The 55203-nt window shown below is 70.6% G+C and carries 52 protein-coding genes, 1 tRNA gene and 4 pseudogenes (1 of these 57 running past the window's edge); 30 read left to right on the top strand and 27 right to left on the bottom strand.

Going from position 1 to position 55203, the window contains the following annotated elements:
- The 5 genes and pseudogenes from ACGF5O_RS19225 to ACGF5O_RS19205 all read left to right on the top strand — a co-directional run.
- Positions 1-976: pseudogene (locus ACGF5O_RS19225) on the top strand (helix-turn-helix domain-containing protein) (it extends 66 nt beyond the left edge of the window).
- Positions 973-1662 (top strand): YdcF family protein, encoded by a 690-nt coding sequence (locus ACGF5O_RS19220; protein ID WP_393811040.1) that lies wholly within the window; start codon positions 973-975, stop codon positions 1660-1662. The pseudogene ACGF5O_RS19225 and the gene ACGF5O_RS19220 overlap by 4 nt, the downstream one beginning before the upstream one ends.
- On the top strand, positions 1598-2053 hold the full coding sequence (locus ACGF5O_RS19215; protein ID WP_393811039.1) for a WbqC family protein: 456 nt from the start codon (positions 1598-1600) through the stop codon (positions 2051-2053). Before ACGF5O_RS19220 ends, ACGF5O_RS19215 begins: the two co-directional genes overlap by 65 nt.
- Positions 1960-2421 (top strand): WbqC family protein, encoded by a 462-nt coding sequence (locus ACGF5O_RS19210; protein ID WP_393811038.1) that lies wholly within the window; start codon positions 1960-1962, stop codon positions 2419-2421. Before ACGF5O_RS19215 ends, ACGF5O_RS19210 begins: the two co-directional genes overlap by 94 nt.
- Positions 2418-2972, top strand: coding sequence for a flavoprotein (locus ACGF5O_RS19205; RefSeq protein ID WP_393811037.1), 555 nt, complete (start codon positions 2418-2420; stop codon positions 2970-2972). The genes ACGF5O_RS19210 and ACGF5O_RS19205 overlap by 4 nt, the downstream gene beginning before the upstream one ends.
- Before the next feature lie 141 nt (positions 2973-3113).
- Here ACGF5O_RS19205 and ACGF5O_RS19200 read toward each other — a convergent pair whose 3' ends face one another.
- Genes ACGF5O_RS19200 through ACGF5O_RS19185 form a run of 4 tightly spaced genes read right to left on the bottom strand, consistent with a single transcriptional unit; the run spans position 3114 to position 7988 of the window.
- Positions 3114-4733: a glycoside hydrolase family 13 protein gene (locus ACGF5O_RS19200; protein ID WP_393811036.1), complete on the bottom strand. Its 1620-nt coding sequence runs from the start codon at positions 4731-4733 to the stop codon at positions 3114-3116.
- Between the two features lie 32 nt (positions 4734-4765).
- Positions 4766-5611 (bottom strand): carbohydrate ABC transporter permease, encoded by an 846-nt coding sequence (locus ACGF5O_RS19195; RefSeq protein WP_393811035.1) that lies wholly within the window; start codon positions 5609-5611, stop codon positions 4766-4768.
- On the bottom strand, positions 5608-6672 hold the full coding sequence (locus ACGF5O_RS19190; protein WP_393811034.1) for a carbohydrate ABC transporter permease: 1065 nt from the start codon (positions 6670-6672) through the stop codon (positions 5608-5610). The genes ACGF5O_RS19195 and ACGF5O_RS19190 overlap by 4 nt, the downstream gene beginning before the upstream one ends.
- An 11-nt stretch (positions 6673-6683) precedes the next feature.
- Complete coding sequence (locus ACGF5O_RS19185; protein WP_393811033.1) at positions 6684-7988, bottom strand: ABC transporter substrate-binding protein; 1305 nt, start codon at positions 7986-7988, stop codon at positions 6684-6686.
- 368 nt (positions 7989-8356) lie between these two features.
- Here ACGF5O_RS19185 and ACGF5O_RS19180 point away from each other — a divergent pair, with 368 nt between their 5' ends.
- The 5 genes and pseudogenes from ACGF5O_RS19180 (at position 8357) to ACGF5O_RS19160 (ending at position 12898) form a co-directional block, all read left to right on the top strand.
- Positions 8357-9403, top strand: a complete 1047-nt coding sequence (locus ACGF5O_RS19180; protein WP_393811032.1) for a LacI family DNA-binding transcriptional regulator — start codon at positions 8357-8359, stop codon at positions 9401-9403.
- A 978-nt stretch (positions 9404-10381) separates the two neighbouring features.
- A pseudogene (locus tag ACGF5O_RS19175) lies at positions 10382-10750 on the top strand (hypothetical protein).
- A gap of 217 nt (positions 10751-10967) precedes the next feature.
- Complete coding sequence (locus ACGF5O_RS19170) at positions 10968-11612, top strand: RNA polymerase sigma factor (RefSeq protein ID WP_393811031.1); 645 nt, start codon at positions 10968-10970, stop codon at positions 11610-11612.
- Entirely contained in the window at positions 11609-12682 is a 1074-nt protein-coding gene (locus ACGF5O_RS19165) for a CU044_5270 family protein (protein WP_393811030.1), read from the top strand. Before ACGF5O_RS19170 ends, ACGF5O_RS19165 begins: the two co-directional genes overlap by 4 nt.
- Positions 12683-12898, top strand: a complete 216-nt coding sequence (locus ACGF5O_RS19160; protein WP_393811029.1) for a hypothetical protein — start codon at positions 12683-12685, stop codon at positions 12896-12898. It begins immediately after the preceding gene.
- A gap of 179 nt (positions 12899-13077) precedes the next feature.
- Here ACGF5O_RS19160 and ACGF5O_RS19155 read toward each other — a convergent pair.
- Positions 13078-13290, bottom strand: a pseudogene (locus ACGF5O_RS19155) (thiamine pyrophosphate-binding protein); the annotation flags it as partial.
- Between the two features lie 189 nt (positions 13291-13479).
- On the opposite strand from ACGF5O_RS19155, the gene ACGF5O_RS19150 reads away from it, so the two are divergent.
- Positions 13480-14217, top strand: coding sequence for a flavodoxin family protein (locus tag ACGF5O_RS19150; protein WP_393811028.1), 738 nt, complete (start codon positions 13480-13482; stop codon positions 14215-14217).
- Between the two features lie 627 nt (positions 14218-14844).
- Here the strand turns inward: ACGF5O_RS19150 and ACGF5O_RS19145 are convergent.
- The 3 genes from ACGF5O_RS19145 to ACGF5O_RS19135 are packed head-to-tail and all read right to left on the bottom strand — an operon-like array spanning position 14845 to position 18463.
- Positions 14845-16053: an alanine racemase gene (locus ACGF5O_RS19145; protein WP_393811027.1), complete on the bottom strand. Its 1209-nt coding sequence runs from the start codon at positions 16051-16053 to the stop codon at positions 14845-14847.
- Positions 16050-17357, bottom strand: a complete 1308-nt coding sequence (locus ACGF5O_RS19140) for a D-arabinono-1,4-lactone oxidase (RefSeq protein WP_393811026.1) — start codon at positions 17355-17357, stop codon at positions 16050-16052. Before ACGF5O_RS19140 ends, ACGF5O_RS19145 begins: the two co-directional genes overlap by 4 nt.
- Complete coding sequence (locus ACGF5O_RS19135) at positions 17354-18463, bottom strand: alpha/beta hydrolase (protein WP_393811025.1); 1110 nt, start codon at positions 18461-18463, stop codon at positions 17354-17356. Before ACGF5O_RS19135 ends, ACGF5O_RS19140 begins: the two co-directional genes overlap by 4 nt.
- A 133-nt stretch (positions 18464-18596) precedes the next feature.
- On the opposite strand from ACGF5O_RS19135, the gene ACGF5O_RS19130 reads away from it, so the two are divergent.
- Positions 18597-19211: a TetR/AcrR family transcriptional regulator gene (locus ACGF5O_RS19130; protein ID WP_393811024.1), complete on the top strand. Its 615-nt coding sequence runs from the start codon at positions 18597-18599 to the stop codon at positions 19209-19211.
- 10 nt (positions 19212-19221) lie between these two features.
- Here the strand turns inward: ACGF5O_RS19130 and ACGF5O_RS19125 are convergent, their stop codons facing one another.
- Together ACGF5O_RS19125 and ACGF5O_RS19120 are read right to left on the bottom strand one after the other, a co-directional pair.
- Positions 19222-19704 carry an aldehyde dehydrogenase family protein gene (locus ACGF5O_RS19125; RefSeq protein ID WP_393811023.1) on the bottom strand — a complete coding sequence of 161 codons (483 nt, stop codon included), beginning with the start codon at positions 19702-19704 and terminating at the stop codon, positions 19222-19224.
- A 143-nt stretch (positions 19705-19847) separates the two neighbouring features.
- Positions 19848-21746, bottom strand: a complete 1899-nt coding sequence (locus ACGF5O_RS19120) for an MFS transporter (RefSeq protein WP_393811022.1) — start codon at positions 21744-21746, stop codon at positions 19848-19850.
- Between the two features lie 530 nt (positions 21747-22276).
- Here ACGF5O_RS19120 and ACGF5O_RS19115 point away from each other — a divergent pair.
- Positions 22277-22960 (top strand): DUF6518 family protein, encoded by a 684-nt coding sequence (locus ACGF5O_RS19115; RefSeq protein ID WP_393811021.1) that lies wholly within the window; start codon positions 22277-22279, stop codon positions 22958-22960.
- 128 nt (positions 22961-23088) lie between these two features.
- On the opposite strand, the gene ACGF5O_RS19110 is transcribed toward ACGF5O_RS19115, so the two are convergent.
- The 4 genes from ACGF5O_RS19110 to ACGF5O_RS19095 all read right to left on the bottom strand — a co-directional run bounded on the left by ACGF5O_RS19110 (position 23089) and on the right by ACGF5O_RS19095 (position 25826).
- Positions 23089-23322, bottom strand: a complete 234-nt coding sequence (locus ACGF5O_RS19110; protein WP_393811020.1) for a hypothetical protein — start codon at positions 23320-23322, stop codon at positions 23089-23091.
- A gap of 149 nt (positions 23323-23471) precedes the next feature.
- On the bottom strand, positions 23472-23687 hold the full coding sequence (locus ACGF5O_RS19105; RefSeq protein WP_393811019.1) for a hypothetical protein: 216 nt from the start codon (positions 23685-23687) through the stop codon (positions 23472-23474).
- A 377-nt stretch (positions 23688-24064) separates the two neighbouring features.
- Positions 24065-24790 (bottom strand): transporter substrate-binding domain-containing protein, encoded by a 726-nt coding sequence (locus ACGF5O_RS19100; protein ID WP_393811018.1) that lies wholly within the window; start codon positions 24788-24790, stop codon positions 24065-24067.
- Between the two features lie 253 nt (positions 24791-25043).
- Positions 25044-25826, bottom strand: coding sequence for an IclR family transcriptional regulator (locus ACGF5O_RS19095; protein ID WP_393811017.1), 783 nt, complete (start codon positions 25824-25826; stop codon positions 25044-25046).
- A gap of 194 nt (positions 25827-26020) precedes the next feature.
- Between ACGF5O_RS19095 and ACGF5O_RS19090 the strand changes: the two genes are divergently transcribed.
- The 5 genes from ACGF5O_RS19090 to ACGF5O_RS19070 all read left to right on the top strand — a co-directional run bounded on the left by ACGF5O_RS19090 (position 26021) and on the right by ACGF5O_RS19070 (position 30204).
- The gene (locus ACGF5O_RS19090; protein ID WP_393811016.1) at positions 26021-26482 is read left to right on the top strand and encodes a hypothetical protein; all 462 of its coding nucleotides are present in this window, start codon (positions 26021-26023) and stop codon (positions 26480-26482) included.
- 275 nt (positions 26483-26757) lie between these two features.
- Complete coding sequence (locus tag ACGF5O_RS19085) at positions 26758-28206, top strand: amino acid permease (RefSeq protein ID WP_393811015.1); 1449 nt, start codon at positions 26758-26760, stop codon at positions 28204-28206.
- A complete protein-coding gene (locus tag ACGF5O_RS19080) occupies positions 28203-28889 on the top strand; it encodes an HAD hydrolase-like protein (protein ID WP_393811014.1) in 687 nt (228 codons plus the stop codon). Before ACGF5O_RS19085 ends, ACGF5O_RS19080 begins: the two co-directional genes overlap by 4 nt.
- The gene (locus ACGF5O_RS19075; RefSeq protein WP_393811013.1) at positions 28886-29668 is read left to right on the top strand and encodes a cyclase family protein; all 783 of its coding nucleotides are present in this window, start codon (positions 28886-28888) and stop codon (positions 29666-29668) included. The genes ACGF5O_RS19080 and ACGF5O_RS19075 overlap by 4 nt, the downstream gene beginning before the upstream one ends.
- 98 nt (positions 29669-29766) lie before the next feature.
- On the top strand, positions 29767-30204 hold the full coding sequence (locus ACGF5O_RS19070; RefSeq protein WP_393811012.1) for an Lrp/AsnC family transcriptional regulator: 438 nt from the start codon (positions 29767-29769) through the stop codon (positions 30202-30204).
- Here the strand turns inward: ACGF5O_RS19070 and ACGF5O_RS19065 are convergent.
- The 3 genes from ACGF5O_RS19065 to ACGF5O_RS19055 are packed head-to-tail and all read right to left on the bottom strand — an operon-like array spanning position 30188 to position 34126.
- Positions 30188-31615 (bottom strand): aspartate ammonia-lyase, encoded by a 1428-nt coding sequence (locus ACGF5O_RS19065; RefSeq protein WP_393811011.1) that lies wholly within the window; start codon positions 31613-31615, stop codon positions 30188-30190. The genes ACGF5O_RS19070 and ACGF5O_RS19065 overlap by 17 nt on opposite strands.
- A complete protein-coding gene (locus ACGF5O_RS19060; RefSeq protein ID WP_393811010.1) occupies positions 31612-33027 on the bottom strand; it encodes an aldehyde dehydrogenase family protein in 1416 nt (471 codons plus the stop codon). The genes ACGF5O_RS19065 and ACGF5O_RS19060 overlap by 4 nt, the downstream gene beginning before the upstream one ends.
- Positions 33020-34126, bottom strand: coding sequence for a homoserine dehydrogenase (locus tag ACGF5O_RS19055; protein ID WP_393811009.1), 1107 nt, complete (start codon positions 34124-34126; stop codon positions 33020-33022). Before ACGF5O_RS19055 ends, ACGF5O_RS19060 begins: the two co-directional genes overlap by 8 nt.
- 305 nt (positions 34127-34431) lie before the next feature.
- On the opposite strand from ACGF5O_RS19055, the gene ACGF5O_RS19050 reads away from it, so the two are divergent.
- From ACGF5O_RS19050 to ACGF5O_RS19020, 7 genes and pseudogenes are all read left to right on the top strand, one after another.
- The gene (locus tag ACGF5O_RS19050) at positions 34432-35241 is read left to right on the top strand and encodes an IclR family transcriptional regulator C-terminal domain-containing protein (RefSeq protein ID WP_393811008.1); all 810 of its coding nucleotides are present in this window, start codon (positions 34432-34434) and stop codon (positions 35239-35241) included.
- A gap of 621 nt (positions 35242-35862) precedes the next feature.
- Positions 35863-36084 carry a type II toxin-antitoxin system VapB family antitoxin gene (locus ACGF5O_RS19045; RefSeq protein WP_393811007.1) on the top strand — a complete coding sequence of 74 codons (222 nt, stop codon included), beginning with the start codon at positions 35863-35865 and terminating at the stop codon, positions 36082-36084.
- Entirely contained in the window at positions 36081-36491 is a 411-nt protein-coding gene (locus ACGF5O_RS19040) for a PIN domain-containing protein (RefSeq protein WP_393811006.1), read from the top strand. Before ACGF5O_RS19045 ends, ACGF5O_RS19040 begins: the two co-directional genes overlap by 4 nt.
- 244 nt (positions 36492-36735) lie before the next feature.
- Complete coding sequence (locus ACGF5O_RS19035) at positions 36736-37524, top strand: RNA polymerase sigma factor (protein ID WP_393811092.1); 789 nt, start codon at positions 36736-36738, stop codon at positions 37522-37524.
- Complete coding sequence (locus tag ACGF5O_RS19030) at positions 37521-38465, top strand: CU044_5270 family protein (protein WP_393811005.1); 945 nt, start codon at positions 37521-37523, stop codon at positions 38463-38465. The genes ACGF5O_RS19035 and ACGF5O_RS19030 overlap by 4 nt, the downstream gene beginning before the upstream one ends.
- A 255-nt stretch (positions 38466-38720) precedes the next feature.
- The gene (locus ACGF5O_RS19025) at positions 38721-38975 is read left to right on the top strand and encodes a Smr/MutS family protein (RefSeq protein ID WP_393811004.1); all 255 of its coding nucleotides are present in this window, start codon (positions 38721-38723) and stop codon (positions 38973-38975) included.
- A gap of 177 nt (positions 38976-39152) precedes the next feature.
- Positions 39153-40058 (top strand): annotated as a pseudogene (locus ACGF5O_RS19020) (tyrosine-type recombinase/integrase); the annotation flags it as partial.
- Positions 40059-40107: 49 nt separating this feature from the next.
- Here the strand turns inward: ACGF5O_RS19020 and ACGF5O_RS19015 are convergent.
- Positions 40108-40181: transfer RNA gene (locus tag ACGF5O_RS19015), tRNA-Gly, on the bottom strand.
- A 283-nt stretch (positions 40182-40464) separates the two neighbouring features.
- Between ACGF5O_RS19015 and ACGF5O_RS19010 the strand changes: the two genes are divergently transcribed.
- From ACGF5O_RS19010 to ACGF5O_RS19000, 3 genes are all read left to right on the top strand, one after another.
- On the top strand, positions 40465-40626 hold the full coding sequence (locus ACGF5O_RS19010) for a hypothetical protein (protein WP_351494045.1): 162 nt from the start codon (positions 40465-40467) through the stop codon (positions 40624-40626).
- Positions 40627-40726: 100 nt separating this feature from the next.
- The gene (dcd, locus tag ACGF5O_RS19005) at positions 40727-41302 is read left to right on the top strand and encodes a dCTP deaminase (protein ID WP_133023558.1); all 576 of its coding nucleotides are present in this window, start codon (positions 40727-40729) and stop codon (positions 41300-41302) included.
- Between the two features lie 10 nt (positions 41303-41312).
- Entirely contained in the window at positions 41313-41819 is a 507-nt protein-coding gene (locus ACGF5O_RS19000; RefSeq protein WP_393811003.1) for a phosphoribosyltransferase, read from the top strand.
- A gap of 67 nt (positions 41820-41886) precedes the next feature.
- Here the strand turns inward: ACGF5O_RS19000 and ACGF5O_RS18995 are convergent, their stop codons facing one another.
- From ACGF5O_RS18995 to ACGF5O_RS18975, 5 genes are all read right to left on the bottom strand, one after another.
- Positions 41887-42939 (bottom strand): YIP1 family protein, encoded by a 1053-nt coding sequence (locus ACGF5O_RS18995; protein WP_393811002.1) that lies wholly within the window; start codon positions 42937-42939, stop codon positions 41887-41889.
- Between the two features lie 55 nt (positions 42940-42994).
- Positions 42995-44416, bottom strand: a complete 1422-nt coding sequence (locus ACGF5O_RS18990; protein WP_393811001.1) for an FG-GAP-like repeat-containing protein — start codon at positions 44414-44416, stop codon at positions 42995-42997.
- 2 nt (positions 44417-44418) lie between these two features.
- On the bottom strand, positions 44419-45867 hold the full coding sequence (locus tag ACGF5O_RS18985) for an FG-GAP-like repeat-containing protein (protein WP_393811000.1): 1449 nt from the start codon (positions 45865-45867) through the stop codon (positions 44419-44421).
- Positions 45868-45963: 96 nt separating this feature from the next.
- A complete protein-coding gene (locus ACGF5O_RS18980; RefSeq protein ID WP_393810999.1) occupies positions 45964-47460 on the bottom strand; it encodes an FG-GAP-like repeat-containing protein in 1497 nt (498 codons plus the stop codon).
- 118 nt (positions 47461-47578) lie between these two features.
- Complete coding sequence (locus ACGF5O_RS18975) at positions 47579-49057, bottom strand: FG-GAP and VCBS repeat-containing protein (RefSeq protein WP_393810998.1); 1479 nt, start codon at positions 49055-49057, stop codon at positions 47579-47581.
- Positions 49058-49592: 535 nt separating this feature from the next.
- On the opposite strand from ACGF5O_RS18975, the gene ACGF5O_RS18970 reads away from it, so the two are divergent.
- Both ACGF5O_RS18970 and ACGF5O_RS18965 read left to right on the top strand, forming a co-directional pair.
- Positions 49593-50801, top strand: coding sequence for an ATP-binding protein (locus tag ACGF5O_RS18970; protein WP_393810997.1), 1209 nt, complete (start codon positions 49593-49595; stop codon positions 50799-50801).
- A 331-nt stretch (positions 50802-51132) separates the two neighbouring features.
- Complete coding sequence (locus ACGF5O_RS18965; protein ID WP_393810996.1) at positions 51133-51462, top strand: antibiotic biosynthesis monooxygenase family protein; 330 nt, start codon at positions 51133-51135, stop codon at positions 51460-51462.
- Between the two features lie 19 nt (positions 51463-51481).
- Here the strand turns inward: ACGF5O_RS18965 and ACGF5O_RS18960 are convergent, their stop codons facing one another.
- From ACGF5O_RS18960 to sigJ, 4 genes are all read right to left on the bottom strand, one after another.
- Entirely contained in the window at positions 51482-51697 is a 216-nt protein-coding gene (locus ACGF5O_RS18960; protein ID WP_393810995.1) for a hypothetical protein, read from the bottom strand.
- A gap of 39 nt (positions 51698-51736) precedes the next feature.
- On the bottom strand, positions 51737-52357 hold the full coding sequence (locus ACGF5O_RS18955; RefSeq protein ID WP_393810994.1) for a hypothetical protein: 621 nt from the start codon (positions 52355-52357) through the stop codon (positions 51737-51739).
- A 454-nt stretch (positions 52358-52811) separates the two neighbouring features.
- Positions 52812-54080, bottom strand: a complete 1269-nt coding sequence (locus ACGF5O_RS18950) for an NAD(P)/FAD-dependent oxidoreductase (RefSeq protein WP_393810993.1) — start codon at positions 54078-54080, stop codon at positions 52812-52814.
- 112 nt (positions 54081-54192) lie between these two features.
- A complete protein-coding gene (gene sigJ, locus ACGF5O_RS18945; protein ID WP_393810992.1) occupies positions 54193-55140 on the bottom strand; it encodes an RNA polymerase sigma factor SigJ in 948 nt (315 codons plus the stop codon).
- Between the last annotated feature and the right edge of the window lie 63 nt (positions 55141-55203).

Raw genomic sequence — 55203 nt, 5'->3', positions numbered from 1 at the left:
ACCCGCGCCTTCGCCGAGCACCTCGGTGTCGCGCTGCGCACCGTGGCCAAGTGGGAAAGCCTCGGCACGGAGACCCGGCCCCGACCGGATACGCAGGCCATTCTCGACACCGCGCTGTCCCGCGCGGACACCGCCGCCCATGCTCGGTTCGACGCGCTGCTGTTCCCTGAGCGGAAGGCCGCACGGCCGGCGGACTACGAGACCTGGACCGAGGACATAGAACGCGCCGTGGTCTGCGTCAGCCGCCAGGACTTCCCCTTCGCCTCGACCCTGCTGAACCGCTGGCTGGGCGGCCACGACCCGCACGAACTCGACGACAAGGGCCTCTACCTGTACGGCCGTTCCCTCGTGCTCCTCGGTGATGTGCAGCGTGACCAAGGGACGATCCTCGGTCCGCTGTCCGCACGCCAGTCCTACCTGACCGCGCGCCATGTTCTCCGAACTCGACATCCCCCGTCGTCTGGCCCAGATCGAGCTGTCCCTCGCCGTCGTACAGGAGATGTCGGGCCAGCTCGACGCGTCCGCCCACTGGTACGAGCAGCTCGCCGCAGACGAGCGCCTCAGCAGGCGTGACCGGGCCCGGGCACGCCTGTGGATCGGGACGGCCCTGAGCAAGGAGGGCAACAACGCATACGCCACCACGGTCATGACAGCCGCCACCCGCGAGTTCGAGGAACTCGGCGAGCCGGAGGACTGGTCGGTCGCCCACCAGAAACTGGCCCTGGCCCATCGCGGTGCCGGCAACCTGACCCAGGCCCTGCACTGCATCGACATCGCACGCACCACCGGCACGGTCGACTCCCCCATGCAGCGGGTGCGGGTGGACACCGCGTACGGGCACATCCTTCTGTCGGATGCAGCGACCCGGAATGATGGGCTGTCCGTCCTCGACCAGGCGGCACAGGTGGCCCGACAGTACGGGCTGAGCCACCAGCTGCGCAGCATCGAGGGCATCCGAAAGGGCCAACAGGGATGAGCCAGGGAGTGCCAGTGCCGGAGCACGAGCAGCGCCAGATCACCGACGAGCAGTTCCACGACGCGACGCTGATCTGGAACTACCACCAGATGGGACACGAGCCGCGGCCCTGCTCGGCGGCGATCGGCCTCGGCAGCCACGACCTCGGAGTGGCCACCACGGCCGCGGACCTCTACGGCGCCGGTCTCTTCCCGGTCCTCGTCTTCAGCGGCGGCAACAGCCCCACCACCCGAGCCCGCTTCCCGCGCGGCGAAGCCGTGCACTACCGCGAGCACGCGCTGAGCCTGGGCGTGCCGGACGAGGCGATCCTGGTCGAGGCGAAGGCAGCGAACACCGGCCAGAACATCACCCTCTCCCGTGAGCTGCTGACCGCGGCCGGCATCACGGTCGACTCACTGCTGCTGATCTCCAAGCCGTACATGGAGCGCCGTTCCTACGCGACCTGCCGAAAGCTGTGGCCGGAGGTGGAGGTCGTGTGCGCCTCCGAGCCGCTGGAACTGGACGACTACATCAAGTCCATCGGCGACGAGAAGCTCGTCGTCGACATGCTCGTCGGTGACCTGCAGCGGGTGATCGAGTACCCGAAGCTCGGCTTCGCCGTCGAGCAGGAAGTACCGGGGGATGTTCATGACGCTTACGAGCGCCTCCTGGGCGCCGGCTTCGACAGCCGCCTCATCAGCGACTGAGTCACCCTGCGCCGGCCCGCCGTCGGGAGGGGTCTGCGCGATCCATCAGCCGAACCTGTTCCCACGGCTGTCCACGTTGGCGAAGCTCTTCGCCGCCGATCGCTGGATCGTCCTGGCCGACGTGCAGTTCGCCCGGCGCGACTACCAACATCGAGCCCGGCTGGCCGCCCTGGACGACCCTGCGCGGCAACAGTGGCTCACCCTCCCTGTTCACCTTCCTCATGGACGCCCAACGCTGATCCGACACAGGCACGGTTGGTCGATCAGCGTCGGGCTCGACGGAGAGTCGAACTGCTCGTGCGCCAGTTTTACGGTCGCAGCGCCCACTGGGATGCGGTGTCCGAGGTACTTGGCGCGGTCTCGGACGCGTTCGATGTCTCCGACCACGTAGCCGACCTCGCGAAGATGTCGACGACGGCCCTGCTCACCGCACTCGGCTGGTCAGGCGAAGTGATCGACAGCAGCCAGATCCCGGCCCGTCCAGGCCGGTCCGACCGCCTTGCCGACCTGGCCGCGGCCACCGGCAGCACCGGCTACCTGTGCGGCACCGGCGGTCTGCGTTACCTCGACGCGCGTCCTTTCGACGCCGCAGGCATCCCCGTGCTGTTCTTCCACACCCCTGTGAATACGAACGACCCGCTCTGGCACCGATCCCGGCGAATCAGCAGCCTCTGGGCCCTCAGCAAGATCGGGCCTCGGGAACTCGCGAACCAACTGGCAGTGCATCGAGACACTCACCGTCCTGGAGCCCATACGTGACCGAACCGACCGCCCCGCAGAAGAAGCCCTTCCTCTACGTCGTCGTCTGCGGCTGCGGCATCGCCGGGGACGTCGGCAAACTGATCACCGCAGCGCAGGAACGACACTGGAACGTCGGCGTCATCGCCACTCCCCGGGGACTCGGCCTCCTCGACACCGAAGCCGTCCAAGCCCAGACCGGCTCCCCGATCCGCTCGGCCTGGCGCACACCTGGCGAGGCCCGACCCCTGCCGCCGGCAGACGCGATCACCGTCGCCCCGGCCACCTTCAACACGATCAACAAGTGGGCCAACGGCATCTCCGACACCCTCGCCCTGGGCATCCTCTGCGAGGCGTACGGCATGGGTATCCCCGCCGCTGTCCTGCCGTACCTGAACTCGGCCCAGGCCGCCCATCCCGCGTATCGCCGGAGCCTGGACCACTTGCGCGATATGGGCGTGCTCATCGGCTCGTACGAACCGCACCGTCCAAAAGCCGGAGGCGGGGCGGACCGCTTCCGCTGGGAGGAAGCACTGGACCTGCTCGCTCCGAAGCTGCATGCGACTGCTTGATCGGCGCCGCCGTGCCAACGGCCCGACCCGTAGCTGGAGGAGGACGTGCTCTGCTGCCGCCTCATGCTGCGAGGCCAGGGCCTGTCCGGACAGCGGGGAGTGGGACCGGACAGGCCCTGGGGATGGGGGGTGGTGGCTCGGCTACACCGTGAGCCAGACGGCCTGGTCCGGGGCCAGGCGGTTGTCCTCGACGGGACCGCTGGTGAGCAGGATCGAGGCGTGTGCAGGTAGCTGGTACGGCTCGGTGGAGAGGTTCACCACGCAGATGAAGCCGGGCTCGCGGCGGAAGGCGAGGACTCCGGCCGGGGTGTCGTCCAGCCAGGTGAGGGTGCCGTCGCCGAGGGCGGGGTGTTCGCGGCGTATGCGGAGGGCGGTGCGGTAGAGCTCCAGCATGGAGGCGGGGTCGCCGGTCTGGGCCGCCACGGTGCGGGGTGCCCAGTCGGCGGGCTGGGGCAGCCAGGGGGAGGCCGTGGCGTCGGCGGCGCTGAAGCCGTAGGGGGTGGTGGTGCCGGACCAGGGGATCGGGACGCGGCAGCCGTCGCGGCCGCGTTCGGTGTGGCCGGAGCGTTCCCAGACAGGGTCCTGGAGGACGGCCTCGGGGAGATCCTCGATCTCGGGGAGGCCGAGTTCCTCGCCCTGGTAGACGTAGGCGCCGCCGGGGAGCGCGAGGGTGAGCAGGGCGGCGGCGCGGGCGCGACGGGTGCCGAGTTCGAGGTCGGCGGGGCTGGCAGGGACGTAGGACTCGTTGGCCAGCCACTTCTTCGCGGCCCTGCGGCCGTAGCGGCTGGCGTGGCGCATGACGTCGTGGTTGGACATGACCCAGGTGGCCGGGGCACCGACCGTGCCGAGCATGGCGAGGGTGTCGTCGATGACGGCGCGCAGGTCCTTCGCGTCCCAGTCGGTCATGAGGAAGTCGAAGTTGAAGGCGGTGTGCAGGCCGTCCTCGCGGACGTAGGCGGCGAGGCGTTCGGGGGTGTCGGTCCACGCCTCGGCGACGAAGGAGCGGTCGCCGGGGTACTCGTCGGCGAGCTTGCGCCAGGAGCGGTAGATCTCGTGGACCTCGTCGCGGTCCCAGAAGGGGTGCGCACCACCGTCACGGTCGGCCAGGTCGGGGAGTTCGGGGTCCTTGACCAGGCCGTGGGCGACGTCGATGCGGAAGCCGTCCACGCCCCGGTCGAACCAGAACCGCAGGACGGACTCGAACTCCGCATGGACCTCGGGGTGCTGCCAGTTGAGGTCGGGCTGCTGCGGGGTGAAGAGGTGGAGGTACCACTCGCCGTCGGGCACCCGGGTCCAGGCCGGGCCGCCGAAGCGGGAGTCCCAGTCGTTGGGCGGGAGGGAGCCGTCCGGGCCGCGTCCGGCGCGGAAGACGTACCGCTCGCGCTCGGGGCTGCCGGGGCCTGCCGTCAACGCCTGCTGGAACCAGGCCGCTTGGTCGGAGGAATGGTTCGGGACGATGTCCGGGATGATCCGGATCCCGTGCGCGTGCGCTTCCTCGATGAGCTGCTCCGCTTCGGCGACCGTGCCGAACAGCGGGTCGATCTCGCGGTAGTCGGCGACGTCGTAACCGTGGTCGGCCTGGGGGGACGTGTACCAGGGGTTGATCCACAGGGCGTCCACGCCGAGGGACTTGAGGTACGGGAGCCGGGAGCGGATGCCGGCGATGTCGCCGACGCCGTCGCCGTTGCCGTCGGCGAAGCTGCGGATGTAGACCTGGTAGATGACGGCGCTGCGCCACCAGGGCGTGGTGGTGGGGGGCACGGGTCCTGCTCCTTGTGTGTCTGCTGAGGGGGTCACTTGGCCGCGCCGGCGGTCAGTCCGGCGACGATGCGGCGCTGGAAGATCAGCACCATGACGACCAGCGGGATGGTGACGAGGACGCCGGCGGCCATCTGGCTGCCGAACGGGGTCTCGTACGTCGTGGCGCCGGTGAACTTCGAGATGGCGACCGGTGCGGTCTGCATCTGGGGCTTATTGGTCATCGTCAGGGCGATGAGGAACTCGTTCCAGGCGGCGATGAAGGTGATGATCGCGGTGGTGAAGATGCCGGGCGCGGCGAGCGGCATGATGACCCTGCGGAACGCCTGGCCGCGGGTGCAGCCGTCGATCATGGCGGCGTGTTCCAGTTCGTCGGGCATCTGCCGGAAGAACGTGGTCAGGTTCCACACCGCCAGCGGCAGCGCGAAGGACATGCTCGGCACGATCATCGCCTGGTAGGTGTTGATCCAGCCGATGTCCGTGAACAGCTTCAGCAGCGGGACCACGATCGACACCACCGGGAACATGGAGGTGGCGATGATCAGGGTCAGGATCAGCCGCTTGCCCGGGAACTCCAGGCGGGCCATCGCGTACGCCGTGAAAGTGGCCAGCAGCAGGGACAGCGCGGTCGTGATGCCGGCGACGACCAGGCTGTTGAGGAGTGCGCGGGGGAAGCCCTGTGAACTGTCCAGCAGGGCACGGTAGTTCTCGAAGGACACCCGGGTGGGCAGCAGCGAGTTGTCGAAGATGTCGGAGGCGCCGCGCAGGCTGGAGACCAGCATCCAGTAGAAGGGGGCCAGGCAGTAGGCGACGACGGCGAGGACGCCGACGTACGGCAGCCACCTGCGCCAGACGGCCGGAGACGAGGACGAGGAGGTCATGCCGTCACCTCCGTACGGCCGGAGAGGATCCGCTTCCTGCGCCAGCCCGTGGTCCTGCTCTTGCCGCCGCCGCTGTCGTCGCCGACGAGGTCGGCGCCGAGCAGTCGGACGAAGGCGAGGGCGACGAGGAAGACGTAGAGGAAGAGGAGTACGGAGTAGGCCGAGGCCGGTCCGAAGCGGACGTTGGACGCCTCGCTCTGCGCGAGCATGGACAGGGTCTCCACGGAGTTCTTCCGGGCGCCGATGAGGAGGTAGGGCAGGTCGAACATCCGCAGGGCGTCCATGCAGCGGAACAGCATGGCCACCAGGAGGGCGGGTTTCACCAGGGGCAGGGTGATGTGCCAGAACTGGCGTGGGGCGCTGGCGCCGTCGAGGCGGGCGGCCTCGTAGACCTCCTTCGAGATCACCTGGAGCCCGGCGAGGACCAGCAGTCCGATGAAGGGGGACGTCTTCCACACCTCGGCGACGATCACCGCGACCTTGGCGTGGAAGCCTTCCGTCGTCCACAGGACCTGGTGGCCGATGAGGGCGTTGGCGATGCCGTTGCTGTTGAAGATCCAGCGCCACAGCAGGCCGGAGATGGCCGTGGGCACGGCCCAGGGGATGAGGATGCTCGCCCGGATCAGCCCCCGGCCGCTGAACGCCTTGTGCATGATCAGGGCCATGGCCACACCGATCACCGTCTCCAGCCCGACCGTGACGACGGTGAAGAAGGTGGTGTTCCAGAAGGCGTTCCAGAACCGGTCGCCGGCGGCTCCGAAGATGTCGGCGTAGTTCTTCAGCCCCACGTACGGCTCGGTGTCGCTGATGAAGCCGGTCTTCGGGTCCAGCCCCTTGGTCCCGTACAGCGACTCCTGCAGCGCCATGATCGTCGGGTAGAGCACGACGATCGACAGCACCAGCAGGGTCGGGGAGACCAGTAGGGCTGCCACCCGGCCCGAGCCCGCGGTGGCGCCGGCGCCGGAACCGGATCGCCGTCGCCCGCTCACCGGGACCCGTCCGCCGGCTGGGCGGTCGGGTCCGGCGATGGCGGATCCCGGTGGGATCTTGGTGTCGGCCATGGCCCCTCTCCTCACTGCCCGGTGGACTTCTGCAGCTCCTGCTGCAGGTCCTTCAGCGCCTGCGCGCTGCTCTTGCTGCCGGTCAGCGCCGCGTACGCCTCCTGCTGGATCGCCGAGGTCACGTCGCCGTACTGCACGACCCGGGGACGGGGCACGGCGTGCGTGATCGACTGCTTCAGGACGGGCAGGTACGGGTACTGCGCGGTCAGCGTCTTGTCGTCGTACAGGTCGGCGTAGGCCGGGGCGAAGGCGGCGTCCTTGAGGAAGGTCGTCGCGTTCTCCTCGTCGGTGAAGAACTTCATGAAGTCCAGCGCGGTGGCCTTGTTCTTGGCGTAGGAGGACAGGGCGAGGTTGGAGCCGCCCAGGCTGGAGGAACCGGTGCCGTTCAGGCCGGGCAGGGGTGCGACCGCGTACTTGCCGGCGATCTTGCTCTTCTCGGCGAGGGCGTACACGTAGGGCCAGTTGCGCAGGAAGACCAGCTTGCCGTCCTGGAACGCCTGGCGGCTGTCCTCCTCCTGGTAGGTGATGGCCTCCTTGGGGATGGTGCCGTCCTTGAAGGCACTGACGAGGAAGTCCAGGCCCTTCCTGGCCGCGGCGGTGTCCACGTTCGGCTTGCCGTCGGCGTCGGTGATCACGCCGCCGGCCGAGTTCACGGCCTCGGCGAAGTTCACCGTCAGGCCCTCGTACTTCTGGAACTGCCCGGCGTAACAGGACACGCCCTTGCCCTCGGGCAGCTTCTTGATCTTCGCGCAGTCGGCGGTCATCTCCGCCCAGGTGGTCGGAGCCTTGCTGATGCCGGCCTTCTTCAGCAGGTCGGTGCGGTAGTAGAGGATGCCGCCGTTGGAGATGTACGGCGCCGCGTACAGGCTGCCGCGGTACTTCGCCGTGTCCACCGCGGGCGTCAGCATCTTGTCGAGCGGGAACTGCGTCTCGGGCAGCTTGGCGATCCACTGGTGCGCGGCGAACTCCGAGGTCCACACGGCGTCGAGGGAGAGCACCGTGTATGCGTCGGACTTGGTCTCCGCGTTCTGGATCATCTGCTGGCGCTGCGAGTCCGGGTCCGTCGGCAGGTCGATGACGGTGACCTTCTCCTTCGGGTGCAGCTTGTTCCAGCGGTCGATCACCTTCTGGACCACGCCGGTGGTGTCCTTGCCGGACACGTACGTGATCGGGCCGCGGCCGGTGAACGACGCGCTCTGCGACTGCCCCGAGGAGCCCGAGGAGCTGCCACCGCCGGAACCGCAGGCGGTGAGGGTGAGCCCGGCGGCGACGAGGGCGGCCGAGCACTGAAGGACTCTGGTGGTTCTGGCGTTCACTGTCTCTCCTGAACGTGCGGTACCGAAGTCTCGGCGGGGGCGCCCTGTAGGGAGTAGCTACCGAGATGACTCTGGGATGGCTCTGTTACGAGACTGTGCTGTCACGGCATTTTCTTGATCAAACACGCAGGTCAAAGCCTTGAGGGATGACTTCGCGGCGACGGCTCCGACTCCGCTGAGACAACGCTTGCACCGTAGGAGTGCATCTGGCGGAAGTCAATCCGTAACTTCCCGGTAGCACGGAGAGGATTGGGTGGGTCATGCAGCTTATATACGGGCAAAATGCCCCATTGAACTCGCCCGGATAGCTGAGACAGCGCTGTCACAAGGCATCTGGCGGGGGCGTGGATCTGTGCTAACTTCCGCTCATGCCGCCAGCTCAACGACTGCCCACCATGGCCGACGTCGCCGAACGGGCGGGGGTCTCCCCGTCCACCGTCTCGCGCACCCTGCGCGGCCTGACATCGGTGGCCCCGGACGTCCGTGCCCGGGTCGAGGAGGCCGCGCGTGAGCTGAACTTCGCGGTCTCCCGGCATGCCGCGAGCCTGGTCACCGGCAAGACCGGAGTGGTGGCGGTGCTGGTGCCCACGCTGGACGCGTGGTTCATGGGGGCTGCGCTGTCCCGGCTGGGACCGCTGCTGCGGGCGGCCGGCCTGGAGATGACCGTCTACGTCATCCCGGACCTCGCCGAACGCACCGCGTTCTTCGAACGCCTCCCGGCCCGCCGCAACGCCGACGCGCTGCTCGTCTTCTCCTTCGACCTGACTGCCGAGGAGACGGCCCGCCTCGACGACCTCGAAATGCCGGTCATCTACGTCAGCCAGCACGTCCAGGGCCGCCCGAGCGTCTACGTCGACGACGTGGCCGGCGCCTGCAAGGCCACCCGCCACCTGCTCAACCTCGGCCACCGCCGGATCGCCTTCGCCCAGACCGTCGGAGCCCGCGGCTTCAGCTTCAGCACCCGCGACCGCCTGCTCGGCTACCGGCAGGCACTCACCGAGGCGGGCATCCCTCTCGACGACGACCTCGTGGTCACCATCCCGCCCCGCGACAAGCGCGGCACCATGGAAGCCGTCGGCAACCTGCTCAGCCTGCGCGAACCCCCCACCGCGATCTTCGCCGACGCCGACGAGCAGGCCGTCTCCGTCATCTGGACCCTCCGCAAGACCGGCATCCAGGTGCCCGAGCGGATGTCCGTCGTCGGCTTCGACGACCAGGACACCGCCGAGTGGTTCGACCTGTCCACCGTGGCCCAGTCCCCCTCCGACATGGGCCGCGTCGCCGGCGAACTCGCCCTGAAACTGATCGACGACGCCGAGACCGACCGCGAACGGCACATCGTCCTGCCCACGATTCTGATCCCCCGGGCGACCACGGCACCTCCGCCTCCTGGGGAGCGCGAAGGTGACTCCTGAGGACCGGGTGATCTAGAGGTCGATGGATTTCCGGTGCTGAGAGGGGTCCGCTCGGGGCCATCAAGCCGTCACTTCAGGCGAGCCGACGGCGGGGTGATCAGTGCCGGCGCGTCTGGAGTTCCCGCAGGCCGGCTGCCGACGCGGGGCCGCGTCGTCGGCGTCGGCGCAGGACAATCGGTGACGGGTCAGTGCCGGGTGCCGGCGGACCAGAGGGTGGTGCCCTGGTGGACCACGCGTCCGGAGGCCGACGGGGACGAGCGGTCGGCGTGGCACCTCCTGCGTTTCGGTCGCGGGCGTACGCCACCCAGGCGTCAACTTCGGTCCTGCGCGCTCGCCCGGACGGGCGGCGTCCGCCCTGACGGGTTCGGGAAGGACCCCCGGCGCAGGCCCGCACTCGAAACGCGCACGGCACCCAAGGGCCAGGGCTCACTCCTGGAACCCGAGGGCGACGGCCGCTTCTATGTCGTGGGGGACCAGGCCTCACCCCTGCCCGGATGGCAGGAAGGGGCCATGATGTCGGCGCAGTACGTCGTCGCTCAGATCCTCGGCCTCGTCCCCCGCACCGCCCCCGAGACCGTCCAGGTTCCCGACGCCGCCTTCCCCACCCAGGGTCTCTGACCGCACATGCCCCCACCGTGATCCAGCCGTCCGCCGAAGCACTGTGCGGGGCACAAGGACCGCTGGTGGAGCAGGTCACGCAGCAGGTCACGCGAAAACGCGTCTCGCCATGTGAAGCGATCGCAGGGTCGCATGTCCCTGGATGACGCCCGGCGCCTCTTGCGGCGACTCCCGGTCGTCGGCTCAGGACAAACGAAGGGCAGGTCAATCCGAATCACACCGACCGACAGGCAAACCCCAGGCCGCCGACCTGGGCCTGGGGTTTCCCATCGGAACGGCTGACGAGAATCGAACTCGCGCTCTCGGCCTGGGAAGCGATGGCGCCCGGGCGACCGCAGCGCTTCCCCCGCGCTCGGCCCGCTGTCCGGCGGTGAGGGTGTCGTCGGCGACGACGTCCGAGACGCCGACGCGGTGGAGGTCCGCTCGGCCGGCTCCGCCCCCGTGGACACGGTCAACCCCGCCGCCGTCGAGCCGATGGGCGAGATCGGCATCGACGTCTCCGCCGAGACCCCCAAGGCCCTGACCACCGAGGCCGTCCGGGCATCGGACGTGGTGATCACGATGGGCTGGGGCGACACCCGGCCCGTCTTCCCCGGCTAGACCTACCTGGACTGGCGGTTGGACGACCCGGCCGGGCAGGGCGTAGCCGCCGTACGCCCCATCCGCGACGAGATCGAGCACCGTGTCCGCGCCCTGCTCGCCGACCTCGGCATGCAGGCCAGTGCCTGACCCATCCCGCCACGTGAACTCCGACTGCGCGCGTGCGACTTCACGGGCGCACCCGGTGTTTGTGGTGCGGGCCGGATTTCCTCGGCGGTGCCACCAGCCGCAGGCGGCGCCCCAAGTCGTCCGCTCGTGTCATGGCATCCCGCGGTAACGGACCTGACCGGGTCCGGATATGACGTAGCTCACTGGAACTCGTTCACGTCGACCGGCAGTTGAAAACGTGACCACAGATATGCGAACCCGGGTGCGAGACGGAGATCCGGACGCCTTCGCGGCACTCTTCGACGAGTGTGCCCGCGCGGTGTACAACCACGCCTTCCGGCTGACCGCCGACTGGTCGCTGGCCGAGGACGTCATGTCGACGACCTTCATGGAGGCGTGGCGCCGCCGTGCCTCGGTCGAAGCCGAAGGGGGCTCGCTGCGGCCATGGCTGCTGGGCATCGCCACCAACGTCGCCCGCTCCCACCACCGCAGCAACCGCCGCTACCGCAACGCGGCAAGCGCCGCGGCCGCCGCGAACGCCGCCGAGGAACAGGTCGAGGACCACGCCGAGGAGACCGCCGGGCGCCTGGACGACCGGCGCCGGATCAACGCCACGCTGGCCGCCCTCAGCCTGCTCAAGCGCCCCGAGCGCGAGGTCCTGACGCTGTGCCTGTGGGAGGGGATGGAGTACGCCGAAGCGGCCCGCGCCCTCGGCGTCCCGGTCGGCACCGTCCGCTCCCGCCTCTCCCGTGCCCGCGCCCGACTGCGAAAACTCGCCGACGCTCGACTGCTCGAAGAAAAACGGGAACCCACCCGCATGAACCGGCAGATAACAGGTGATCGCGGATACGCGGTCCGGTCCGCACAGGAAGGAAACCGATGAACGCCAGCCCCTCACACCAGCCTCACCCGGCTGAGTGGACGGAGACGCAGAGCCTGCTGCCCTCCGCCGGGCGGGATCTGCCGGCGGGCCGCCACCAGTTCCACAAGGAGCAGATGATGGCCCAGATCCACGAAGACCTCCGCACCGCCACTGCCACCCGCGTCGCGCCCGTGAAGCGCCCCAACCCGTTCCTGCGCCGTGCGGTCCTGCTGCCCGCCGGGGCCTTCGCCCTGGCCGGCGCGGTCGTGGGCGGTCTCGCCCTCACCGGCGGCGGGGCGGACGACGGCAAGACCGCGCTGGCCACCGGCCCCGCACTGACCACCCGGGTCGGCGTCGCCGACACCAAGGGCGCCACCGAGCTCCTCGACCGCATCTCCCTGGCCGCCGCCGACACCTCCGTGCCCACCCCGCACAAGGGCCAGTACATCTACATCACCTCGAAGGTGGCCGACACCTACGTCAAGACCGTCGACGACAAGTCCGAGGTGGTCAGCGACGCGTTGCACTCCCGCCAGGTCTGGAACTCCCTCGACGGCAAGGACGGCTGGCTGATCGAGGCCGGCCAGACGGGCGACAAGGGCATCACCCTGGCGAGCGGAGTACCGTACAGCGGGGCCTACGACGCCTTGGCCGAGCTGCCGACCGACCCCGAGGCGCTGCTGCGGCAGATCTACCGTGAGTCGGACGCCCACCGGGACGCCGAAGTCCCGCGCGACCAGGCCGCTTTCGTCGCCATCGGCGATCTGCTGACCGAGAGCTACCCGCCCGCCGAGGTCGGCGCCGCGCTCTACAAGGCCGCGGCCGAGATCCCCGGGGTCGTCGCGGTGGACGACGCGGTCGACGCCACGGGCCGGCACGGAATCGCGATCGCGCGGGAGAACCCCGCCGACGGCGAGCGCACCGAGTGGATCTTCGACAAGAAGAGCCTGCGGTTCCTCGGCGAGCGCACCGTGGTGGTCAAGGCCGTGGCGGGCAGCCAGTTCAAGGTCGGCACCGTCACCCACACCAGCGCGATCACCGAGCGCGCGGTCGTCGACGCCAACAAGCAGGTCCCCGGACAGGCGAGCTGAATGCGGGACGGAACAGCGACCGCCGCCTCGCTGGCCGCCCTGCTGGTGGCAGTGCTGATGACGGGCGTCTCGGTGGCGGCCACGGGCTCCGGTCTCGGCGTGCGGACGGAGCCGGCGGCCGCGGCCGTGGCGCCGGACGACTCGGCGCTCGACACACGGACCGCGGGCTCCACCTTCCCGGCGACCGGGTCGCTCGGGACGCCCGGGGCCGGGTGACGGACGAACGGCGGGCGCCGGGACGTGAACATGTCCCGGTGTCCGTGCGCGGCGTTGGCGGCGTTGGCGGCGGCGACCAGTACGGCGCCCCGCCGACGCCGCCCCACTGATCGGCCAAGGCGCCCTGCAAAGAAGGCTGTTCGACGTCAGCGGCCTGATACGCGGCGGATACGACGGCCCTGCGCGGCCAGGGCCACCATCGGCGCGCTGTTGGTCATGGCGTCCGCGGCGCCGAGGAGCAGCTTAATCGCGCCGGGCCCCAGGGGCGCCGAACACACGCCGGCCCGGCCGGTCAGCCGCCCGTAGATCTCCGCCATGAACGAGGCCGCCTGCTCATGGCGCACCAGGATGTACCGGATCCCGGAGCCGTACTCCACGCCCTCGGTACCCATACGACGAACGTAGGCACGCCCTTCTGCCCCGGCCGCTCTTCGGCCGCCGACCGAGGCGCGGACCGGGGCGCGGACCGACGGGGGCCATTCGGAGGCGTTGTGGTGGCGGCTGCCCGGGTCGCCCCGCACGCTGGGCGAAGTGGCCGAATCGCCGTGCACATGTCGGCGGCTGAACTCTGGGAGGACCGAGTGACCGCTACGCCGCCCGCAACCGACGCACCGCCGGCCCGGTACGACGACCTGCGCGCCCTGGTGATCAACTGCACCCTCAAGCGCTCGCCGGAGACCAGCAACACCCAGGGGCTGATCAACCGAAGTACCGCCATCATGCAAACGCAGGGAGTGCACGTCGACGTCGTCCGCGCCGTGGACCACGACATCGCCACGGGCGTGTGGCCGGACATGCGGGAGCACGGCTGGGCAACGGACGCCTGGCCGGACCTGTACCGGCAGGTCATGGCGGCCGACATCCTCGTCCTGGCAGGACCCATCTGGCTCGGCGACAACAGCTCGGTGACGAAGCGGGTGATCGAACGCCTCTACGCCTGCTCCAGCCTGCTCAACGACGCGGGCCAGTACGCCTATTACGGCCGCGTCGGCGGCTGCCTGATCACCGGCAACGAAGACGGCGTCAAACACTGCGCCATGAACGTCCTCTACAGCCTGCAGCACCTGGGCTACACCATCCCGCCCCAGGCGGACGCCGGCTGGATCGGCGAGGCGGGCCCCGGCCCGTCGTACCTCGATCCCGGCTCGGGCGGTCCGGAGAACGACTTCACCAACCGCAACACCGCCTTCATGACCTGGAACCTGCTCCACCTGGCCCGCGCGCTCAAGGACCTCGGAGGCATCCCCGCCCACGGCAACCAGCGCACCGCCTGGGACGCCGGCTGCCGACACGACAACGAGAACCCCGAACACCGGTAGCGAGATACCGAGGGGCAGCCGGGGAACACCGCACGCACCCGACAACGCCCGGCGCGTGCGCAGGGAGTCCCGGGCGGCCCCGGGACTCCCCCTCCGTGGCGGCCGCTTCCCAACACCACGGAGCCGCCCACCTGTTCGGAGACGAGCAGAACGAGAGTGGCACGTTCCTCATGGGGTATCCCACGCCTCGCGCGCCCGGTCAGGATTTCGTAAGCGCTCCGGCGCCACCGCCGGGGGGAGGGCAGGCCGAGGGCTGTGCCCTCCGCGTGCCCGATCTTCGTAAAAACAGCAACCCCAGGCCACTGACCTGGGGTTTCGATCTGGAGCGGGTGACGAGAACCGAACTCGCGCTCTCAGCTTGGGAAGCGACGGCGCTTTGACGGCGGAATACCTTCTGACCTGCGGATACGTCCTCTACGGCGTGGCTCCGAGGGGGGCGTCCGGCACCGCTGTGCACCGTGGTTGACCGGTCCTATGGGCACGGTTCGGGCACGGTTCGGGCACGGGCCAGGCCCGGGGGATGCGGCGCGGGGCCTCCCACGCCTGCACCGGGCGGGATCGATCAGGGATCAGGGGCTGTCAACGTGTCGGCAGCGGCCCATACGCGGTGCGTTCTCGGCCGACGCCTCAGAGAAAACAACGGCCCTCTCCTCGATAGGTCGGGACGACGTCCACGATCTCCCCGTCCTGGACCAGGTGCAGCTCGTTGAAGCGCTCGCACAGCTCGCCCGCCTTGGCGTGCCGGAAGAAGACCGGCGATCCGACGACGAGGTGCTCGGCGGCGGCACCGATCAGTGGCGTCTGCACCTCGCCCGCACCCTCGTTGCCGTCGTACCGCAGTCCCGGCGGAAAGGCCGGTACGGGCGCCCGGTCCCAGCGGGGGACGCCGGAGGCGACGTAGCCACCGCCGAGCACGGTCACCGTCCGCGGGCCGGGCCGGCGCACGACGGGCAGCGCGAAGAACGCCGCAGCCTGCGGAGCGAACCGCGAGTACCTGTCGAACAGGGCGGGTGCGTAGAGCCCGGATCCCGCGGTGACCTCCGTGACGACGGGTTCGCTCGCGACGAGTTCCAGGTCACCCGTTCCGCCGGCGTTGACGAAGTCCAGTGGCGTGACGCGCGAGATCGCCTCGACCGCGAGCGCGCGCCGCTCCCGCAGCTCGCGATGGGACCGGTCCTGCATCAGCCGGATCGCGCGGTTGGTGAGCGGACGGCCCGGCACGGCGTCTCCCGTTCCGGCGATCTGCGCCTCGTACGACATCACGCCGACCAGCCGGGCGGACGCGCTGCGCTCGACGCGTCGGGCCGCCGCGGCGGCCTGCTCCGGTGTGTGGATCGGGGTGCGCTTCGCCCCGATCCGGATCCGGCCGCCCGCCAGCCGGAAGGACGCGTCGAAGTCCAGGCAGGTCTTCACCCGGGTACCGGAACGGCGGGCGGCGCGTTCGATCAGCTCCACATGGTCCGGCGAGTCGATCATCACGACGGGGGCGCCCTCGGGGTCCTCGGCGGTGCGTTCCGCCAGGGTGCCGAGCAGCTCGGTGTCGGCGGTCGGATAGGCGACCAGGACACCCTGGGCGCCGAGACCGTGCAGCCACAGCGCCTCGTCGAGAGTGAACGCCATGATGCCCTCGAAGCCGGAGTCCAGCCCGAGGACGTGTTCGATGATCCTGCGGGCCCGGAGCGACTTGGACGCGATACGCACGGGCTTGCCCTGCGCCCGGCGCAGGAGGTCGTGCGCGTTGGCGGTCAGCGCGTCCAGGTCGACGAACGCGAAGGGCGGTGCCGTACGGGCGAACACCTTCCGGTAGTAGTCCCCGGCGTCGCCGTGCGCCTTCATCGGGCCACCACCTCTCCGTGCGTTCCGAGCACCCTGCGGGTGTGGGCGTTGCCGAACGTTCCGGTCGGATCGAGCTCGGCCCGCTTCTCGGCGAAGTCGTCCCAGTGCGGGTAGAGGGGGCGCAGGGTGCTCCCCGTCAGGGTGTGCCGTTTGCCCCAGTGGGGCCGGCCTCCGTACGTCGCCATGACGTCCTCGAACGCGCGGAAGAAGGGGTCGGCGTCCATGCCCTGGTACTGGTGGGCCGCGATGTAGCAGGTCTCGCGTCCCTCGGCGGTGGACAGATACGCGTCGTCCGCGGCGGTGAAGCGCACCTCGAACGGGAACAGGACGGGCAGCCGCCGCCGCTCGACGAGCCGGAGGCACGCGGTCAGTGCCTCGGCGCAGTGGCTTCGCGGGACGGCGTACTCGCTCTCGGTGAACTTCACCTTCCTGGCGGTGGCGTAGACGCGATGGGCCACGTCCTCGACCAGCGACTCGGACATCGACCGGGCGACGGTGGCGTTGACGGCCGGTACGAGGGACGGGAACCGCCTGCCGACCCGGCACAGCGCGCCCAGGACCGTGTTCTCGGCGAACTCCTCACGGACTCGCCGCTTCCAGCGCGGTGTCGGCCGCGGGGTGTCGTCGGTGCGGGTCGACGTCCTGGTCATGGCCGTACGCGTGTACGGCCAGATGAAGAACTCGAAGTGGTCGTTGGTGTCGACCAGTCGGTCCAGTTCGGCCAGTACGTCGTCGAGCGGCCTGGGCCGGTCGACGCGGCGCAGCGCGAACGCCGGGACGCATTCGACGGTCACCTCGGTGACGATGCCGAGCGCCCCCAGCGATACCCGGGCGGCCCGCAGCAACTCCGGTGTGGTGGCCCGGTCCAGCTGCCGTACGGTGCCGTCCGCGGTCACCAGCCGCATGCCCACCACCCGCGACGACAGGTTGCCGAAGGCGCGGCCCGTGCCGTGCGTGGCGGTCGCGAGGGCCCCGGCCACCGTCTGCGCGTCGATGTCCCCCTGGTTCTCCAGCGACAGGCCGTGCTCGGCGTTCCTCGGGCCCAGCTCACGCAGGGTGATGCCGGCCTGGAGGGTGACCCGGTGCTCCTCGACGGACAGCACACGGTTCATGCGGGACAGGTCGATCATGACGCCGTCGGTGCGGACCAGGTCGCTGAACGAGTGGCCGCTGCCCACCGCGCGCACGGTGAGCCCCCGCTCGGTCGCGGTCCGTACGGCGCGTACGACGTCCTCCTCGTCGTGCGGTCGTACGACGGACATCGGGTCACTGGTCTGCTCGCCCGACCAGTTGGTCCAGGTCATCGGGCCCCCGTCCCAGAAGTCTTCAGGCCGGCCCGGGAGGTCAGCCCCATGCGGAGGGCGCCCGCGACTTCGAGCAGCACCTCCCGGGGGGCGGCGCCCGATCCGGTCGCGTTGACCATGCTGTGCGTGATGCCACTGTGGCGGCGCAGGACGGTCGGCACTCCGGCGTCACGCAGCTTGTGCGCGTACGCCTCGCCCTCGTCCCGCAGGACGTCGAACCCGGCGACGGCCACATAGGCCGGGGCCACGTCGTGGAGGTCGTCGGCCAGCAGGGGCGAGACGCGGGTGTCCGTGGCCTGCGCGGGATCGGGCAGGTAGCGGGCCTTGTACCAGTCCATCTGGGCCTCGGTGAGGAAGAAGCCCTCCCCGAACAGCTCGTAGGAGCGGTGCTTGCGGGAGAGGTCCGTGACCGGCATCAGCAGGAGCTGCATCGCGGGTGCGGGGGAGCCGGGGGAGCTCGTCTCGCGTGCTCGCCGGGCCGTCTCCAGGGCCACCACGGCCGAGAGGTTCCCGCCCGCGCTCTCCCCGCCGACCGCGACGGCCGCCGGGTCGACGCCGTACTCCTCGGCGTGTTCCACGACGTGCGTGAAGGCCGCGAGCGCGTCGTCCACCGCCGCCGGGAACGGGTTCTCCGGGGCCAGCCGGTAGTCGACCGCGATGACGGTGAGCGACGCGTGCCGGGCCAGGAACCGGGCCACGGAGTCACTGGCGCTCAGGTCTCCGAGCACCCACCCGCCGCCGTGGAAGTAGACGAGCGCGGCCGAAGGACGCGGAACACCCGCCGACCGGTACAGGCGGGCCGGGATGCCGCCCCCGGGCGTCGGGATCGTGAGGTCCCGGATCTCCTCGACGGGAAGCTCGTCGCCGAAGATCCAGGCTTCGGAGGCGATCTGCGCACGCCCCTCGGCCAGCGGCAGCGACTCGAACGTCTTCGAGACCGTCAGGCCCAGGACGCGCTTGCCGACCTGCGCGTCCAGGTCCATCACCTGCCCGTCGACGGAGATGGGCCGGCCGGCGATGACCCGCTTCACGGCGGTCGGGAGGCGGCCGAGCCCGCGGGCCGCGCGGCGCGCCAGTCGCTCGGACAGCGGATGTACGTCGGTCATCGCGTCACGCTCCTCGGGGGTTGGAATGGCGCCAGGCTAGGCCGAACTCTGGACGTTTGTCCAGAGTTCATGGAGGGGTCTCCCCGAGCTCCGGCGCTTGGGCGGCCGGAACGCCGTCGGGTAACTTCGAGGCATGGGGATCAGGCCGCAGTCGCACTACGCACGAGGACAGGCACGCCGGGAACGGCTCCTCGATGCCACGGCGGAGGTCATCGCCGACCGCGGCCTGGAGGGGGTCACCCACCGGGCGGTGGCCGCGGCGGCCGGACTGCCGCCGTCCACGACGTCGTACTTCTTCGCCTCCATGGACGAGCTGATCGGCGCGGCCGTCACCCGGATCGCCGACGGCATCCTGGAAGCGACCCGGGACCTGGCGGCCGACGTACCCGCGGCCGACGGCGGCATCCCCGCCCTCCCGTACGTCGACCAGCTGATCGACGTTCTGATCGCGTCCAAGGAGACGCTGATCAGGGCCCAGTTCGAGGCGTATCTCGCGACCTCGCGGCGGCCGGAACTGGTGGAACCGGTACAGCGCATCGTGCAGGCCCTCGAAGACGCGGCCGAGTCCATGTTCGTCGCCCTGGGAGCCCCGGACGCGCGTCTCGCCGGCCGTGAACTCGTCGCCATGGTCGACGGGTTCGCCCTGCAACGGCTGGCGAACCCGCGCCCCGACGACCGCGCGGTGCTGCGCGACGCCCTGCGCCGGCTGACCGTGGCCCACCTCGGCAAGGCGTCCGCTTCGGCCTGAGGCGGCGCCCTCACCCCTTGCCGGCGAGGCGGTCGAGCACCCTCATGGCGACGGTCATCGCGCGTGCGTAGCGTTCGCCGCCGACTCCGGCCGGCTTGCCGAGGGACTGCCCGCGCTGCCGGGCCACGGTCTGCGCGTCGGTGTACTTGAGCAGGCCGTGGCGTCCGTGCCGGCTTCCCTGGCCGGAGGCGCCCCAGCCGCCCATGGGGGCGTCGGTGGATCCCCAGGCGGCGGCGTAGCCCTCGTTGATGTTGACTTTGCCGCTGCGCAGCCCGGCGCGGTCGTGCACGGTGACGTCGTGGGTGCGCCGCAGCCGCCGGGGTACGGCGGCGGGCCCCCTGCGGCGGTTGCGCCGTCGGTCCGCCTCGGTGGATTCGTCGTCGCCGAGGATCCTCTTCGTCCTCGTGGCGGCGAGCCAGGCACACACGAACCGCATGCGCAGCGACGGGTGGCCGCGACCGGTCACGACGTCGGCGTGCTCCCTCGTGGGCATCCGGGGTCCCTTCGTCTGCCGCGCGATGCGGCGGCGCTCGTTCGTGCTGGTGCTTGGTGCTTCGTGCTCGGCGGTGTGGTCCCGGCAGGGGTGACACGCGGGCACGTGCGTGCGTGCGTCCCACCCCTGCCTCGGAGTCGGCTCTACGACTCCTTGAGCGCGGCCAGTTCCCGTTCCACCAGGGCGTCGTGCGCCCGCTCGTCCTCGCGTGCCCGGCGCGGGCTCCACCGGCCGGCCACCAGGAAGACGAAGGGCAGGAACAGCAGCTGACCGGCGACGCACACCCACCACCAGGTCTGCCACTGCCTCGGGTTGTCCTGGGCGGCCTTCGCCACCTCGGCCCCGTGCGCGGCGAGGTACGCCAGGCCGGCCTTGCCGATGGCGGCCGGCGCGGCCTTCAGATCCGCGGCGTACCGCGCCGCGAGCCGCAGACCCTGCTGTGTGCCGGGGTCACCCAGACCGGCCAGCAGCTTGACGGCCGCGGGCCGGCCGACTCCGAGACCGGTCATGATCTGTTTCACCGCGTCGGCCTGGGCGGCCGTGTCCCGCGGGTCGGCCTGTATCGCGGCCATGGTGGCGGGGGCGACGGCCTGGGCGGCGGCCAACTGACCACCACGGACGGCCGATTGGGCGCTTCTGATCTCGGTCGCTGTCGCGCCCTCCGCCGTGGCGACCTGGCCGAGCAGGGTGGCCAGCGCTTCCCGGTCGGCGGGATCCTTCCGCACGCGGGCCGCGACGGCCGGGTCGATGCCGGTGACGATCGCGAACTGACGGGGGTGCTCCTGCTGGATGGCGGTGATCCGTGCCCCCTTCTCGACCAGCGTGGAGGTCGCCGGGACGATGAACGTCAGCACCACCAGGGAGAACGTGACGACCAGGCGCAGCGTCCAGCCCCACACCGCGAGCCCGACCGCGGTGGCCGCCGGGTCGTGCTTCTCCACGGTCTCGGTGAACGAGGCCATCCAGGCGACGTAGGCCATGCCGCCGCCCACGGAGGCGAGGACGAAGTAGAGGGCGAACGTGTGGTAGCCGGTGCTCGGGTGAGTCGCCGCGAGGGCGAACAGGACGGTGCCCACGACGCTGACGATGCCGCCGAGCACCATGAACGGCTTGCGCACGCGGAGCTTGTCCGACAGCAGGCCGAACACCACCAGGCTGATCGCGTTGAACGCCCAGTACCAGTTGGCCAGTGCGTTGGCCCGCTGGTCGCTGTAGCCGAACGTCGTCGCGAAGTAGACGACGGCGAAGCCGACCAGCGCGTAGTACAGCAGCAGGAAGACACTGATCGCGAACGCCGAGCCGACGATGCCGAAGCGCAGCATCTGCCGCCATGGGCCCTTGGGTTCGCGCGCGGGGTCGTCGCCCTTCGCACGGGCCGCACGGGCCTCAAGGAGGGCCCGGTCGCGCATGCTCACCATGAGCTGGTCACGCAGCGCGGGGGACAGCTCACGCAGTCCGAGGAGGGCGACGACGAAGACGACGAGTCCGGCGACGCCGCAGACGTGGAACTGGAAGCGCCAGTCGGGGTGTTGGCCGAGCGTGTTGCTGGAGACGGTGGTGACCACGAGGCTGCCGAGGACCGGGCCCAGTGTCCAGAAGCCCATCGCGGCGCCGCGCCCCACCTGCGGGGAGAAGTCGCGCATCAGTGCCGGCGTGGCGACCAGCACGACGCCCTCGACGAAGCTGAGCAGGACGTAGAGCACCAGATAGGTGATCCCGTTCGGTGCGTGGGGAAGGCCGACGAGGATGATCAGCCCGGTCGCGAGCAGGCCCCCGACCACGAGGTTGGCCCTGCCCCACCGGTCGGCGAGTCCGGCGAACAGCGAGGCGAAGGCGCCGACCGCGTTTCCGGCGACCGAGATCCAGACGAAGTAGCTGAAGGACATGCCGAGTTCGGTGATGATCTGGGTCGCCACCGAGCCCGAGACGTACAGCTCGTAGTAGAGGACCACGGTCGAGAGCACCGTGATCGCCAGGTACAGGTACCGGAGTCCGGTGTCGGGATAGTGCGACAGCCGCCGGTTCCACAGGCTGTGTCGCACTGCGGGACTTCCATCGGGGAGCACGGGGACGCGGGTCGTTGTCACGGTGATTCCTTCCCTGGCGGTACGCCGGTGGCGCACCCAGCGTGTGGGGCGGGGACCCGGTTTCGCGGAGGACGGGCCCGCACCGATCCGCGTCTCGACGCCGAGTTCTACTGGCCGCCGATGACTGCGGACCTTTTCGCCGCAGGACCGCGGCGCTTTCGTGGGTGACCCGCCGGGTCCGCGGACCACCGTTCGGCGAGGCGGTCTTGCGGAGGACGCTTCGTGGGCGCCATCTCGCTCCTGTCCGCTGCCGTGGACGTTGCGGAGACGGTAGGACGTAGTCTGGGCAAATGTCCAGACTTCGCTGGCCGAATGTTCTGCCCGGCAATGCCCGTGTTCGGATCCGGCTGGTGGTCGACAAGCCGTATGCGGCGAAAGGCCGCTGGTCGTCGCGCCGGTGAGCGCACATGGAGGGCCCTGCCGCCGGGCAGCTATACGCGATGTGTATACACGCCGTGTATAGTGCGCGGGAGCACACCAGAGGCATGTCAGACACAGGCGTGATCGCGGAGGCCGGCATGACAACGACCATGACTCCCGACGACCTGGCGGCACAGGGCAGCGTCGGCGGCCCGTGGGTCGCCACCGGCACGGCGGCGGTCGGCGGGCTGGCGTTCGGCGTGCTCACCAACCTGGCTCAGGGATGGCTTCCGGGAGCATGGAACCAACTCGCCAACTCCGGCGCCTTCTGGTCCACCGTCGCATTCGCCGCCGGAGCCCTGCTCACCCGTCGGGGCACCTTGTCCCGGGCGGTGACCTGCGGTCTGGGCGCAGAGGTCGGACTCGTCGTGGGGTACTACGCCTACGCCGAGCTCGGCCGCGGCGGCATGGGCTCTCTCTTCTTCCCGCTCGTCTGGCTCGGTATGGCATGCGTGGCGGGGCCGCTGTTCGGTGTCGCGGGACACTGGTGGCGACACGGTCGGGACGCACGGCGCCGCATCGCCGGCCTGGCGGCATTCGCCGGGCTCTTCGGCAGTGAGGCGCTGACGGCCGCCTGGGACCTTCACTACGCGCCGCAAGCCTGGACCTGCTTCGCGGCGTTCACTCTCGTTCCGCTGCTCATGGCGCGTGCGACCCGGGAGCGGGTCCGTGCCCTGGCACTGGCGGCACCCTGTGCGCTGCTCGCCTACACGGTGATCGACCTGCCCCTTCAAGTGATCCCCAACTGAACGGCCGTTGCCGTACGACCGGGGCCCTCGCCCGGATTCTCCGCGTGCCATCCGAGGATCGGCCGCACATGGAGGTGAGCACGTGCCGGGCGGCCCAGGTCTCCGGGAGGTGCTGCCATGGCCACGGGTCAAGGGTGGTCTTCACGGTCGGAGAAGCCGGTATCGACGATCAGGCCGGCCATGGGGTTCGGCTCCGGACAGACGTGCTGGAGGCGACACCACCTGACCTGCGACGGACGCGGCACGCCACTCAAGGTCATCACCACTGCGGCGAACGTCAACGACGTCACCCAGAAGCCCTTCTCGGCGACAAGGGCTACGACTCGAACCCGAACAGCGATGAGCCGTGCAAACAGCCTCATCTGCCGGCTCCGGCACAAGAAGGGCTGCTCGTGATCCTGTTGCGAGCTCTTAGCGGCGTACGCATCTCGGTGTAAACGTGATCGCGATGGTGCAGCATGCTCGCGCGGGAGCGCCCCGCGGCGCGTGGCCGCGGGGCGCCCAGTGGGCGTTAGTCGACCATCTGCCCGTCGCCCGTACCGCCGACGCACTTCATCCCGACCACCTTTCCGCCGCCGTCCACGCACTCACCCGGGGTGAGGCTTTCGGTGTGGGCGGTGGCGGGGGTGTTGTGGGTGGCGGCCGTGGCGGTGGCGGCACCTGTGAGGGAGAGCCCGGCGAGGGCTGCCGTGGCGATGACGGCGGCGAGAGTTCGTCGAATGCGCATGCGGTTTCCCTTTCGCGGATTGCCTCGATTGGGGCACTACTCAGCTTGATCTTCACCCATGTGGGTGGCGCGTTTGGTTACTCCATTCGAGTGACACCTGCCGGAGTGGGCCACCGGCGACGCAGGCACGGATGGCCGGTGCCGCAACCCGCCGGGAAGGCCTTGGGGCCGTGCTCGCATTCACGTACGCATCTCGCACGCATCTGGCACGCCTGTCGCGAGTGCCGACCACCGCTCGTTCATCTGGATCGATGACGAGATCGACGCAATGGATCGCATCCGGGCCTCTGCGCAGCACGAAGGGCAGTCGCCCGCGAGAAGAACACGTCGGCGGACGTTGAATTCATGCCCTCTGCCCATGCCTGCCGAGCCCACCATCAGGTTGCAGCAGGGGCGGCCAGGGTTGGTTCCTGACCGGAGCGGCGCAGCGCCTGGGCGACGAATCCGGACGCCAGCAGCTCGGCCACCGTCTCGCTGAGGAACCGTGTGGTCTCCGTACCTCTCGTCTTCGTCGTGCCGATGGCCTGCCGGATCGTCATGAAGGCAGGCTCCAGAAGGCGTAGGTCGGGGCGTTGCGCGACGTGCGAGCTCAACGGTTGGCGGATACCGGCCGCCACGTCCAGGCCCTCGGCATGGAAAACATCGACGCCCTCATCGCCGCGCACGACAGTGGCATGGCGCAGGGTGCGGGCCAGGTAAAGGTCGTACGCCGACCCCTTCTTGACACCGATGCGGATCTCATCCCGATCAACCTCGTCGGCGGAGGCGAATGCCGAGTTCACGGGTACCGCGTACACCCCCTCAATGTGCACATACGGCGTGCTGAACGTGACCTCCGCTTCACGAGCCGGGTCCACAGCGAGGAAACAAAGGTCAGCTTGCCCCTCAACCATCGCGGCGTATGACTTTCGGGCCGCGTCAAAGCAAACGAACTCCACTGACAGGTTCAAGCGTGCGGCTATCTCGTGAGCCAACTCGACGGTGATCCCGGACGGCAACTCAGGGGTGCCCTGAGCGAGGACCGGATTACCGAGGTTGATCGAGGCGCGCAGCACTCCTGTGGGGGCGAGGTCGCGGGCAAGATCTGCGTTTGTGCATGCCATGCCGTGAGCTTAGGAGTCCGTTGTCCGATCGGCCCCAGGTTTCGATTGGGCACAGGGGCCTGCATCCCTCTGGGGTAAGACCGCCCCGTTCGTGCACTGGCGCGAAGCGCAACGCCGGTGGCTCGCGGGACTCGACCCTGAAACGGGCAGGCCAGACCCCCTCGTGGCAGGAAGACGACCGGCCGCAGGGGCTGTCTGGTCTCCGACGCGCACGCCGTCACGTAGCACGGCGATCCGGGCGCACACGCCGTCCTCAGCCCATACCACCAGGAGTTGCCGGACGCAGGGCCGTCTCCAGGCGGCGGCCCCAGCGCAGGGCGGCCTCCACGCACGCCTGTGTCCGGGGTTCCAGACGCCGTCGCGGTCCGACGACCTGCACGGCGGCGACGACCTCGCCGGTGAAGTCGCGGACCGGCACGGCGACCGAGTACAGGCCGGGTTCGGCCTCCTCGTCGACGACGGAGTAGCCGCGCCGCCGGGTCAGCTCCAGCCGGCGCAGGAAGTCGGCGAGGCCGGTGGGGGTGTTGGGGCCGTGGCGGACGAACTCGGTGCGGGCGAAGACCGCGGCCACCTCGTCGTCGTCGGCGTCGCTCAGCAGCGCCTGACCGCAGTCGCTGCAGTAGGCCGGGTAGGGGCGGCCGATCCAGGAGCCGAGCTGGCGGCTTCCCTGCGGTACCCGTTCGGCGATGGTCACGGTGCTGTCGCCGACCAGGACGCCCAGGTAACAGCTCTCGCCGGTCTCGGCGGCCATGCCCTCCAACGCCGTGAGTCCGTCGGTGCGAAGCCGGTGCCCGGTGAGGTCGCGAGCCGCGGAGTAGAGCCGCCAGTGCGGGGTGACGCCGCCCGAGGCGTCGTCCCGGACGACGAACTCCTCCGCGGCCATGGCGGTGATCATGCGGGACAGCTGGCTGCGGTCGCGGCCCATCTGCCGGGCCAGCTCCGAGACCGACAGGCCGGAGCCATGCCCCCGCCCTTCGGCCGTGCCGCGGGCGAGCGCCGACAGCGCGTCCAGGCCCTTCGTCACGCTCGAGTCCACGCGCTCCTCCTCCGTGCCGACATCTGCGTCCGCCCGGGTCGCCATGGGTCGCCGTCCCTGTGACCTGCCAGTGCGGACTCTAACGTCACTCCGGAACGATCAGAAAATGTGCAGCATCTGCATCTTGCCGTGCATTTAATGCACGCCTAACATCCTCGTACCAGCCGCCGCCGAACGCCGAGGGATGAGGACGCATGGCCACGACGACGATCACGCCGGAGACCGCCGCACAGGACCGGAAGCCCGTACGGCGCCGCACGGTCCGCGCGATCAAGGTGCACTGGCCGGTCCCGGCGGCGACCCTGGCCGCGTGCGCGGCGGGCGACCTGGACGTGCTGCGCTCCGACGAGTCCTTCGCCCCGCTGCTGCGGGTCCTGGAGACCTCGCCCGAACTCGGGGACTTCGGTGTCTACGGCGATGTCTTCGAGGTGGCCCTCGGCGTGGAGAGCTTCACCGTACGGACCGGCGCCCGCCCCGCCCTCGGCTCGGTCGGCGGACGCTTCCTCTCCTCGACGCTCACGGTGACCACGTACGTCGAAGTCACGGTCGGCGACGACGAACTCGCCCTGCTCCTCGCCCGCCTCACCGACGTCCACCCCTGGGAGGTCCCGGTGATCGAACTCTCCGCCCCCATGGACCTCGTCACCCGGGGCTGACCCCGCACCCCGGCCCCCTCCCCCGTCGGCACCCCACCCTTCGCCGACGCCCTCGATCCCCACCCGCACCACCGATCCACGCCCCCTGCCCCGGCCCCCGCCGACACCTCCTCCGAGCCCGTCGCCGTACCGGACGACCGCTCCTGCCCGTGCGCGGCCACCCCCTCGCGCACCCCTCACCCCCGAAAGTGGCCCGACCCCACCGCCATGCCCTGCCGATCACCCCCCACGCCCCGTCCTCCCCGCCCCGCCCCGCTCCCGCAGAGGAGACCGCCGTGTCCGTCTCAGCCGTACCGGAGAACCCTCCGACCGCCACCGGCCCCGCTCCGCAGCCGCCCTCCGAAGGCCTGCGCCGCACCATGCGCTCCCGCCATCTCGTCATGATCGCGATGGGCGGTGTCATCGGCTCCGGGCTCTTCCTCAGCACCGGATACACCGTCTCCCAGGCCGGTCCCCTCGGTGCCGTCCTCGCCTACCTGGTCGGCGCGTTCGTCGTCTGGCTGGTGATGGCCTGCCTCGGCGAACTCGCCGTCATCTACCCCGTCTCGGGCGCCTTCCACGTCTACGCCTCCCGCTCGATGGGCCCCGCCACCGGCTTCGCCACCGCCTGGCTGTACTGGCTGACCTGGGCCGTCGCCCTCGGCTCCGAGTTCACCGCGTGCGGGCTGCTGATGCAGCGCTGGTTCCCCGGGGTGAGCGTCTGGGTCTGGTGCGTGGTCTTCGCGGCCGTCGTCTTCGGCGTGAACGCCTTCTCGGCCCGCGTCTTCGGCGAGACCGAGTACTGGTTCTCGCTGGTCAAGGTGATCGCCGTGGTCACCCTCATCGTCCTCGGCGGCGCCGCCCTGCTGGGCTTCCACCCGCTGGCCTCCGGCGGCTCGCACCCGTTCCTCCTGCAGAACTTCGAGACCTCCCACGGCCTCTTCCCGAACGGCTTCTCCGGCGTCCTGGTCACCGTGCTCGCCGCGTTCTACGCCTTCTCCGGCTCCGAGCTGATCGGCGTCGCCGCCGGCGAGACCGAGAACCCGGCCGAGGCGGTGCCCAAGGCGCTGCGCGTCACCGTCGTACGCCTGCTGGTCTTCTTCGTCGGCGCGATCACGGTGATCGCCGCGACCATCCCGTACGACAAGGTCGGCCTGGACGAGAGCCCGTTCGTCACCGTCTTCTCGTCCCTCGGCATCCCCTACGCCGCCGACGCCATGAACTTCGTGATCATCACCGCGCTGCTGTCGGCCGGCAACAGCGGCCTGTACTCCTGCGCCCGGATGCTGTTCTCCCTCGCGGAGGAGAAGCAGGCCCCGCAGGCGCTGCGCCGGCTCAGCCGCCGCGGCATCCCGCTGACCGCGCTCGCGCTCAGCATGCTCGGCGGCCTCGCCTCCCTGGTGAGCAGCGTCGCGGCGCCCGAGACGGTCTACCTGGTGCTGGTGTCGATCGCCGGGTTCGCCGCCGTCGGCGTCTGGATGTCCATCGTCGCCGCGCAGTTCTTCCACCGCCGGGCCTTCGTCCGCGACGGCGGCGACCCGCGCACCCTGCCCTACCGCACGCCCTTCTACCCGGTCGTCCCCGTCCTCGCCTTCGTCCTGTGCCTCGCCTCGCTCATCGGCATCGCCCTGGACCCGGCGCAGGCGACGGCCCTGTACTTCGGCGTCCCGTTCGTGGCGGGCTGCTACCTCTACCACTGGCTGCGCCACGGCCGCCGCCGCACCGCTGCCGGGGCGACCGCGTGAAGCCGCCCACCTGCGTCCTGCTCGACCTCGACGGCACCCTGGTGGACTCCGCCCCCGGCGTGACCGCCAGCGCCGCCGAGGCCCTGCGAGCGGTCGGCGCCCCGGTCCCCGACGCGCCCACCCTGCGCACCTTCGTCGGCCCGCCGATGTACGACACCTTCCGCGACGTCGTCGGCCTCCCCGAGCCCGCCGCGCGGGCCGCCCTCACCGCCTACCGCGCGTCCTACGCCCGCACCGGCGCCTGGGCCGCCACCGTCTACGACGGGATACCCGAACTCCTCGACACCCTGGCCGCACGCGGGCTCCCGCTGGGCATCGCCACCTCCAAGGTGCAGGACCAGGCCGAGCTGATGGCCCGCCGCTTCGGCCTCGACTCCCGCCTCAGCACCGTCTGCGGGGTGTCCGACGAGGCCGGCCGTACGACGAAGCGGCTGGTGATCCGGGAGTGCGTCGCCCGGCTGCGGGCGGCCGGCGCGGACGTCAGCCGCCCGCTGATGGTCGGCGACCGCGCCTACGACATCGAGAGCGCCGCCGCCGAAGGGATCCCCGCCGTCCATGTGCGGTGGGGGTACGGCGGCCCCGAGGAGTCGGCGGGCGCCCTCGCGTCCGTCACCGAACCGGCCCAACTCGCCGAGCTGGTCGCCCTGCTGAACACCGCCGAGAAAGAGGACCAGCACGCATGACATCGCACACCGCCGTGACCGAGGGCACCCCCGAACCGCCCCTCTGGGCCCTGCACCGGGAACTGATCGGCAAGACGGTCCGCACCGACCTCACGCACGCCTTCCACCCCGGCCAGCCGCACTTCCCGGCCTTCCCGGACGAGAAGCGCGAGATGCCCTTCGACATGTCCCGCGGCGACGGCTTCAACGTGCACCTGTACACGATCGTCGGACAGTGGGGCACCCACGTCGACCCGCCCGTGCACTTCGTCGACGGCGCCCGGACCCTGGACGAGATACCCGTCGACGAGATGATCCTGCCGCTCGTCGTCCTCGACATCACCGAGCGGGTCGACGCCGACCCGGACGCCGTACCGACACTGGCCGACGTGGCGGCCTGGGAGGCGCGCAACGGCCGTGTCCCGGAAGGTGCGTTCGTCGCGCTGCGCACCGGCTGGGGCCGCCGCTGGCCCGACCCGGCCGCCATGGCCAACAAGGACGCGGCGGGGGTGAGCCACTACCCGGGCTGGTCCGCCGAGGTGCTGACCTACCTCTTCGAGGAGGCCGGTGTCACCGCGATCGGGCACGAGCAGACCGACACCGACCCCGGACTGGCCACGTCCGCCGGGGACTTCAGCCTGGAGAGCTACGTCCTGGAACGGGACCGCTGGCAGATCGAGCTGATGGCCAACCTCGACCGGGTACCGGAGGCGGGCGCCCTGATCGTCGCCACCTGGCCCAAGCCGCAGGGCGGTTCGGGCTTCCCGGCCCGCGTCTTCGCCCTGCACCCCGCGAGCTGAACCTCCGCCGCACCACCAGCTCCGGCGGCCGTCCTGACGGATCCGGCCGCCGGAGCTTTCGCCCGTCCGGAGACCCGTGAGGAGAAAGGCACCGCGCCATGGACGCCATCGACGAGCAGATCATCACCGAACTCACCCGCAACGCCCGGATCTCCCACGCCGAACTGGGCCAGCGGGTACGGCTGTCCCGCAACGCCGTCCGCCAGCGCGTCGAACGCCTGGAACGGCAGGGGCACATCGGCGGCTACACGATCGTCCGCCCGTCCCACGGGCCGGACAGCGCGGTGGTCGCCGCGCACGTCCTGGTCTACCGCGAGGACCGGATGCGCGGCGGAGACGTCCTCGCCGCACTCAAACGCATCCCCGAGGTGGTCTCCTGCGACGTCCTCAGCGGCCAGTTCGACCTGCTGGTCACCGTGGAGGCGGCCTCCCTGGAACGCGTACAGGGCATCTGGGAGCAGATGGCCCAGATGCCCGGTGTACGGGACACGGTGACGGCGCTGGCGCTGTCCCGGGTGGTCAGCCGGCCGCGGTGACGTCCGCGGCCATGAGGCGCAGCGCGGTCGCACGGTCCAGCAGCCCGCGTCGTACGACGACGTCCACCACGTCCGCCCCGGTCCGCGCCGCCTCCCGGGAGACGTCGGCGGCGGTCTCGTGGCCGATGCGCGGGGCGAGCGCCGTCACCGCGCCGACCGTGCCGGCGCCGGTGCGCGCGAGGTGCTCGCGGTTGGCGGTGATGCCCGCCACGCAGCGGGTGCGCAGCGCCGCGCAGCCGTGCGCCAGCCAGCCGATGTGCTGCAACAGCAGGTGCCCGATGAGCGGTTCGAAGGCGTTGAGCTGCAACTGTCCGTTGTCGGCGGCCATGGTGATCGCGACGTCCGCGCCCGCGGTCGCGAAGGCGATCTGGTTGACCATCTCGGGGATCACCGGGTTCACCTTGCCCGGCATCACCGACGAACCGGCTTGCAGAGCAGGCAGGTTGATCTCGGCGAGGCCCGCGTGCGGTCCGCTGGCGAGCAGCCGCAGATCGCTGCACACCTTCGACAGCTTCACCGCCGTACGCTTCAGGACCCCCGACACCAGCAGAAACACGCCCGTGTCCGAGGTGGCCTCCACCAGGTCGGCGGCGGGCGTGAGGTCGAGTCCGGTCAGCGCGCGCAGGTGTCGTACGGCCGCCTCCGCGTAGCCGGGTTCGGCGGCGATGCCGGTGCCGATCGCGGTGGCGCCGAGGCTGGTCTCGGCCAGCAGCGGCAGGGTCTCACCGATCCGCTGGACGTCCTCGGCGAGCGTGACGCCGAAGGCCGCGAACTCCCGGCCCAGCGTCATCGGCACGGCGTCCTGCAACTGGGTGCGGCCCACCTTCACGACGTCCGCGAACTCATCGCCCTTGGCCGCGAACTCGGCCGACAGGAAGGTGAGTTCGGCGCTGAGTTCGGCCAGTGCGGCGCTGACGGCGATGCGCAGGGCGGTGGGGTAGGTGTCGTTCGTGGACTGGCAGCGGTTGACGTCGTCCAGCGGGTCGAGGTGCTCGTAGCGACCGCGCTCGTGGCCCAGGTACTCCAGGGCGAGGTTGGCGATCACCTCGTTCGCGTTCATGTTGGTGCTGGTGCCCGCGCCGCCCTGGATGACGTCCACCCGGAACTGGTCGTGGTGCCGGCCCTCCGCGACGGCCCGGCAGGCCGCCGCGATCGCCTCCACCTTGTGCGGTTCCAGGACCCCGATCTCGCCGTTGGCGAGCGCCGCCGCGTGCTTGACCTGCGCCAGCGCGCGCACGAGAGGGGGGTGGGCGCCGACGGGAACCCCGCTGACCCGGAAGTTCTCCAGCGCCCGGGCTGTGTGCACACCCCAGTACGCCCCGGCGGGCACCGGTACCTCCCCCAGCGCGTCGGACTCGACCCGGAACCCGGTGCCGGACCCGCCGGGCACTCCCGCCCCCGTGCCGCTCACACCGGCTCCCTGTTGAGGCAGACCACCTTCGGCTGGGTCATCTCCTCGTAGGCGAAGCGCACGCCCTCGCGCCCCATGCTGCCGTACTTGAAGCCGCCGAACGGCATCGCGTCGAAACGGTAGTCGGAGGAGTCGTTGACCATCACGCCACCGGCCTCCAGCAGCTCCGCCGCCGCCATCGCCCGGTCCAGCGAGCCCGTGAAGACGCCCGCGTGCAGACTGAAGTCGATCTCGTTGGCCCGCTCGACGGCCTCCTCGAAGGAGTCCACGGGCTGGAGCACGACGACCGGCGCGAACGCCTCCTCGCGCCAGATCGCCGAGGTGCCCGGCACGTCCTCCAGCACGGTCGGCGTGTACAGCGAGCCGTCCCGCTCGTGCCCGCACAGCAGCCGCGCGCCCTCGGCGAGCGCGGCCGTGACCGTGGCCTCGGCGGTGGCCGCCGCCTGCTCGCTGATCATCGGCCCGACGTCGGTGCGCACGTCCGCCGGGTCCCCGGCCCGCAGCCGCCGGGTCCGCTCGACGAAGGCGTCCCGGAACTCCGCGTACACCTCGCGCTCGACGAGGATCCGCTGGGTGCCGATGCAGTTCTGCCCGGCCGCCCAGAACGCCCCGGAGACGCATGCCGCCACGGCCGCGTCGAGGTCGGCGTCCGCGAGCACCAGGACGGGGGCGTTGCCGCCCAGGTCCATGGCGAGTTTCTTCAGGCCCGCGGTACGGGCGATGGCCTCGCCGGTGCGGAACCCGCCGGTGAAGGACACCATCCGCACGTCCGGCGCGGCCACCACGGCCGCGCCCAGCTCGGCGCCGCCGTTGACGACGGTCACCACCTCCTCCGGCAGCCCGGCCTCGACCAGGGTGTCGACCAGCCGCAGCGCGGACAGCGGGGTGAGCAGGGACGGTTTGAGGACGACCGCGTTGCCGCCCGCGACCGCGGGGCCGAGCTTGTGCGCGACCAGGTTGAGCGGGTCGTTGTACGGCGTGACGGCCGCGATGACGCCCAGCGGCTCGCGGGTGAACCAGCCCAGCCGGCCCTCCGATCCCGCGTACGCGTCGAAGGGCACCACCTCGCCCGCGTTGCGGCGGGCCTCGGCGGCCGACAGCCGCAGGGTGTTGACCGCGCGGCCGGTCTCCTTGCGGGCCTGGACCAGGGTCTTGCCCGCCTCGGCGACGATCAGCCGGGCGAACGACTCGGCCCGCTCCTCGATCAGCCGGGCCGCCCCGTCCAGCACGGCCGCACGGGCGGCACGGGAGAGCCGGCGGGCCGTCTCCCGCCCGGTACGGGCCCGCCGCAGCACGTCGTCCACGGCGGTGGCCGGGGTGAGGCAGACGGAGCCGATGGTCTCGCCGGTGTAGGGGTTGCGCACGGGCGCCATGCCGATGCTGAGGGAGGCACTCAGGGCGGTGTCAGCCACGACGGACCTCCTGGAGGGTCAGGCTCTTGGCGCCGGCGACCGTGCCGACTGTCCCGGCCGTGCTCTGCTCGTGGATGCCGATGACGTCCGACAGCAGGGCGTACGCCGTCTCCATGCGTCCGGCGCCGGGTCCGCCCATCGTCACGGTGCCCAGCAGGTCGGTGTGGAAGGCGACGGTGTTGACGGGCCCGGTGACCCCGGCGAGGGGGTGCTCGGCGGGCAGCGCGACCGGGGCGACCCGGGCCTCGACGGTGCCGTCCGGGCGGCGGGCGGCGGAGCCGACCAGCTTCCAGCGCAGCCCCTCGGCGGCGGCCCGCCGGACGTCCTCGGCGGCGAGGGCGGAGATCCCGGTGCAGGGCACGTCCGCGCGGGTCAGGTCGGCGCCCAGCACCTCGTTCGCGAGGATCATGACCTTCAGCTGGACGTCGTACCCCTCGACGTCGGCGGTCGGATCGGCCTCCGCGTATCCCAGGGCCTGGGCCTCGGCGACCGCGTCCGCGAAGGACAGGCCCGACTCCAGGCGGCCGAGGACGTAGTTGGAGGTGCCGTTCAGGACGCCCTCGAAGCCGGTCACGGCGAGGCCGCCGAACATCCGGCGGGCGGTGCGCAGCACGGGGGTGCCGGACATCACCGTGCCCTCGAACTCGAAGCACACGCCGTGCCGCCGGGCCAGTTCGCGCAGGGCCTGGCAGTGCAGGGCGACCGGTCCCTTGTTGGTGGTGCACACGTGCTTGCCGGCCTCGATCGCCCACCGCACGTGCGACAGCGCGGGCTCGCCGTCCGTGGGGTTGGTGAAGGTCGCCTCGGCCACGATGTCGGCGGGGACCTCACGGATCACCCACTCGTTGCGGGGGTCCGCGCTGCCGCCGTCCATCGGGGAGAAGTCCAGTTCGCCGGGGGCGACGGCGAGCAGCGGAGCCAGGTCGATCGCCTCCCCGTCCGTGCGGACCAGCGAGCCGGCCCGCAGGTCGGTGATGGCCACCACCCGCAGCGCGAAGCCGAGTTCGGCCTCCAGCGCGTCTCCGCGGCCGGCGATCAGCTCGGCGAGCGCACGGTTCACGCCGCCGAATCCGATGAGCGCGAGGTCGTATCGGGTCATCCGGTCCTCCTTCTCCAGCGGCACCGCCCACCTGGCGGCCCGGCCACGGACAGCCTCGTGCGCGGGCCGGTCAGCGAAGCCATGCCGAAACGGCCGGGAGGACTGCCGATGTGCACCGGGCGCATACCGCTCGTCCTGCGTCCGGCGTCGACGGCGCCGTACCGGACCGCACGAGACCGGCAGGCCGACCGGCAGGCCGACCGACCGACCGCGATCCGCCGCCCCGGACCGCTGACCACCGGCCCGCTCACCACCGGCCCGCTGATCACCGGCTCCCCTGATCACCGGCTCGCTATAGTGCGGAGGTGACGACGAACGGCCCCGCACCCCGCCCATCTGGCATGGGAACGGCCTCCTCGCTGCGCATGGCCCTCCGGATGGTCAACACGGTCCTGGACCGGGAAACCTCCGGCCGGAACGGCTTCAACGTCAGCCGACTCGCCGACGAGGTGGACGTCGAGCGCAGCAAGGCGTCACGCACCACCCAGGATCTGTGCGACAAGGGCTTCCTGGAGCGCCTCGACGACTCGACACTCCGCGCCGGCAGCGCCTTCTTCACCACGGCGGCGTCCCTGCACCCCGGCCTGCCGGGCCGCAGCCGCCCGCTCCTGCGCCGCCTGGCCGTCCAGCACCGTGCGGGCGCACGGCTCTCCGTCCGCGACGGCGTCCAGGTCCGACTGCTGCGCGCCGAGTCCGCCGCGGGTTTCGCCCAGGAGTGGCAGGGCGGGACGAGTCTCGTCACCCCGTGCTGGTGCACCGGCGCCGGCCGGGCGCTGCTCCTCGACCACACCGCCGAGGAGATCACCACCCTGCTTGAAGACTACGAGCTGATCGGTGTCGGCGGCCCCAACGCGGCCCACTCGGCGAGGGAGGTTGCGGCGGCCAACGACCGTGACCGCCTGCGCGGTGTCATCGCGGCGCACGGTGAGTTCGAACACGGCGTCACCGAGTACGCCATACCCGTGCGCGACACCGCCGGACGCATCAGAGCCGCGGTGTCCGTCGTCGGCAGGCAACAGGACCTGACGGTCCACGAGCGGATGATCCACACGGACCTCACGGCCGCCGCGACAGCACTGGCGAAGTACATCGACGGCGCCGACACACCGCCCTGACACCGCCAAGCCGCGTTCCGAGGACCACAGCCCGTACGAGTTCTTCGCCCGCGACGACCTGAGCGGCCCAACCGACCGACTCGCCGCCCTGTCGGCCCCGTCGGAGCTACGTCCTGGCCCACAAGCCGCCCTTCACCTAAGCGACTTGACCACCGTTTGCCCGACACACGGCGCGGGCCACAGGAAATGCCCCTAGGGCACGCAACCTCCGCATTGGACTAGACAACAAGCAAACCCCGGGTCTCTGACCTGGGGGTTTCTGCTGGAGCGGGTGACGAGAATCGAACTCGCGCTCTCAGCTTGGGAAGCGACGGCGCTCGGGTTGGGCTACATGGCTTTGACCTGCGCGGACGCCTTCCCTCTACGGTGGCAGCAAGGACCGGATCACGCCGCTGTTGACCGTAGGCGTCCGGTCTTATGGGCACGCCGTGGGCACGGGCACCACCGGCAGCCCGACCAAGCATGCGCCCGACGCCTGCGCCGACCGGACCGCATCGCCTCTCTGGCTTGCCTGAAGTGTCCGTCGCGACTGCACATGCCGGGATCCGGCACTGATGGACCGGCGAATGTTGGTGACGTATTCTTCTATGTACATCATCAACATTGTGCGGGAGGTGCTGCATGTCTGTGACCCAGATCGACATCGATGACGACGCCCTGGAGCGAGCCATGGCTCTGGCCAAGGTCAGGACCAAGAAGGAGGCGGTCAATCTCGCTCTGCACTTCTACGCCGAGCAGCAGGAGCGTGCGGCGCGCATCAGCCGCCACTTCGAGCGTGCGCGTGAGTGGGGTGCCGTCGAGGACGCCGAACGCCTGCACCAAGCGGAGAAGCACAGCCGGTGATCTACTTGCTCGACACGTCCGGCCTGGTCCGGCTGCTCCGCGATCCAGAACTGCAATCGGCCTGGCACGACGCGATCGACGCAGGAGCGATCGCGTCCTGCTACGTGCAGCGCGCCGAGTTTCTCCACAGTGCCCGGAACGGACGCGAGTACGACGAGATCGCGGAGATGTTCACAGACCTCTACCCCGACGTCTCGGTGCCGAAGAACGCGGGGCGCTGGATCGGCGCGGTGCAACACCGTATGGCCCAGGCCGGGGAGCATCGCAGCGCCTCGGCTGTGGACCTCGTCATCGCTGCCACCGCGGCCCATCACGGTCTGGCCGTCCTCCATGACGATGCCGACTACCGCACTGTTTCCCGGCACACATCCGACCTGACCGAGCACAACATCCACGACGTGGCCTGAGCCGCGTTGTCGCCCGACAGGTTAGGGACAGGGACGTTCTGCGAACACCTGGCCTTTGTTCCGCGGCCGGCCGACCAGCGGCGTGAGACCACCAGCGGCCTTGACTGCCGCCGAGCCCAGGATCGGTTCTGGCGACATGTGAGATGAAAGGGTGCTGGGCCGAGAAGGGCCGGGCCGGCTGACCTCACGTTCGCACACGAGGCGAGTTCGAGGATCCGCTCGTGGTGTGATCGTCGCCACAGAGATGACCGGTGCCGAGCGGACAGGGCTGGTTGTGGAACTTTCCCTGCGTGACCGGATACGCGCCGGCGATCCGGAAGCCTTCGCCGAACTGTTCGGAGCGCATGCCCGGGCCGTCTACGGTCATGCTGCCCGGCTGTCGGCGGACCGGAGCACGGCAGAGGACGTGGTGTCCTTGACCTTCCTGGAGGCCTGGCGGCTCAGGGAGAAGCTGAGACCTGAAGCCGCGGCCCTGGACGACGACGCCGACGTCCCCGAAGGCGATGGACTGCGCCCCTGGCTGTACGGCATCGCCACCAACGTTCTGCGCAACACGCGCCGCGCCGCCCGTCGGCACGGTGCCGCGCTCGCCCGGCTCCCCGACCGCTCGGCGGACCGTGACACCCTGCCGGACTTCGCCGACGAACTCGTCGGCCGCATGGAGAACGCCGAGCGGCTCGCTGCCGCACACACCGCGCTCGGCCGACTGCGCAAAACAGAGCGCGAGGTGTTCGCACTGTGCGTCTGGTCGGGACTGAGCTACGCGGCCGCAGGCGAGGCCCTCGGCGTGCCGACGAGCACCGTACGGTCGCGGCTCGCCCGGGCAAGGCGGCGTCTACGAACGTTGTCGGAGGCGGAGTTGGCCCGGCGTACGTCCACCGGGCGGCTGACCGAGTACCCGGCGGAGCGAAGTACCGCCGCGGCACCGGACCTTCCGGCTCGGCAGGAGAGGCCGGGACTCGGTCGGCGCACCGGACAGGTATCGGGTGGCCGTCCCGAAACGGCCCGGTCGACACAGGAGAAGCACGGATGAACCCCGAAGAGCGCGAGGAACTGGCCAGGCTGCTGCCGAGCCCGGGTGACCCGGTCCTGACGAGCGGCCGCCACGACCTGCTGAAGGACCATCTGATGAAAGAGCTCACCGCGCAAGCCCCGGAACTCCCCGAGATCGCGACGGCACCCGGCCGACGAGCGCGTGCCCCCCGCCGCCGGATCGCCCTCATCACCGTACCCCTCGCCACGGCGGCAGCGGTCGTCGCCACGCTCCTTGCCGGCACCGTCGGGTCCAAGACCGCCACGACCGATGCGGGCGCGGTCGACCTCCTCAATCGCATCGCCGAGGTCGCCGCCGCGAAGAAGACCGTGCCCGTCAAGGACGACCAGTACATCTATGTCCGCACGCAGGGCTCCATGACGTTCTCGGACCACGACGTCCGGATCCTGCGCGAAGCGAGTTGGACCGCCGTGGACGGCAAGCGCGCGGGACTGCGCCGGGTCACGGTGCTGGTGGGTCCGCTGTTCCGGCCCCGGGACCCGTTCTCCTCGTATTCCAAGGGCACTCACGACATGAGGCTGAGCCCCGACTCGAACGTCACCACGTTCCGCGAGCTTCAGGCGCTGCCCACCGACCCCGACGCGCTGCTGGAGAAGATCTACGCCGGCACCAAGGGGCAGGGGCAGACCAGGCAGAGCGCGGCGCTGGAAAAGATCGGCGACATGCTGCCCGACGCCACGCTGCTGCCCGAACTGGACGCCGCGCTCTACCGTGCGGCCGCGAAGATCCCGGGTGTCTCGGTCGTCGCCGACGCCAAGGACCACAGCGGACGCTCCGGCATCGGTCTGAGTTTCAAGGAGCGCAACGGCCGCACGGTCTGGGTCTTCGACAAGAAGTCCCTCGGCTTCCTGGGCTCGCCGGACGAGGCACTGCTGGACGTCGGGGTCACGGACAAATCAGGCGAGACTCCGGCCGCATGAATGCCTGTTCCTGGAGACCGGCCCCGTCCCGCAATTGAAGGCGAGAAACGGAGCGGGCTGGACGACAAACAAACCCCAGGCGACTGACCTGGGGTTTCATACTGCGCGGAACCGAAATGGGGCCGACTGCTGGAGTCGACCCGGCCCGAACTCGGCGCGATCCGTTCGGACCTGCCCGGACCGGGGTCCTGGCAGGGTGCCGGATGACACACTCGAACCGGGTCGTCACAGGTGGCGACAGAAGGAGGCTGTACGTTGCTGACATTGGATTTGCACCCGATCTTCCGGAACAACCGCGACATCGAACTCGCGCTGCGGCAGATCGTCTTCCAGGCGAACCACACGGGAGAGCCCGTTGTGGAGATCATTCACGGAAAGGGCACCGGGCAGCTCAAGGGCCGCGTCCTCGCGTTCCTCGGCCAGAAGCACATCAGGAAGCTGTACGACCGCGTGGAGATCGACACGGCCAACACGGGCCGGATCCTGGTCCACTTCACGTCCCGCCACTGATCCCTCTCCCGGCTCGGTTCAGGCCGCCGAGGCGCGCGTTCCGGGGCCCGCCCATCCGGTCCGGCGTCGATGCAGGCAACGGCCGACAGCCAGAGCGCCCCGATGCCATGCTGCCCCCATCCGAGCCCAAGAGAACCGGCGAGGCCGAGCAATGTCGGAACGAGGGTGAGGGGAACTACTCGTCCGACGAACCGCTATCTCCTCGACAAGCACCTGTTGGCCCTCACCGAATCGGACTTGGACGAGATCACAGCCCCGCGCGTGCGTGAGTGGCGGGCCGATCGGCTGCGGACCGCCAACGCCAGGACGATGACGGCCAAGGCGTACCGACTCCTCAAGGCCATCATGGAGACGGCCGTGGACGACGAGTTGATCACTCGCAATCCGTGTCGGATCAAAGGCGCCGGTAAGGAGAAGGCGGCTGAGCGGCGCATCGCCACCGTCGCCCAGGTCGACGCACTCGCCAACGCCGTAGGGATGTGCTGGCGGCTCATGGTCCACCTCGGCGCGTACGGTCCGATGCGACCGGAAGAGCGGGCCGGCCTCCACCGCCGGGATGTCGACCTCGACAACCTGCGCGTCCGCGTTCGCCTCGCTGAACCGGAGCGGATGAACGGACGGCGCGTACAGGGCGACACCAAGTCCGAGGCCGGCACCCGGACTGTGATTCTTCCCGCGTACCTCCACCGGGAGCTCCGCTGGCATCTGCAGAGCTATGCCGAGTCGGGCCCCGATGGGCTGCTCTTCGTCGGGGAGAAAGGCGCTCCGTTCCGGCGTAGCACCTTCGGGCGGAGGTGGCGGAAGGCGCGGGAGATCGTCGGCCTGCCCGAGGGCTTCCGCTTCTACGACCTCCGGCACACGGGGCACACGCTGTCCACGCGCTCCGGCGCCACGCTCAAGGACACCGTGGTCCGGGCCGGACAGTCCTCCGAGAAGGCGGCGCTGATCTACCAGCACTCCGACGACGAGCGGCAGGAGGAGGTCGCCGCCGGGCTGGACGCCACGGTCCGTAAGGCGCGGGCAGCTGCCGCGCAGAGGGCGCCCGACAAGCCTTCTGGCACGAATCTGGCACGCGACAACTGATCATCATGGACAGCAAAAAGGCCCGGTTCGCTGACCTGGGCCTTCTCCATGGAGCGGGTGACGAGAATCGAACTCGCGCTCTCAGCTTGGGAAGCTGATGTTCTACCATTAAACTACACCCGCGTAAGACGCCGACGGAGTCGGTGTCCGAACGTTCGCTCACTGTACCTCATGGCGGACCCCCGGTGCTTGGACCGTGGGGTTCGGGTGCGTTTCGGGGGTTGGCAGAGGCGTGGGATCCGGGTGCGGGCGACCGGAGTTGGGGCGTACGGTGGAGGTGTGGGAGAGGGGCCCGGCAGGCCGGAGTGCCGCCTGGAGAGCCGTCCCTTTGATCCCGTAATGTGGCTTTCCGTCGTCACGGCAGTAAGCCCGACGCGGCTCCTGGGGAAGGGACTCAAGGGACTTGATGGAACAAACCGTCGTCCGCTGTGCCGAAGGGCACGTGTTCAGCACCGCTTCGTTCCCGATGCAGCAGGCCGAGCGGCTCGGCCCCGGCCGGCTCGTGCGGTGTCCCAAGTGCGCCCGGCTGCGCAGCGTCGTGCCGGTCGCACTTGAGAAGCAGCAGTAGCGGCAGCAGCAGCGGAAAGAAGAGGGACAGCAGCAGTAGCAGGGGCGCGTGGACTCGTCACGGTTTTCGTGGGTCCGCGCGCCTTGCGTATCCTCGGGGCGTGCTTCTCTCAGACAAGGACATCCGGGCCGAGATCGATGCCGGGCGGGTCCGCATCGATCCCTACGACGAATCCATGGTGCAGCCGTCGAGCATCGACGTGCGGCTGGACCGCTTCTTCCGGGTGTTCGAGAACCACCGGTACCCGCACATCGACCCCTCCGTCGAGCAGCCCGACCTGACCCGGCTGGTGGAGCCGGAGGGCGACGAGCCCTTCATCCTGCACCCCGGGGAGTTCGTCCTCGCGTCGACGTACGAGGTCATCTCGCTCCCCGACGACCTCGCGTCACGGCTGGAGGGGAAGTCCTCGCTGGGCCGGCTCGGGCTGGTCACGCACTCCACCGCCGGGTTCATCGACCCCGGCTTCAGCGGTCACGTGACCCTTGAGCTGTCCAATCTCGCGACCCTCCCGATCAAGCTGTGGCCGGGCATGAAGATCGGGCAGCTGTGCATGTTCCGGCTCTCCTCCCCCGCCGAGCACTCCTACGGCAGTGAGCGCTACGGCTCCCGCTACCAGGGGCAGCGCGGGCCCACCGCCTCCCGCTCCTACCTCAATTTCCATCGGACGCAGGTGTGAGGGGCCGGTCATGAGCAGCGACAGTCCCGTGCGGGAGAACCTGAACTACGAGCAGTTCGGCGTCGCCGTGCGCGAGCTCGCGCAGACCATCGCCGACGACGGGTTCGAGCCGGACATAGTGCTGAGCATCGCCCGCGGCGGCGTGTTCGTGGCCGGCGGGCTCGCCTACGCCCTCGACTGCAAGAACCTGCATCTGGTGAACGTGGAGTTCTACACGGGCGTGGGGACGACCCTCGACATGCCGGTCATGCTCGCGCCCGTCCCCAACGCCATCGACTTCAGCGACAAGAAGGTGCTGATCACCGACGACGTCGCCGACACCGGCAAGACGCTGAAGCTGGTCCGCGACTTCTGCCTCGAAACGGTCGCCGAGGTGCGGTCCGCGGTGATCTACGAGAAGTCCCACTCCCTCGTGAAGTGCGAGTACGTGTGGAAGCGGACCGATGACTGGATCAACTTCCCGTGGAGCGTCCTGCCGCCCGTGGTGCGGCGGGACGGGCAGGTGCTCGACGCCTGAGACGCGTGGAACATGCGTGGGGCCCCCGGCACACCGGCCGGGGGCCCTTGTCGTGTCTGGAGGAGGGCTAGAACGTGCCCAGCTTCACGATCGACAGCAGGGCGATCAGCTGGATCGCCGAGGCGCCCAGGGCCTTCGGCCAGGGCAGGTCGTGGGACTTGCCGACCATGAGGGTGAGGAGGGCGCCCGCCGCGACCCAGGTGGCCCAGCCGAGGAGCTGGACGAAGCCGGCGTTGCCGCCGAAGAACATGGCGACGAGGAGGCGGGGGGCGTCGGTGATCGACATGATCAGCATGGAGAGGCCGACCGTCGGCTGCCAGGCCCCGTCGCCGCCGAGCTGGCGGGCCAGGGTGTGGGTCACCACGCCCAGGACGAAGGAGGAGATCACCATCGCGACCGCCGTCACCAGGACGATCGGGACCGCGTTGGTGAGCGTGGCGTTTATCGCGTCGGCACGCGCGCCGTCGAAGCCGAAGACGGCGAGCAGGCCGTAGAGGAAGGTCACGATGAGGGCGGGGCCCCACATCGCGTAGTCCCGCATCTGGAGGAAGGTCTGGTTCGGGGCGAGGACGATCCCCTTCAGCAGGTCCTTCCAGTGCAGGCGCGGGCCGATCGGGCCGGACGGCGCCGCCGAGCCGGCGTGGTAGGTCGCGCCCTGCGTGTAGGCGCCGGCCTCGTCGACCGAGAAGGCCTGGGTGTGGCCCGGCTGGTTCGCCGCGTACGGGTCGGGGCTGCCGGAGCCGGAGCCGGAGCCGTATCCGCCGCCGTAGCCATGGCCGCGGTCGTCGCCGAAGTACTCCGGGCCGTCGCCGCCGCCCTGCCCCGGGTGGCCGCCGCGCGCCTGCGCCTGCGGCCAGCCGGACCCGCCGCCGTGCTGCGGGTACGGCGGCTGCGGGGTCGACGGGTACCCGTACGACGGCCCTGCCGGCTGCCCGCCGAAGCTCTGCGGCGGCGCCTGCTGCCCGTACGCGGGTTGTTGCGGTCGCGCTTGCGGGGCGCGGTCGTCCCGGCCGCCGCGTCCGTTCCTGAATCCAGCCACGTCATCGAACGTACCTGGTCCCGGAGATCCGTGTGGCGGGCTCGGGCACCCGAGCCCGCCATTGCCGCAGACCTGTGACATCCCCTAGGGGGCGTCTCAGGGCGTCTCAGGGCGCCTCAGGGACGCCCGGTTCGGCTCACTGCGCGAACGCCGAGCCCAGCAGCGACCAGGTGCCCGGCAGGCCCGCCTGGTTGGCCCCGAAGGTCACCGCGCCCGTCGTCGTCAGGCCCGAGGAGGAGCCGCGCAGGGCCCACACGGCGCCCCGTCCGCCGTTCTCGTGCCGGGCGCCGACCGCCAGGTCGGCCTTGCGGTCGCCGTTGAGATCGGCGAGGTGGACGGCGGTGCCCCAGAAGTCGTTGTCCTCGTTCGCGTCCGGGACTCCGGGGGTGTTCTGGCTCCAGCGGGTCGCGCCCGTGCCCGTCAGGCCGGCCGCGGAGCCGCGCAGCAGGGTGACCGTGCCGGTCTGCCAGGCCGCGCCGATCGCCTCGTACTCCGCGCCGACGGCGACATCGGCGTATCCGTCGCCGTTGACGTCTCCGACGGAGAGGGCGTCGCCGAAGGAGTCGGCGCCGGCGGCCGCGGTGCTGCCGGGGACGCCCGGGCTGTCCTGGTTGATCGTCGCCTGGGGCGAGCCGTTCACGCCGTTCGCGCCGCCCAGGTAGGTGCGAACCCTGCCGGGTCCGACCGTGGAGCCGGTCACCGGGGAGTAGGAGGTGACGACGTCGTCGTACCCGTCCCCGTTGAGGTCGCCGAGGAGCACCCGCTGGTAGCCGCCGCTGTTCAGGAACCGCTGCAGCCGCGGCCCGGAGGCGGCGGCGGAGCCCAGGTACACCAGGTTGCCGTCCTCGTAGGTCGTGCCGTCCGTCCCGCTGATCACCAGGTCGTCGGCGCCGTCGCCGTTCACGTCGCCGGCGGCCAGCGCCCACGAACCCCGGCTGGTGCCGCTCTGCAACGGGGTGCCGAGGACGATCCGGGAGGCGGCCCCGTTCGTCTTCGTGAAGCCGCCCTTGAAGATCTGCACGTCCTTGCCGGTGCTGCCGACGGCCAGGTCGGCCCGGCCGTCGGCGGTGAAGTCGCCGACCGCCAGGGACATGCCGAAGCTGCGGTGGACCGTGCGGGCCGGGTCGGGGACGGCACGGCCGCCGGACAGGCCGTTCCTGCTCCCCCAGACGATGGTCACCGACCCGGCTCCGCCGTCCTCGCCCTCGGCGCCGACGACCAGGTCGGCGTAGCCGTCCCGGTTCAGGTCGCCGAAGGTGAGCGACGAGCCGAACTCGTCGTCCTCCTCGGCGGTGCCGGGGACGCCCGCCGAGTTCTGGGTGACGACCGTACGGTTCGAGGCCTTGATCCCGGACTTGGAGCCGTAGGTGACGACGACCGCGCCGGCGTCCGCCTTGCCGCCGACCGTGGCGCCCTGGGCGGCGGTGGCGAGGTCGCGGTAGCCGTCGCCGTTGAAGTCGTCCGCGTACTTGGCGGGCGCGGCGGAGGCCTGGCCGGCGAGCGGGACGAGGCCCGCGGTGAGGAGGGCGGCGAGGGTCGCCGCCGTACGGACGCGCATGGTCAGCCCTCCAGTACGTCGCCGAAGTAGGCGGTGCCCGACGGGCCGCCCAGGGTGGGGCCGGTGAAGGTCTTGGAGCCGCTTGCCGTGACGCCTGCGGTGGTGGACTTGAAGAGCCAGACGGCGCCGGCGCCGCGGCCCTCGCCGTAGGCGCCCGCGACCAGTTCGGCGCGGCCGTCGCGGTTGGCGTCGGTGAGGCGGACCGAGGAGCCGAAGAAGTCCTGGGACTGGGCGGTGCCGGGGACGCCCGCGGTGTCCTGGGAGAAGAGCTTGGCGCCGCCGCCGGTCAGGCCGCTCGCCGAGCCGCGCAGCACGGTGACCGTGCCCGCCTGCTTCTTCGTGCCGAGGGTCTCGGCGTAGGCGCCGACGGCGACGTCCGCGTACCCGTCGCCGTTGACGTCCCCGGCGGACAGGCTCCAGCCGAAGCCGTCGTTCTTCTCGCCCTTCTCCGGGACGCCCGCCGTGTCCTGGGTGATCCGGACCGGCGTACGGCTGCTGAGGCCGCCGGCCGCGCCGTACGTCACGGTGACCGCGCCGCCGAGGCCGCCGTTGGGCTCGTCGGCCGACTTCTCCATGAAGTTGCCGGTGACGATGTCGCCGTAGCCGTCCTTGTTCACGTCGGCGATGACCGCGTCGTAGCCGCCCGCGAGCTTCTTGCCGACCTTGAGGGTGCCGCCGGTGGCGCCGGTCCCGGTGTAGAGGACGCTGCGGGTGCGGTAGTCGCCGGAGGCGGTCTCCTCCTGGCCCATGACCAGCAGGTCGGTCTTTCCGTCGCCGTTGACGTCGCCCGCGATCAGCTTGTCGGTGTAGATCGTGGTCTGGTCGACGGTGTCGATGCCGACCAGGGCGGCCGCCTTGCCCTTGCGGGTGAAGGGGCCGCGGAAGATGTTCAGGGACGGCGTGGAGTTGTTGCCGACGGCCAGGTCGGTGTGGCCGTCGCCGTCGAAGTCGCCGGCGGCCAGCGCCCAGCCGAGTTCGTTGCGGTACCTCGGCAGCGGCGAGGTGAGGTTGCTGGCGCCCTTGAGGCCGCTCGCGCCGCCCCAGAGGACGGTCACGTTGCCGTAGGAGTCGGTGGTGCCGATCCGCTCGCTGTGCACGCCGACGACGAGGTCGGTGTAGCCGTCGCCGTCCAGGTCGCCGGTGGTGAGGCGGTCGCCGAAGTAGTCGCCGGAGGCCGGGTTGCCGGGGACGCCGGTGGTGGCCTGGCTGATGATCTGGCGCTTGGTGGTGTCGAGGCCGTTCTTCGTGCCGTAGACGACCGCCACGTAACCGGCGCCGGACTTGCCGGAGACCTTGGCGACGGGCGCGGCGATCGCGAGGTCGCGGTAGCCGTCGCCGTTGAAGTCGCCGGACAGACCCGAGGGGGCCGCGGTGGCGGTGGCGGCGGGCAGGGCGGTGAGCAGGCCCGTGGTGAGGGCCGTGGCGAGAAGCAGGGTGGTGCGCTTGCGCATGGATGTCCCCCGTGCGGTGGTGGTGGGGTGACGCGCCGTCGAGCGTGGCGTCTTCGTGATGACGGCGCGTCAGCCGGTTTTCTGGTGGGGTGCGCGTCAGCCGGTGAGGCCCGTGCCGAACGCGCCGTAGGTGCGGGAGAGCCCGAAGGTGCCCGGGCCGAAGGACTTGGCGCCGGTGGCGGTGATGCCGGAGGCGCTGCCGCGCAGGGCGGTGACCGCGCCGACGCCCTCGTCCTCGAAGCCGGCCGCGACGGTCAGGTCCGCCTTGCCGTCCTTGTTGACGTCCGAGAGCACGAGGTCCGAGCCGAAGTAGTCCATGGACTCGTTGGTGCCGGGGACCCCGACGGTGTTCTGGGAGATCGTGCGGGCGCCGGTGCGGGAGACGCCGTCGGCCGAGCCGTTCATCAGTACGACGAGACCGGTGTCCTCGGCCGCGCCGATGTCCTTGAAGACGACGCCGATGGCGAGGTCGCCGTAGCCGTCGCCGTTGGTGTCCCCGATGGAGACGGCGCCGCCGAAGCCGTCGCCCTCCTTGTCGGTGCCGGGGACGCCGGTGGCGGACTGGGTGAGCTCGGCCATGGGGGCGTCGCCGTTGACCGGGCCGCCCTTGCTGCCGCGGATGACGACGACCTGGCCGCCGAGGGTGCCGGTGTGGTCGTCCTCCTTCGCGAAGACGTTGCCGATGGCGATCTCGTCGTAGCCGTCGCCGTCGATGTCGCCCAGGGCGAGGGAGGTGCCGCCGTTCAGCGGGCGCGGCTTGGTGGTGACCACGCCCGTGGACGCGCCGAGGTAGGCGGCGCCCTTGGACCAGCTGTCCGACGGGTCCGAGGCGAGCGCGGTGCGGTAGGTCAGGACGAGGTCGGCCTTCTTGTCGCCGTTGGTGTCGCCCGCGGCGAGCGCGTCGATGCCGAACTGCGCCTTCTCCGGGGTGGGGACCTTCTGGGTGCCGCCGGTGGTGCCGGACTTGGTGAAGCCGCCCTTGACGATGTAGGCGTACGACCCGGCCGTGCCGGACGCCAGGTCCGCCTTGCCGTCGCCGTTGAAGTCGCCGGCGGCCAGGACCGAGCCCCAGGCCTCGTGCTTGGTCGCGGAGGGGTCCTTGACCGACGTGCCGTTCTTCAGGCCGCTCGCCGAGCCCCACAGGATGGTGACCGAACCGCCGTCGGTGTCCGTGCCGGTGTCCTCGCCGGGCGCGCCGACGGCGAGGTCGGTGTAGCCGTCCTTGTTGAAGTCGGCCACGGCGAGCGCGTCGCCGAAGAAGTCCTCGGTCTCGGCGGTGCCGGGGACACCGGCGGTGTTCTGGCTGACGATCGTGCGCTTGGCGGGGTTGAGTCCGGAGGCGCTGCCGTAGACCACGGCGACGTACCCGGCCATGTTCTTGCCGCCGACCTTGGCATAGGGGGCGGCGAAGGCGACGTCGCCGTAGCCGTCGTGGTTGAAGTCGGCCTTGTAGGCGTGGGCCGTGGCGGCGGACGCGGCGGGCGCGGAGAGGGTGAGCAGTCCGCCGGTCAGCGCGGCGGCGGTGAGCGTCGCGAGGGCGAGGCGGCGACGGTGGTGGTGTCCGTTCGTGAGGACGTTCGCAGGGACGTTCACGGGTCGTGAGCTCCTGGGATCGGCGGCTTGGGTGCCGGAGGTACGCGGAGGCGGTGCGCGGAGGCGGTGCGCGGGAGTGGCAGCAGCGGGAGCCGGACGAGCCCTCCCGGCCCGCGGGTCAGTCGGCGAAGACGGCGCCGAGCTGCGGGATGCCGGTCGTCGAGACGCCCAGCTTGCTCGCGGACAGGGCCCGGGAGCCGGTCGTGGTGATCTTCGAGCCGTTGGACGGCAGGTAGGTGACCGCGCCGTCGCCGCCGTTCTCGTACGAGCCGACGATCAGGTCGGCCCTGCCGTCGCCGGTGACGTCGTCGAGCTTGATGTCGGCGCCGAAGAGGTCGTTCTTCTCGTCGTCGCCGGGGACACCGGCCGTGCTCTGCGCGAAGGACTGGGCGCCGGAGGCGAGGTTGATCCCGGTCTTGGCGCCGTAGAGGACGGTGACCTGGCCGGTGTTGGACTTGCTGCCGATGTCCTCGTTCGGGGCCGAGACGACGAGGTCGGCGTAACCGTCGCCGTTGACGTCGCCGAGGTCGATCTCCCAGCCGAAGCCGTCGCCCTTCTCGGAGGCGCCGGGGACGTTGCCGCTGTTCTGGTTGAACATGGTGGCCTTGGCGGGGCCGGAGGCGCTGCCGTAGGTGATGGCCACCCGCCCGCCGTTGGCGGAGTCCGGGAAGACGGTCCCGCCGCTGCTGGCGTCCCAGGAGGCGCCGCTGACGATGTCGCCGTAGCCGTCGCCGTTGATGTCGCCGACACCGGTGACGATGCCGCTCTTCAGCGCCTTCGCGCCGGTGACGGTCACGCCCCTGGAGCTGCCCGGCAGCCAGTAGTTGGTGTTCCAGTGGTCGCTGGTCTTCGTCTCGTACCCGTCGACGACGAGGTCGGTACGGCCGTCGCCGTTGACGTCGCCGGCGGTGAGCTTCATCGGGCCGTACGGGTAGGAGCTGGTGCCCGGCTCGATCGGCGGCTTGACGGTGTACCGGCCGCCGGGGGTGCCGTTGCTCGCGATGCCGCCCTTGAGCACCCACAGGGTGGCGGCGGAGCTGCCGACGGCGAGGTCGGCCTTGCCGTCGCCGTCGAAGTCACCGGCGGCGAGCTGGAGTCCCCAGTAGTCGTGGCCGCTCGGCGACGGGTCCTTGAGGTCGACGCCCTTGCCGGTGAGGCCGCTCTTGGAGCCCCACAGGAGGGTGACGGTGCCGCCGTCGGTGTCGGAGCCGACCTTCTCCGAAGGGGAGCCGACGGCGAGGTCGTCGTAACCGTCGGCGTTGAAGTCGGCGTACGCCAGCGTCTCGCCGAAGTGGTCGCCCGCCTCGGCGGTGCCGGGAACGCCGGCGCTGTTCTGGCTGAGGGTGGTGTGCTTGGCGGTGCTGATGCCGGAGGCGGAGCCGTAGAGGGCAACGACCTGGCCGGCGCCCTTGTGACCGCTGACGTAAGCGGTGGTGGCCGAGGTGGCGAGGTCGCCGATGCCGTCGCCGTTGAAGTCGGCGTGGGCGACCTTGACGGAGTCCGCGGCCGTGGCCGAGACGGCGGAGAACGTGAGCAGACCGCCCGTCAGCGCGGCCGCGGTGGCCGTCGCGAGGGCGAGTCGCGGGAACGTGTGCATGCGGGTCGTCTCCTGCGGCACGCGGGGGCCGTCCGCACCCGGCGGACGGCCGGAGTCAGTGATGTCCAGCGATCAGGAGACCCGCGTGAAGGAGTAAGGGTTGTACATGAGTTCGGTGAAATCTCTGAGGTGGCTGTGACTGCGGCTTCGGCTCTGACTTACCGGGGCCGGGGCGCCGAGGCGGGGCCGAGAGGTGACCTTCGACGACGCCACCGGCCAGGGAGACGGGCACGGCAAGAGGAGGACGTGGCCACCACGCGCGGTGCCCCGCCGTACGGGACGGCGACGATCTCCCTGTCGGTGTCGGAATCCGGCGGAGACCACTCGGTCGGGACGGTGTCCTGCCTTCTTCCCCCCGGCCGCGCGAGAGTCCTCCAGCGGCGCCATTGCTGTCGCCGCAAGCCGCTGCTGGTGGTCACGCATGTTGGCGGCGCGAGCCGATCCGCCTACCGCGGCGGGGGCGGACCAGTTGGGCGTAAACCATTCCGTCCTACGCCCCCGTTGTGGCGGCAGAAGTGGCCTTAGGCTGCGGTCCATGGACTTGCGCCAGTCGCCGTACAGCCCGAGCCCCGGGGTCAGGCCCGCAATGCTGGTAGGGCGGGACGACGTGCTGGAGCAGTTCGAGATCACACTCGACCGGCTGGAGGCCGGACGCTCCGGCGAGGCACCGCTCGTCACGGGTTCCCGTGGCTCGGGAAAAACCGTCCTGTTCAATCACATGGTGAGCCGGGCCCGCGAGCGCGGGTGGTTCGTCGGGGCCGAGGAGGCCATCCCGGGGACGGAACTGTCCACGCTGATCGCGCTGCTGGCCCGCGACGTGCTGATGGAGATGAGTGGCCGCCACCGTTTCACCGACCGGGTCAAGCGGGCACTGGGCGTCCTCAAGGCATTCGCCTCGGTTTCGGTGGCCGGGGTCCGGTTGGAGATCAACGCGGACGCCGTGGCCGGTACCGCCGACACCGGCATCTTCGACCTGGACCTAAGGCGGCTCTTCATCGAGATCGGCGAGGTCGCCCGCATGCATGAGATCGGTGTGCTGTTCGCGTTGGACGAGGTGCAGACCGTGCCGAACAGTCATCTGCGCGTCCTGCACGCCGCGCTGCACCAGACAGCGCAGCGCGGGCTGCCCATCGCCTTCCTCGGGACAGGGCTTTCCCCCTCCTGGCAGCAGTCCGGGGCGGAGCTGATCGACCCGACGAGAACCACCACGTACGCCGCGCGTAGCGCCACACTCAGCTACACCCGGCTGGAACCTCTGGGCGACGTCGATACGCGGGCCGCTCTGACCGGACCAGCCGAGGCGGAAGGGGTGCGCTTCACCGAGCACGCGCTGCAGGCTGCGGTCGAGTTCTGCGAAGGCAGTCCGTGGCTCGTGCAGTTCGTCGGGGAGACAGCGTGGGGGCTCGCCCCCTCCTCACCGATCGACGAGCTGGCGATGCACCGGGCACTGGCGACCGTGCAGGAGCGGCTCAACCAGACCTTCTTCCCCCGCCTGCTGCGCCACTGCGACAGGGAAGAACGCCGCATCCTGGCCGCGGTCGCCGCGTACGGCGGGCGCAACGTGCCGGCACTCAGGATCGGAGAGTCGTCACCTCACGGCGACTGGTTCGACGAGGAGTTCGTCAAGCTCCTGGGCGGCCTGGCACGCCAGGACCTGATCGTGCTGCACTTCTCGACATCACTGTTCGAGACAACCGACTTTGCGATCAGCCTCGCTGTACCGCGCCTCGCCGCTTACTTTTGACCCCCGCAAGGTCACGCGGATTCGCCTCACCGTCTTGGGGCTTGGTGCCTTCGCGGGCCGGGTATCGCAGGCGCACGCAGGCAGCGGGCAAGCCGCGTGGACGGGACCCCGGTCGGAGATCTTTCTGCGGCGTTTGCCGCGGCGGGCGATGACCGTGGTGACGGCCGATGTCGGCCCTGCTGCGGTTCGTCATCCGCCAGCACATGCCACCACTCGAACACGGTCACGGAGGCTACGGCAGTGCCACGGACGCGCCGCCATCGGCTGCAAGATCGCCGGACAGGTCTGGTCGCTCACGCGCTTCTGATCACCCCTCCGGCAGGATGGGGGCATGAGCGTAGTCAAGATCAACGTACTGGAAGTACCGGCGGAGCAGCGGGAGACGCTGGAGAAGCGGTTCGCCCATCGCGCCCATGCCGTGGAGAACTCCGACGGGTTCGAGTGGTTCGAGCTTCTCCGTCCGGTCGAAGGAACTGACAGCTACCTCGTCTACACGCGGTGGCGTGACGAGGAGTCGTTCCAGGCGTGGATGGAGGGGCCCATGAAGGCGGCACACCAGGGCGGCGGTGAGGAGGGTGGGGAGAAGCCGAAGCCGGCGGCGTCGGGTTCGACCCTGTGGTCCTTCGAGGTGGTTCAGCAGGCCGAACCAAAGAACGCCTAGATCAGAGGCCACCCGGTCTTTACGGGGGCGCGCGGGCGAAGTTGATGCTGGACGTCTCGGTGCGGCGCAGCATCTCCGCGATGTCACATATGCCCGCACCGCCCTGCGCGATCAGAGTGCTCGGGTCGTCCGGCCGGGCGGTCTTGGTGGACTGTTCCGGCTCCCACGGGCGTGGGGGGAGTCCTGCCAGATGGTCGCGATGGCCGGCGCGGAAGTGGCGGCGGGTGAACGTCACGCTTCGACGGGACGTCACTACCCGCCGCCCGGGTACTCCTCAGTGCTCGCCGGAGGTCTGGGCGGGCTTGCCCGGGGTCCCGTTCCACGGCCAGTAGGAGAAACCGTTGCCGGTGTACCAGTCCAGGCGGGTGCTGCCGCAAGCACCGCTGTGCACGTCGAGGAAGTCGTAGTCGACGGCCTTGATGGACTTCTTGGGGAAGGACACGGAGATCTCCGTGGTGACGGTGCCGCGCGAGGGGATCGTGCCCAGGGCCAGGGCCTGGGAGTTCCACAGGGGCAGCGAGCCGTTGGTCTTGCTGTTCCAGTGCAGCGCCATCGCATGCCAAGAGCCCTTGCCGACGCGCCACCGAACATGGGGCGCGGGACCCCGGTTCTTCATGAGGTTGCCGATGGCGAAGACGTACGAGGCCTTGGTGAGCGCTGTGTTCTCGGTGTTGTGGAGCCGGAGCGTGGCGTAGAGCGGAACGCCGGGCTTGCGTGCGGTGGGTGCGGCCGATCCGGCCGCGTCCGAGACCGATACCGCTCCGTACCGGCAGGCGTACCCGGTGGCGGCGTCCTCGGGCCGAGCGGCAGCCGCGGCACCATGGGCCGCCAGCGCGCTGAGGACGCCGGCGGTGGCGGCGAGAACGGCGCCGTGGCGAATAGTGGTGTTCAACATCTCCTCCTCATCGCCTTGATGCCACAGTGACCGCAGCCTGCCGTCAATGATCTTTGCGGGATCATTGCGTACTGAAGGACCAGCCCTGGTCGGTGCTGTGACCGCTCCGGTTCGCCGGCCGGAGGGAGGAGCGCGGTGTTTGTCGAGAGGAGGCGCTGGAAGCCGCGTTCGGCCCCGACGGCGAGATCACGGGTGCGGGCAGCGGGATGGGGCGCTGCCATCTCGACCTGGAGACCGAGGAGAACCCGGACCCGGGCCAGGCATTGGATCGGCTCCGCAGCCGATCACGCGGCTGCTGCCTGGCCGCCCCGGCGGGGGCCCTTCTCGCTGCGGAAGAGCGGGGTCAGCGCGTAGGTCGGCCGGCTTTCCGTGTGCGGCAGGCTGCTGCCAAGGCTGACGAGGGCCGGGGACGGCGCCGGTGCCTTTCGGGGGGGGGCACCGGCGCGATGGGGGGTCAGGATGGTGTTGTGGTCCTGGGCTTCGTCGTGGACCTGGTCGTGAGCAGTGCTTGCGGGCGGGGCGGGTTCGGTACGGTGCGGTGGCGTCGGGTCGGGAGGCCGAGGGTCGGGTGGGCTACGGCCCAGGCCGCGCCCTTACAGATCAGTTCCTTGTAGCGGGCGGCGGTCCGGCCCGTGAGGGCGGCCCGTACGGCGCGGTCGTCGGCCGTGACGTACTGGATGAGGCCCTGCCTGCGGCCGAGCGAGACGCACTGGTTGAAGTAGCGCAGCGGGGTGTTGGGGAGCTTTCCGCCGGTCAGACGGGCCGCGATGGCGTCGGCGGCCTGCCAGGCCATCGGCTGGCCCGAGGCGCAGGACATGCGGAGCGGGTTGCCGACGGGGCCCGTCGCCTGGGCCGCGTCGCCGATGGCGTACACGTCCGGGTGCGAGACCGAGCGCATGGTCCGGTCGACGACGATCCGGCCGGAGTCGGTGACCTCCAGGGGGGTGGCCCGCGGGATCGGGTGGACGGCGAAGCCGGTGGTCCAGAGGGTGAGCGCGGCCGGGACGGAGGCGCCCTCGGCCGTGGTCACGTGGTCGGGGGCCACGGCGGTGACGGCGGTGTGCTCGTGCACGGTGACGCCGAGTCCGTCGACGACCTTCCGCAGGTACCGGCGGCCCTTCGGGGAGAGCCAGTCGCCGAGGGCGCCGCGGGCGGCGAGGGCGACGTCGAGGTCCGGGCGGGCCTCGGCGATCTCGGTCACGGCCTCCAGGCCGGTGAGTCCGCCGCCGACCACGAGCACCTGCTGTCCGGCCCCGAGGGCGGCGAGGCGGCGGCGCAGCCGGAGCGCTCCGGGGCGGCTCGCGATCTCGTCGGCGTGCTCGGCGGCGCCGGGGACGCCCTGGTCGTTCCAGGCGCTGCCGAGGGCGTACACGAGGGTGTCGTACTCCAGTTGCTCCGGCTGCTCCGGCTGCGAGGAGTCCGTCGGCTCCGGTGCGGCGTTGTCGGTGGTGGGGATCGTCGTGACCGTCTTGCGGTCGACGTCCACCGCCGTGACCCTCGCGAGCCTCAGCCGCACGCCGGTTCCGGCGAACATCTCGGCGAAGGGCCGGGGCCGCAGCTCCTGGCCGGTCGCCAGCTGATGCATCCGGACGCGTTCGACGAAGTCGGGTTCGGCGTTGACGAGGGTGATGGCGACGTCTTCGGGGCGCAGCCGCCGGGCGAGGCGGCCGGCGGCGACGGCTCCGGCGTATCCGGCGCCGAGGACGACGATGCGGTGCTGCATGTCCGTGCTCCTGTCATCCAGCTCTTCAGCGGGTCGCCTCCTGAACCGGGCGGCCCGCCGCTTCCTGACAGAAGTACGGTGTGAAGCAGCTCACATCGGAGTGGGCGGCGGGTCAGAAGAGGCGGGCCAGGGGTTCGCCGTGGTCCGTCGTCGCCCACTGCCTGGTCGCGCGCTCCAGCTTGTCGGGGTTGACCTGGTTGCGGAACGCGGCGATGCCCTCGTCGGTGATCTCCAGGCACATCACGCCGAAGACCCGGCCGCCGCCGGTGACCGCCACCAGGGCGGGGCCGCCGTTGGCGGTCGTGGCGTACAGGTGGACGGGGCCGCCGGCCAGGGCACGCTGGGCCGGGCCCTGTTTGAACAGGCCCCGCATGAACTTCGCGACCGCGAGGGCACCCTCGAACGCCCTGGCCGCGGCCGGGACCTTCCCGCCGCCGTCACCGATCGCGACGGTGTCCTCGGTGAGCAGCCGGACGAGCGGCTCGGTCCGGCCACTGGTCGCGGCGGCCAGGAACTCCTCGATGACGCGTCGGGCGGCGGCCTCGTCGACCTCGGCGCGGACCCTGCCCTGCGCGACGTGCTTCCTCGCCCGGTGCAGGATCTGCTGGCTGGCGGCCTCGGTCAGGTCGAGGATCCGGGCGATCTCCCGGTGCGGGTAGTCGAAGGCCTCCCGCAGCACGTACACCGCGCGCTCGGCCGGGGCGAGACGCTCCAGCAGGACCAGGACCGCGTACGACACCGACTCCCGGCGTTCCGCGGTGTCGGCGGGGCCGAGCAACGGGTCGCCGGCGAGCAGCGGTTCGGGGAGCCACTGGCCCACGTAGGTCTCGCGCCGGGCGCGGGCCGAAGTGAGCCGGTTGAGGCACAGGTTGGTGAGCACCTTCGTCAGCCAGGCCTCGGGGACCTCGATACGGCCGATGTCGGCGGCCTGCCAGCGCAGGTACGTGTCCTGCACGGCGTCCTCGGCCTCGCTCGCGGAGCCTAGGAGGCGGTAGGCGATGGCCGCCAGGCGCGGCCGGGCCGCCTCGAACCGGTCCACGTCGGTCACCGTCACAGCCATGCCCAGGATCCTAGCCCGCACGCCCCGCACAGCACCGGCGCCGGTGGGAACGGCCGCGCTCCC

Origin of the sequence: Streptomyces sp. NPDC048291 (assembly GCF_043201715.1) — a bacterium.
In the GTDB taxonomy this organism is placed as follows: domain Bacteria; phylum Actinomycetota; class Actinomycetes; order Streptomycetales; family Streptomycetaceae; genus Streptomyces.
The sequence above is the reverse complement of the archived record's forward strand: the minus strand, read 5'-3'. Positions and strand labels throughout refer to the sequence as shown.

Coding starts and splice junctions, on each gene's coding strand:
- ACGF5O_RS19220 (WP_393811040.1), top strand. CDS start 973: ATGAGCCAGGGAGTGCCAGTGCCGGAGCACGAGCAGCGCCAGATCACC.
- ACGF5O_RS19215 (WP_393811039.1), top strand. CDS start 1,598: ATGTTCATGACGCTTACGAGCGCCTCCTGGGCGCCGGCTTCGACAGCC.
- ACGF5O_RS19195 (WP_393811035.1), bottom strand. CDS start 5,611: ATGACCTCCTCGTCCTCGTCTCCGGCCGTCTGGCGCAGGTGGCTGCCG.
- ACGF5O_RS19190 (WP_393811034.1), bottom strand. CDS start 6,672: ATGGCCGACACCAAGATCCCACCGGGATCCGCCATCGCCGGACCCGAC.
- ACGF5O_RS19180 (WP_393811032.1), top strand. CDS start 8,357: ATGCCGCCAGCTCAACGACTGCCCACCATGGCCGACGTCGCCGAACGG.
- ACGF5O_RS19165 (WP_393811030.1), top strand. CDS start 11,609: ATGAACGCCAGCCCCTCACACCAGCCTCACCCGGCTGAGTGGACGGAG.
- ACGF5O_RS19160 (WP_393811029.1), top strand. CDS start 12,683: ATGCGGGACGGAACAGCGACCGCCGCCTCGCTGGCCGCCCTGCTGGTG.
- ACGF5O_RS19145 (WP_393811027.1), bottom strand. CDS start 16,053: ATGAAGGCGCACGGCGACGCCGGGGACTACTACCGGAAGGTGTTCGCC.
- ACGF5O_RS19140 (WP_393811026.1), bottom strand. CDS start 17,357: ATGACCTGGACCAACTGGTCGGGCGAGCAGACCAGTGACCCGATGTCC.
- ACGF5O_RS19135 (WP_393811025.1), bottom strand. CDS start 18,463: ATGACCGACGTACATCCGCTGTCCGAGCGACTGGCGCGCCGCGCGGCC.
- ACGF5O_RS19130 (WP_393811024.1), top strand. CDS start 18,597: ATGGGGATCAGGCCGCAGTCGCACTACGCACGAGGACAGGCACGCCGG.
- ACGF5O_RS19125 (WP_393811023.1), bottom strand. CDS start 19,704: ATGCCCACGAGGGAGCACGCCGACGTCGTGACCGGTCGCGGCCACCCG.
- ACGF5O_RS19115 (WP_393811021.1), top strand. CDS start 22,277: ATGTCAGACACAGGCGTGATCGCGGAGGCCGGCATGACAACGACCATG.
- ACGF5O_RS19110 (WP_393811020.1), bottom strand. CDS start 23,322: ATGAGGCTGTTTGCACGGCTCATCGCTGTTCGGGTTCGAGTCGTAGCC.
- ACGF5O_RS19105 (WP_393811019.1), bottom strand. CDS start 23,687: ATGCGCATTCGACGAACTCTCGCCGCCGTCATCGCCACGGCAGCCCTC.
- ACGF5O_RS19100 (WP_393811018.1), bottom strand. CDS start 24,790: ATGGCATGCACAAACGCAGATCTTGCCCGCGACCTCGCCCCCACAGGA.
- ACGF5O_RS19090 (WP_393811016.1), top strand. CDS start 26,021: ATGGCCACGACGACGATCACGCCGGAGACCGCCGCACAGGACCGGAAG.
- ACGF5O_RS19075 (WP_393811013.1), top strand. CDS start 28,886: ATGACATCGCACACCGCCGTGACCGAGGGCACCCCCGAACCGCCCCTC.
- ACGF5O_RS19070 (WP_393811012.1), top strand. CDS start 29,767: ATGGACGCCATCGACGAGCAGATCATCACCGAACTCACCCGCAACGCC.
- ACGF5O_RS19055 (WP_393811009.1), bottom strand. CDS start 34,126: ATGACCCGATACGACCTCGCGCTCATCGGATTCGGCGGCGTGAACCGT.
- ACGF5O_RS19045 (WP_393811007.1), top strand. CDS start 35,863: ATGTCTGTGACCCAGATCGACATCGATGACGACGCCCTGGAGCGAGCC.
- ACGF5O_RS19035 (WP_393811092.1), top strand. CDS start 36,736: ATGACCGGTGCCGAGCGGACAGGGCTGGTTGTGGAACTTTCCCTGCGT.
- ACGF5O_RS19030 (WP_393811005.1), top strand. CDS start 37,521: ATGAACCCCGAAGAGCGCGAGGAACTGGCCAGGCTGCTGCCGAGCCCG.
- ACGF5O_RS19010 (WP_351494045.1), top strand. CDS start 40,465: ATGGAACAAACCGTCGTCCGCTGTGCCGAAGGGCACGTGTTCAGCACC.
- ACGF5O_RS19000 (WP_393811003.1), top strand. CDS start 41,313: ATGAGCAGCGACAGTCCCGTGCGGGAGAACCTGAACTACGAGCAGTTC.
- ACGF5O_RS18995 (WP_393811002.1), bottom strand. CDS start 42,939: ATGTCACAGGTCTGCGGCAATGGCGGGCTCGGGTGCCCGAGCCCGCCA.
- ACGF5O_RS18990 (WP_393811001.1), bottom strand. CDS start 44,416: ATGCGCGTCCGTACGGCGGCGACCCTCGCCGCCCTCCTCACCGCGGGC.
- ACGF5O_RS18985 (WP_393811000.1), bottom strand. CDS start 45,867: ATGCGCAAGCGCACCACCCTGCTTCTCGCCACGGCCCTCACCACGGGC.
- ACGF5O_RS18975 (WP_393810998.1), bottom strand. CDS start 49,057: ATGCACACGTTCCCGCGACTCGCCCTCGCGACGGCCACCGCGGCCGCG.
- ACGF5O_RS18970 (WP_393810997.1), top strand. CDS start 49,593: ATGGACTTGCGCCAGTCGCCGTACAGCCCGAGCCCCGGGGTCAGGCCC.
- ACGF5O_RS18965 (WP_393810996.1), top strand. CDS start 51,133: ATGAGCGTAGTCAAGATCAACGTACTGGAAGTACCGGCGGAGCAGCGG.
- ACGF5O_RS18955 (WP_393810994.1), bottom strand. CDS start 52,357: ATGTTGAACACCACTATTCGCCACGGCGCCGTTCTCGCCGCCACCGCC.
- ACGF5O_RS18950 (WP_393810993.1), bottom strand. CDS start 54,080: ATGCAGCACCGCATCGTCGTCCTCGGCGCCGGATACGCCGGAGCCGTC.
- sigJ (WP_393810992.1), bottom strand. CDS start 55,140: ATGGCTGTGACGGTGACCGACGTGGACCGGTTCGAGGCGGCCCGGCCG.